Below are 56829 nucleotides of genomic sequence, written 5' to 3'. Positions count from 1 at the left end.
GTCAGCTACACGGGGGTCGTCACCGACAACGCCAGCGAGCTCTACGAGATCCTGGCCGACTACCCGAACGCCGTGACCGTCGGCGGCCACACCCACACGCTCGAGAATCACATCGCGGGCGATCAGCGCGCGGAGTGGGCGGACGCGGGGATCCCCGAGCTGACCCACGACCAGGTCGTGGCCGGCGCGGTGTCGGGTTCCTGGTACTCGGGTGAGCTCAACGACGACGGCGTGCCCTACTCCTACACCTCGGACGCCGCCGAGCCGGGCGTACTGACCTTCGAGTTCGACGGCACCGAGCGGTCCGAGTACTACACCGTCCGGGGCGAGCCGCAGGACAAGCAGTTCCTCACCGGGGTCAACAGCCCCACCTGGCGCGCGTGGGCCGAGGAGGCGCAGCAGTGGCAGGACGACGACAAGGCGGGCGAGGGCCCCGGCCCGATCGCGACCGACACCGTGTCGCTGGAGGACGTCCGCTCGGGCGAGGCCTGGATCTCGACCAGCTTCTTCGCCGGCTCCACCGCTGCCGACGTGAGCTTCTCACTGGACGGCGGCGAGGCGACCGAGGGCACGCACACGCAGCCGGCGACTGGTGAGGCGCTCAACAAGGGGTGGGAGTTCACCGACCCGGTCTCGGCCACGCACAACCTGTCGAGCAGCGGAGCGATGGCGCAGGCGAGCCCGCACGTGTGGCGGTTCGACCTGCCGTCCGATCTCGAGGCGGGCGAACACACCGTCGAGATCAGCGGGACCGACCGGTACGGCGTGACCTACACGGACACGCTCACCTTCACCGTCGATGCGGCTGCCGCCGAGTAGCCGGCGCTGAACCACCGGCGCCGAATCGCCGGCGCGTGGTAGGCCCGGCCGGCCGAAGGGTACGCGGGTGGCGCTCAGCGGGAGTAGAGCGCCATCCGCGGAACCTGCGCCACCATCCACGGGCTGAACGCGAAGGGCGTGGCGTCGACGGCGGCGCGCACATCCTCGGGGCGAGCCCAGTGGTGGGCGCACACCTCGCCGGGGTGCGGGTTCAGGTCAGCGCGGATGCGGGCGGTGAACACCGGGCAGATCTCGTTCTCGACCACACCGGAGTCGTCGACGGCGCGGTAGCGGAAATCGGGGATCGCGGGCTCGATCGAGTCGACCCGCGTGCCCAGTTCCTGCTCCGCCCGGCGCACGATCGCCTCGGCCGGGTCCTCGCCGGGCCCGGGGTGGCCGCAGAACGAGTTGGTCCAGATCCCCGGCCAGGTCAACTTCCCCAGTGCGCGTCGGGTCAGCAGGACCCGCCCGTCGTCGTCGACCAGATGGCACGAGAAGGCCAGGTGCAGGGGGGTGGCGTCGGTGTGGATGACCGCCTTGTCGGCGGAGCCGACGGGGGTGCCGTCCTCGTCGAGCAGAACGACGTACTCGGCGGGGGCGGGGGAGTCAGAGTGCGGGGGCATGCGGCCCACCATAGGCGCAGGGCGGGGCGCGCAGCCGACCGCGCGTCCCGCCCCGGGGTGCCGGGCTCAGTTCGTCATGCCCGGTCCGTCATGCCCGATCCGTCATGCCCGGTCCGTCATTCCACGCGCGATCACCAGGCGCTGGATCTGGTTGGTGCCCTCGAAGATCTGGGTGATCTTGGCCTCGCGCATGTAGCGCTCCGCCGGGAACTCGCGGGTGTAGCCGACGCCGCCGAGCACCTGGACGGCATCGGTGGTGACCTTCATGGCCGCGTCGGTGGCGGTGAGCTTGGCGATCGACGCCTCGCGCGAGTACGGGCGACCGGCGTCCTTGCGGCGCGCGGCATCCAGGTAGGTGGAGCGGGCGGAGCCGACTGCGGCGGCCATGTCGGCGAGCAGGAAGCCCAGGCCCTGGTGGCCGATGATGGTCTTGCCGAACGCCTCGCGCTCGTTGGCGTAGGCCACGGCGTCGTCGAGGGCCCGCTGGGCGATGCCGGTCGCGACCGCGGCGATCCCGAGGCGACCCGAGTCCAGGGCCGAGAACGCGATCCGCAGGCCGTCGCCCTCGGCGCCGATCAGCCGGCCGGCGTCGACCCGGGCGCCCTCGTAGGACGCGGTGGTGGTGGGCACGCCGTTGAGGCCCATCTTGTCCTCGGGCTTGCCGAAGTGCAGGTTCTCGGTGTCACGCGGCACGAGCAGGCAGGAGATGCCGCGCGAGCCCTCGCCGGTGCGCAGGAAGGTGTTGTAGACGTCGGCGATCCCGCCGTGGGTGATCCACGACTTGGTGCCGGTGACCACGTAGTCGGCGCCCGGGCCATCGCCCTCCCGGACAGCCCGGCAGCGCAGCGCCGCCGCGTCGGACCCGGCCTGCGGCTCGGACAGCGAGTACGCGCCGATCTGCTCACCGGCGAGCAACCCGGGCAGCCACTCGGCCTTCTGCTCGTCGGAACCGGCGGTGGCCAGCGGGAAGCAGGACAGCCCGTGCACGCTGGTGGCCACGGCGACGGCGGCCCAGCGCGCGCCGAGCTCCTCGAGCACCTGCAGGTAGACCTCGTACGGCTGGTCGCCGCCGCCGAATTCCTCGGGGTAGGGCAGGCCGAGCAGCCCGACCTCGCCGAGCTGCGCGAACAGCCCCTCCGGGTAGGTGTGGTTCCGCTCGTGCTCTGCGGCGATCGGCTCGAGCAGCTTGTCCGCTACGTCGCGGGTCATCTCGAGCAGCTCGTAGGCCTCGTCGGTGGGGAGCAGTCGGTCGACGGCCATGGGGTCCTCCGGGGGCGTTCGGTAGTCGTGCGGGCACAAACAGCGTGCATGCGAAAACAGATAGATGTTCCATTAGAGTGCACCGCCAGACTGCACCGGCGTCGCCGCGGCGGGCCAGCCCCGAAACCGGGGGTGCCCGTCGGTGGGTGGTGGTGGCGCAGTATCCGGCCACTCGACCAGAATCGGTGGGTATGATCCAGAACACCGCGTCCACGCCCCTGTCGCCGGAGCAACTGCTGGCGATCTACGACGTCCCCGGCGCCAGTGCCGCGGAGTTCCTCTGCGACCGGCATGACCCGGAGGCCGTGGCCTTCACGGTCATCGACGCCGATCTCTCCGGTCGCGACATCACGTACGGCGAACTGCGCACCGAGAGTGAGAAGGTCGCCGCCGCGCTGGCCGACCTCGGGGTGTCCGAGGGCGACCGGGTGGCCACGCTGATGTCCAAGTCGGCGGACCTGGTGTTCACGCTCGTGGGCATCTGGCGCCTGGGCGCCGTCCACATGCCGCTGTTCACCGCGTTCGCGTGGCCCGCGATCGAGATGCGTATCAACGGCGGCGACGCAAAGGTGATCATCTCCGACGCCGACCAGCGCGGGAAGATCGAGAAGGCGGGCGTCCCGGTGGTCGTGGCCGGGCTCGCGGACTGCCCCGAGGCCCGCGAGGGCGACCTGGACCTGGCGACCATCATCGCCGCCCAGGAGCCCGGCCGCCCCGCCGCGGTCACCGGCCCGGACGCCGGCATGGTCATGCTCTTCACCTCCGGCACTACAGGCACCCCGAAGGGCGTCGTGGTGCCTGTCCGCGCGCTGGCCGCATTCCACCAGTACATCGAGACCGGTCTGGACGTGCGTGCCGACGACGTCTTCTGGAACGGCGCCGACCCGGGCTGGGCGTACGGCCTGTACTACGGGATCCTCGGCCCGATGGCCGTCGGCCGGCGCAGCCTCCTGCTGCACGCGCGCTACTCGCCGGAGTTGGCGTTCGCGGTGCTGCAGTTCTTCCACGTCACCAACTTCGCCGCCGCGCCGACCGTCTACCGGACGATGCGCGCCAAGGCCGACATCGCCCCCGCGGACGTGAAGCTGCGCCGCGCCTCGGCCGCGGGCGAGCCGCTCACCCCCGAGGTGATCGACTGGTCGATCGAGCAGTTCGGCGTGGAGGTCCGCGACCAGTACGGGCAGACCGAGCACGGCATGTTCATCATCAACCCGTGGCACGACTCGCTGCGGGAGGACGTCCGCCCCGGCTCGATGGGTGTGCCGTTGCCGGGGTGGACCTGCGCAGTCCTCGCCGCCGACGCCGACGTGCCCGCCCCGGCGGGCGAGCTCGGCCGCGTGGCGATCGACGTGCCCGCGAGCCCGCTCATGTGGTTCACGGGCTACCACGAGGCGCCCGAGAAGACCGCCGAGCGGTTCAGCAAGGACGGGCGCTGGTACTACACCGGTGACGCAGCCAAGCTCGACGACGACGGGCACTTCTACTTTTCCAGCCGCGACGACGACGTGATCATCATGTCCGGCTACCGCATCGGCCCCTTCGATGTGGAGTCGGTCCTGGCCAAGCACCCGGACGTCCTCGAGTCGGCGATCATCGGCGTGCCCGACGACCTCGCGGGCGAGGTCCTGGAGGCGTACGTCGTGCTACGTGACGGGGTGGAGGGCGACGACGACAAGGCCGCCGAGCTCCAGAAGTGGGTCAAGACCGAGTTCGCGGCGCACGCGTTCCCCCGCAGGATCCACTTCGCACGCGAGCTGCCCAAGACCCCCTCGGGCAAGATCCAGCGCTTCCTGCTCCGCAAGGAGCGTTCGGGCCAGAACTGAGCAGCGCGCTACTCGCCGGGCGTCATTTTTCGCAGTGACGGCGACAGAACGTCGGTGGCGGCCAGCATGCCCCGGCGGTCGTCCTGTAGGTGTGGTCCGAATGTGGGCCCGGCCTGCAGACCGCTACCGTAGAGCCGCCCTGCACCGGGTATGACGGTGAGGCGGACAAGGGAGACGAGATGGCCGAACACGACGACGGGAACGACGATCGCAAGATCGTGTTGGCCCCGCACCTACAGGGACTGGAGCCGGACCCCGACCGGGGTGCCGAGATCGACCAGCGGTCGCCGGGCGAGCTCGACGAGGCGGTGCCCCGCAGCGAGTTCATCCGCTCGGTCGTCGGGGTGGTCGCGGGCGTGGCGGCAGCTCTGTTGGTCTACTTCGTCCTGCCGGGCGACCTCGAGCACAACGCGCGGCTCACCGCCGCCGTCGCCGTCCTGTTGGGGATCTGGTGGATGACCGAGTGTCTGCCCATCCCGGCGACCGCGCTCGTGCCCCTCGTCGCGTTCCCTGTGTTCGGCACCGACATCACGGTGGACGACGTCGGCGCCGAGTACGGGAACAACATCATCTTCCTGTTCATGGGCGGGTTCCTCATCGCCATCGCGATGCAGCGGTGGAACCTGCACAGACGAATCGCGTTGCTCACCGTGCGCGCGATGGGGACCCGGTCCACGAGGGTGGTGGCCGGGTTCATGATCGCCACCGGCTTCCTCAGCATGTGGGTGTCCAACACGGCGACCGCGGTGATGATGCTGCCGATCGGTGTCTCCGTGCTCATGCTGGCCTCCGAACTCGGACGGGAGGCCACGGCGGATGACGGCTCCGGGGCGTCCATGGACGAGGCCGCCAAGACCGTCATCCGGTCCAACTTCGGCACCTCGCTCATGCTGGGCATCGCCTACGCGGCCTCCGTCGGGTCGCTGGCGACCATCATCGGTACCCCGCCCAACACCCTGCTGGCCGGTTACCTGGAGACCGAGTTCGACATCGTCCTGGGCTTCGGACGGTGGATGCTGGTGGGCCTGCCGCTCGCCGTGGTCATGCTGGTGTTCACGTGGTTCCTCCTCACCAAGGTGCTGTTCAAGCCCGAGCTCGAGGAGATCCCGGGCGGCCGCGAGCTGTTCGACGACGAGCTCCGCAAGCTCGGCACGACCTCGTCCGGGGAGAAGCGCGTCCTCGTGGTGTTCGTCGCGGCGGCCGTCGCCTGGGTGGCGGTCCCGCTGGTGTGGGAGACCCCGCCCGTCACGGACGCGGGAATCGCGCTGATCGCCGGCCTGCTGCTGTTCCTGCTGCCCGCCGGAACGGCGCGCGGGGTTCGGCTGCTCACCTGGAACGCGGCCCTGGAGCTGCCATGGGGCGTGCTGTTGTTGTTCGGCGGCGGCCTCGCGCTGTCCGCGCAGTTCTCCGCATCCGGCCTCACCGTATGGATCGGCGAGCAGGCCGCGGCGCTGGGAGCGCTGCCGATCGTCCTCCTGGTCCTCGTCGCGGCCGGCGGGGTCCTGATTCTCACCGAGCTCACCAGCAACACCGCTACTGCCGCGACGTTCCTGCCGGTGGCCGGTGGCGTCGCCATCGGCCTGGGTGTCGACCCGATGCTGCTGGCCGTGCCTGTCGCCCTCGCCGCGAGCTGTGCGTTCATGCTTCCCGTGGCCACTCCGCCCAACGCGATCGCCTACGGATCGGGGTACGTGACGATCGGGCAGATGATCCGGGGCGGGATCTGGCTCAACCTGTTCGGGCTGGTGGCCATCACCCTGGTCACCATGACGCTGTTGGTGTGGGTGTTCGGGTTGACTGTGTAGCCACCGCCTCGAACGCGGACGCTAACGTCTGTGTCATGTCCGCCTTCCGCGAGCCCTCCCGCCGCTCGGCCGTCGAGCCGTTCCACGTCATGAGCGTCCTGGCCGCCGCGGCCCGCCGGCAGGAGACCCACGGCGATGTGATCTCCCTCTGTGCCGGGCAGCCGTCGACACCGGCACCCGGCCCGGTGCTGGCGGCCGCGCATCACGCCCTCGACACGGAGATCCTCGGGTACACGGAGGCGCTCGGGATCCGCCCCCTCCGCGAGGCGATCGCGACGTATCACCGGCGACGGGACGGCGTGGACGTGACCGTCGACGACGTCGTCGTCACCACCGGGTCCTCCGGCGGCTTCACCGTGCTCTTCCTCGCCGCGTTCGATGCTGGCGACACCGTGGTGATGGCGCGTCCCGGCTATCCCGCCTACCGCAACACCCTCCAGGCGTTGGGGTGCCACGTGCGCGAGATCGCGTGCGGGCCCGAGACCCGCTACCAACCGACGGTCGCGCAGCTCGAGGCAGTCACGGCCGACCTCGGCCACGCACCGGCGGGACTGATCGTGGCCAGCCCCGCCAACCCCACCGGCACGATCATCGACTCGGGCGCGCTCGCCGACCTCACCCGCTGGTGTTCGGCGAACGGGACCCTGCTCGTCAGCGACGAGATCTATCACGGGGTCACGTACGGCCGGGAGTGCGCGAGCGCGTGGCAGACCAGCCGCGACGCTGTGGTGATGGGGTCGGTGTCCAAGTACTTCTCGATGACCGGGTGGCGGATCGGTTGGATGCTGCTACCCGAGTACCTGCGCGATCCCGTGGACCGGCTGACCGGCAACCTCACCATCTGTCCGCCCGCCGACGCACAGTTCGCGGCCGTCGCGGCGTTCACGGAGGCCTCGGCCGCCGAACTCGACGGGCATGTCGAGCGCTACGCCCGCAACCGTGAGCTGGTGCTGCGGCGGCTGGGGGAGTTGGGAGTCGAGGAGGTGGCCCCACCGGACGGCGCGTTCTACGCCTACTTCGACGTGTCGCGCTGGACGGACGACTCCGTCGCCTGGTGCGCCGACGTCCTCGACCGGACCGGGGTCGCGCTCACACCCGGCGTCGACTTCGACACCGTCGATGGCCGGCACACCGTCCGGTTGAGCTTCGCGGGCAGCACCGACGAGATCGCCGAGGCCATGGTCCGCCTCGAGGCTGTGTTGGTGGATTAGTTCTCAAGGCGTAGCTCACCCCACAGGTTGCCGCGGCGGGCTACCTTCACCCCATGGGTTCCGCAGAGATCATCACCATCGGCGTCTACATCCTTCGGCCGTGGCTACTGCTGCAGGCACCGCTGCCGGTCGAGGAGGTCTACCTCAACGCCTCGCAGATCTTCAACGGGTCCACCGGTGGGTCCATGGTCTCCTGATCGATCGGCTGGCCCCGCCGAACCTCGGTCTGCCTGGTTGCCGCCCACCCTGCGTCGGTTAGAAGGGTGGTGGGTCGGTGAGGTTGTCGATGATGGTTTTGAGTTGGTTTTCCAGGGCGCTGTTGCCGGGTGGGTGGTAGCGGTGGTGGTTTCGGTTCCACCAGCGGCTGTGGCGGTGTGCTGGTAGGTCGATGATGGTCCGGGGTGTGATTGCCACGGTGATGGGCTGGAATGTGGCTCCGGCTTTGGCGAGTGCTGTGGCGCGGGCGGTGTTGCGGGCCTGGTGTCTGGCTTGGGTGGCGGCGTCCTGGCTCGCTGCTTGGCGGTTGGTGGCGTTGTGGCTGCGTTGTGTGTCGCGGTGGGTGTGTTTGCGGGCGTCGCGTCGGGCCCAGGAGGTTTTGGTGGCACGCCCGGTCGGGCTGGCGCCGCCGGTGGCGGCCGCGCGTCCGGGGTCGGGGTTGCGGCGTTGTTGCTTCTCCCACGCGGCGGTTTCGACCCGTGCCTGCTCGCGCCGATAGTCGGCCAGGGGCCCGTCGGGGTGGGTGACCATGGTGTGGCCTTGGTCGGTGGTGATGAGCAGGGTGCCGTCGGGGTCGAGTTGGTAGTGCCAGTCGTTGAAGGTTTTGAACCGGTGATGCCGGCGGCACAGGCAGGCCATGTTCGATTCGACTGTCTGTCCACCTTGGGTGGGGTCGGCGTGGTTGAACGGCACGACATGGTCCAGATCACAGGCGTCGGCCGGGACGGTGCATCCGGGGTGGCGGCAGGTGCCATCCCGCAGCCGGATCCGGTGCGCCAGGGCTGCGGAGGGCCGGTACCGCAGCGCAGCGTCTCGGTCGTCCGCGGCGCCGGGGGTGGGGTCGATGTGGTGCAGGCTGGCGCCGTCGCTGCAGGCGAGCAGGTCCAGCAGGGACTGCAGGGCGGCTTCGCCGGTGCGGGCGAACTCCACCCGGGTGTGGTCTGCCCAGCGGTTGGCGTTCGCGCCGGTGGGGGCGGTGACGGTGATTTTGGGCCGCAGCATCACCCCACCGGCAGCCGGTCCGTCCGGTGTGCCCGAGCCCGACGTGTCCGGCGTGCCGGAGCTGGTGCGGGTGTCGGTGCCGGCCGGGGTGGTGGTGTCGGCGGGTGTGGTGGTGTCGCCGCAGATCAGGGACATCAGGGCATCGGCGCGGCGTTGGGCCAGGCTGTAGGGCGCATCCGCAGCCCCGGGGCTGGTGTCGGTGTCGGTGTCGGCGCCGGTGTCGGGTCCGCTAGCGGTGGAGGGGCCGGTGGCGGGCTCGCTGGCAGTGGCTGCGGTGTCTTCTTCGGTGGCGCGGTCGGCGGCGATTTTCTGTTCGAGTGCTTCGGCCAGGACGGCGGCCTCGTCGGCGTGCAGGAGGGCGTGGAGGGTGGACATGCCGTCGCGGCCGGGGCTGATGCTGGCGCCGCGGTCGCGGCCGGCGTCTTTTTTGCGGGCCCGGACCGCGTTCGGATCGCGTGTGGAGATGATCTCGTCGGCCCGGTTGCGGATGGCTTTCATGCCGGGGCGTCTGCCGGCTTCGATGGCGGCCAGGTAGTCATCGACCACGTCCTGTTGGATCTGGTGCAGCAGTGCGGGGTCGACGAATTCCATCTGCCCGGCCAGGGCTTTGGCTGTGGCCTCCTCTAGTCGTCCCTGGGTCATCGCGGTGAGGATCGCCGGGTAGCGAAGGTGCAGGTCGGCGGCGAAGGAGATCATCGTCCCGGCTTTGTAGGTGGAGATCGCCAGCACCCGCACCAGGTGGGTGATCGCGACATCGGCGGCATCGAGGATCGAGTATCCGGGCCGGGGATCGTCGGGGTCGGTACCGCAGCCCGGGTAGTCCAGGCATGCGGTCATCAACTGGTGCGCTGCCGACAGTCGGTGCGCCGCCGCACGGTTCTCGGCCTCCCACCCCGCACGCGCAGCATCGGCGGCAACCGAGATCGCCGCCGCAGCGGCAGATGCGGCCGGACCGGTGGGCGAAGTCGGCGGGCCCGCCTTGTCGTCGTCATCCCTCTCCATCAGCCCCCACCTCCATCCCATCCCGCTTCGCACCTACGTCGAATGTGTGTTCTACAGTATCGGGTACGGCGGTATGTCGCAAGGGTGTTCGAGCAATTACATTGGACAAGTCCGCCCGGTCGGCGGAGTGGCGGAGGTGTCGGTGGATCGTGAGAGAATCGGCCCCGTGACCGCCAAGCCCCGCATCTCCAACGTCCTCGCCTCGCGCTACGCGAGTACCGACCTGGCCACCCTGTGGTCCGCCGAGTACAAGATCGTGCTCGAGCGCCAGCTGTGGATCGCGGTGCTCCGCGCCCAGCGTGACCTGGGGATCGACGTCCCCGACGGGGTGATCCGGTCGTACGAGGCGGTGATCGACCAGGTGGATCTGGCATCGATCGCCGAGCGCGAGCGAGTCACCCGTCACGACGTCAAGGCGCGGATCGAGGAGTTCAACGCCCTCGCCGGCCACGAGCACATCCACAAGGGCATGACGAGCCGCGACCTCACGGAGAACGTCGAACAGCTCCAGGTTGTGCGTTCGCTCGAGCTGATGCGCGATCGCACGGTGGCCATCGTGCGCCGCCTGGCCGAGCACGCCGCCGCCCACCGCGACACGGTCATGGCCGGTCGTAGCCACAACGTCGCCGCCCAGGCCACCACACTCGGCAAGCGTTTCGCCTCCGCCGCGGACGAGATGCTCGTCGCGCTCGAGCGGGTCGAGTCGCTCCTCGAGCGCTATCCGCTGCGGGGCATCAAGGGCCCCATGGGCACCGCGCAGGACATGCTCGATCTGCTCGACGGTGACGCCTCCCGGATGGCCGAGCTCGAGCAGCGCGTCGCCGCCCACCTCGGCTTCTCGCGGACTTTCGATTCGGTCGGCCAGGTATACCCGCGCTCGCTGGACCATGAGGTCGTCTCGGCGCTGGTGCAGCTGGGCGCCGGCCCGTCGTCGCTGTCGCAGACCATTCGCCTGATGGCCGGCCACGAGCTGGTCACCGAGGGCTTCCAGCCGGGTCAGGTCGGCTCGTCGGCGATGCCGCACAAGATGAACACCCGGTCCTGTGAGCGGGTTGGCGGCCTGCAGGTGGTCCTGCGCGGGTACGGCTCGATGGTCGCGGAGCTCGCCGGTGCGCAGTGGAACGAGGGCGACGTCTTCTGCTCGGTGGTCCGCCGCGTGGCGCTGCCGGACGCCTTCTTCGCGCTGGACGGCATGTTCGAGACCTTCCTGACGGTGCTGGACGAGTTCGGCGCGTATCCCGCCGTGATCGACAAGGAGCTCCAGCGCTACCTGCCGTTCCTCGCCACAACCAAGGTCCTCATGGCCGCGGTCCGCGCGGGAGTCGGCCGGGAGGTCGCGCATGAGGCGATCAAGGAGAACGCGGTCGCCGTGGCGCTGGCGATGCGCGAGGAGGGGCGTGAGCCCGACCTGCTCGACCGTCTCGCCGCCGATGACCGACTGCCGCTCGACCGCGCGGCGCTCGACGAGGCGCTGGCCGACCGCGCGGCGTTCGTGGGCGTCGCCGGCGACCAGGTCGACGCCGTGGTGGCCCGGATCGACGCGCTCGTCGCCCGCTATCCGGAGGCCGCGGGGTACGCGCCCGGCGCGATCCTGTAGCGCGGGCCCCCGGCGGCGCCGTTGGTGACGACGACGACGACGAGTTCGCCCGCGGGCCCGGGTCCCGGGTCGCCACGGTCGCGGTGATCTCGTGTCATCGGTTCGTCAGCGGCGATAGTGTGGCGCACATGCGCCAGAGTCTTCTCCCTGTTCCCGGTACCGGTGGCCTGCAGGTCACCCTGCATCACGCAGAGGCCCCCCGGGCCGTGCTCGTGCTGGTCCACGGTTTCGGAGAGCATTCCGGCCGATACGGACGAACGGTCGACTTCCTCCTGGCCCGGGGCGTCACCGTGGCGACCTACGATCTGCGGGGTCACGGCGCCGCTCCGGGGCCGCGGTTCAGGGTCGCGATGGAAACCCATATCGAGGACAACCTGGCGGTCCGTGACGCGGTGGCGCAGTGGAGCCGCTCAGATGAGGGTGCCGGCACCGACACGCTCCCGCGTCTGCTCATGGGCCATTCGCTGGGCGGTCAGGTCGCCGGGGAATCCGCGCTGCGGCGGCCGTGGGATCTCAAGGGACTGATCCTGTCCTCGCCCGGGCTCCTCGTGGGCGAGACCACCCCCGCCGTGCTGAAGGCCATCGCGCCCGTCATCGCGCGGCTGCTGCCGTTCCTGCCGGTGGAGAAGCTCGATGCGAACGACATCTCGCGTGTGCCCGAGTACGTGGTGGACTACAACTCCGACCCGCTGGTCCTCCACGGGGGTGTCCCGGCGCTGTCCGCGGGGACGTTGCTGGCCGGGGGTGCCCGACTGATCGAGCGGTCGCGCGCGCTGCGGGTGCCCACGCTGATCCTCAACGGCTCCGCGGACCCGATCACGGCCCCGGCCGGTGCGCGTCGTTTCACCCAGCTCGCCGGCTCAGACCACGACCCCCGTCCCGAGATCACCTACCGCGAGTTCGAGGGCGGCAAGCACGAGTTGTTCAACGACCTGTGCGCCGCCGAGGCGTACGAGGCGTTGGGGGAGTGGCTCGACGCGCGCCTGGGCTGATGCCCCTCGCCGGACGGAGCGCGGAGAGGCGCGACGGCTACGCTGGCCGTCATGCGACCTGAGCTCTCCTCCTATCGCCATCTCGCCGCCGGCAAGGTCCGCGAACTCTATGAGATCGACGCCGAGACCCTGCTCATGGTGGCCACGGACCGGATCTCCGCGTACGACCACGTGCTGGCCACGCCGATCCCGGACAAGGGCCGCGTGCTCACGGCGATGAGCGCCTACTTTTTCGACGCGCTCGACGTGCCCAATCATCTGGCCGGGCCGTTGGACGACGAGCGGATTCCCGCCGAGTTGCTCGGGCGGTCGATGGTCGTGCGTCGACTCGACATGGTGCAAGCCGAGTGCGTCCCCCGTGGGTACCTGACCGGCTCCGGCATGGTCGAGTACCGCGAGTCGGGCACGGTGTGCGGAATCGAGCTGCCGGACGGGTTGGTCGAGGCCAGCCGCCTGCCGGAGCCGATCTTCACGCCCGCCACCAAGGCCGCGGTGGGCGACCACGACGAGAACATCTCGTTCTCCCAGCTCACCGACATCGTCGGCGCCGAGCTGGCCGATCGACTACGTACCGCCACCCTGGACGTCTACTCCCGGGCAGCCGAGATGGCGGCCGCGCGCGGCGTCCTGCTGGCCGACACCAAGTTCGAGTTCGGGCTCTCGGGCGGTGAGCTGATCCTGGCCGACGAGGTGCTGACACCGGATTCCTCGCGCTACTGGCCCGCCGACACCTATGAGGCGGGCCGCGTCCAGCCGAGCTTCGACAAGCAGTACGTGCGTAACTGGCTCACCGGCCCCGACTCGGGCTGGGACAAGGCCTCGGACACGCCCCCGCCGCCACTTCCCGCGGAGGTGGTGGAGGCGACGCGCGCACGCTACATCGAGGCCTACGAGCGCATCTCGGGCCTGTCGTTCGCCGACTGGATCGGGGGCGACGCATGAGCACCTCGGACATCTCGCCGAACGCTGCCGCGCCCACCCCTCCGGTCGCCGAGCGCCGCCCGCACCACCGCGAGCACCACGGGCGCGTCTTCGTCGACGACTACGAGTGGATGCGCGACAAGGACGCCCCCGACACGCGCGCCTACCTCGAGGCCGAGAACGCCTACACCGACGCCATGACAGCGGACCTCAAGCCTCTCGAGGACGAGGTCTACGAGGAGATCCGGTCCCGCGTCAAGGAGACCGATATGTCGGTCCCGGTACGCTCCGGCAGCTGGTGGTACTTCTCGCGCACCATCGAGGGCAGGTCCTATGCGCAGCACTGCCGGGTGCCTGTGGCCGGCGAGTTCGCCGCGGACATGTCAGACCCCGCGGGCTGGGTCCCGCCAGAGGTCTCTCCAGGTGTAGAGCTGCCCGGAGAACAGCTGTTGATGGACGGAAACGTCGAGGCGGAGGGGCACGAGTACTTCGCGCTCGGCGCCTTCTCGGTCAGCCACGACGGCCGCATGCTCGCCTGGGCGACCGACACCGAGGGCGGCGAGCGCTACACCCTCCGCTTCCGGGCGCTGGATCCTGAGGTCACCGCGCCGGAGGAGGAGATCTCCGGCATCGCCGCGGGGGTGACCTGGTCGCGGGACGGGAACTATGTCTTCTACGTGACCGTGGACGAGGCGTGGCGTCCCGATACGGTGTGGCGTCACCGCCTGGGGACGACCCGTGACGACGACGACAAGGTGTTCCACGAGCCCGACGAGTCCTATTGGATCGGTGTGGGCGAGACCCGTAGCGAGAAGTACCTGCAGATAGCGGTGGGTTCCAAGATCACCACCGAGGTATGGTGCCTGGACTCCGCCGACCCCGCCGGCGAGTTCTGGTGCGTCCGGCCGCGCGAAGTGGGCGTGGAGTACGACGTCGAGCACGCCGTGGTCGGTGGGCAGAACCGCTTCCTGATCACGCACAACGCCGGGGCGCCCAACTCGACGATCGTCGAGGCGCCGGCCGGGCCGGTGGAGGGGAGTTTCACCGAGCTGCGAACGCTGGTGCCGCACCGCGACGACGTCCGCGTCGAGGGCGTGGACGCCTTCGAGCGGTTCCTGGTGCTCGGCTACCGCGAGGCGGCGCTGCCCCGGTTCGCGATGATGCTGCTCGATCCTGGATCGACCGACGGCGCGCAGTCCTACGGCGATTTCGAGCCGGTCGAGTTCGACGAGGAGTTGTTCACCTCCGGGCCGGGCGCGAACGCCGAGTGGCGGACCCCGGTACTGCGGTTCGGATTCGGCTCCTTCGTCACGCCGGGCCGGGTGTACTCGCTGGACCCGGTCTCGGGGGAGCGGACGCTGCTGCGCGAGCAGGAGGTGCTGGGCGGCTACGATCCGGCCGGGTACGTGCAGCGTCGCGACTGGGCGACCGCCGAAGACGGTACCCGGGTGCCGATCTCGTTGGTCATGTCAGTCGACACGGCCGCCCGAATCGATGCCGGCGAGCAGGTGCCGACATTGTTGTACGGGTACGGCTCGTACGAGTCGAGCATGGACCCCTCGTTCTCCGTCGCGCGGTTGTCGCTGCTGGACCGCGGCATGGCGTACGCCGTGGCCCATGTCCGGGGCGGCGGCGAGATGGGCCGTCTCTGGTACGAGGACGGAAAGACGCTGGTCAAGCGCAACACGTTCACCGACTTCATCGCGTGCGCCCGGCACCTGATCGACTCGGGGCTCACGGCCCCGGACCGTCTGGTCGCGGAGGGCGGGAGCGCCGGCGGACTACTCGTGGGTGCTGTGGCCAACCTCGCGCCGGAGCTGTTCGCGGGTATCCAGGCCGTCGTGCCGTTCGTGGATCCGCTCACCTCGATCCTCATGCCCGAGCTGCCGCTCACGGTGATCGAGTGGGATGAGTGGGGCGACCCGCTGCACTCCGAGGAGGTCTACGACTACATGGCCTCCTACTCCCCGTACGAGAACATCGAGGCCAAGGACTACCCGGCGATCCTCGCGGTGACCTCGCTGAACGACACCCGCGTGCTCTACGTCGAGCCGGCCAAGTGGGTGGCCAAGCTGCGTGAGGTGTCGACCTCGGCCAACTCGACCGACAGGCCCGTGTTGCTGCGTTGCGAGATGAGCGCCGGTCACGGTGGCGTCTCCGGTCGCTACGAGCGCTGGCGCCAGATCGCGTTCGAGTACGCCTGGACGGTCCGCACCGCGACCGCCGGCTAGCCCCGCCCGGTCACCTCGTCGTCGTTCATGGTGCGGGCCATCGCGGCGGCGGGGATGACAGCCCCGGCGAGGAACAGGATGATGCCGAGCCCGCCCATCATGTAGGCCAGACGGTGGCCGTCCCCGAGCTCCAGGCTCGAGCCGAAGATCAGGATGAGCGAGATCGCGAATAGACCGCCCGTCACCAGGTTGAGCGCCCGGGACCGGGCCTCGAGCAGGGTGGCCGTCTCGAACTCGTCCAGGTAGCGGGCGGGCGCGGTGTCCTTGGAGTCGATCGTCACCCTGAGCATCGTCCAGACGGTGCAGATCACCACGGTCATGGGCAGCCAGGCCAGGATGATCGGGAACCAGAAGTAGCCGGCCACCGCGATCGCGGCCATGATGCCCAGGCTCGCCCAGTTGAGACGGACGAGGAGCCGCCGGCGGGCCGCATTCCGCCAGCCGGGCAGGCTCACCTCGGTGCGCTCCACGTTCTTCTCGTACCGCCGCTCCGCGGCGGTCAGGGTGTCGGGGGACGGGCTGTCGGAGGTCGGGTTGTCTGGAGTGTGCGTGGTCATCACGAGTCCTCTCGGTCGCGGCGGTACATCTCTGCGGACATCGGGCGGAACTCCTCGCGGGAGAACACGGCCTCGACCGGGAGGTCGAACACCTCGCAGATGCGAAAGGCGAGGTCGAGGCTCGGGTAGTGGTCGCCGCGCTCCAGTGCGCCCACGGTCTGTGGGTTCACCGAGATCTGCTCGGCGAGTGCTGCGCGGCTCAGTCTGTGTTCCGCACGCAGCACGGCGATCCTGTTGAAGATGGGGAGCTTCTCTCCCCGTCGCACTGGACTCATGGAACCAAGTGTTGGGAAAACACAACGATTTGTCAATAGGTCGTTCCGAGTAGGCTGGGTCACATGAGTACCGCGAACGTCCAGGACATCGAATTCACCACCATCGACGGGGGGAAGGCCTCCATGGCCGACTACGCGGGCCACGCGGTCCTCGTGGTCAACGTGGCCAGCGAGTGCGGCCTCACCCCGCAATACGAGGGGCTGCAGGAACTCGCCGACGATTTTCAGGACCGGGGCTTCTTCGTCCTCGGCTTCCCGTGCAACCAGTTCATGGGGCAGGAGCCGGGCGACGAGGCCGCCATCAAGGACTTCACCTCCGGTAAGTACGGGATCACCTTCCCGCTCTCGGCCAAGGTCGACGTCAACGGCGACGCCCGGCACCCGCTGTACGCCGAGCTGACCAAGGTCGCGGACGCCGATGGCGAGGCGGGCGACGTGCAGTGGAACTTCGAGAAGTTCCTCGTCTCGCCCGAGGGGGAGGTCGTGGGCCGCTTCCGGCCCAAGGTCGAGCCCGGCGCGCCGGAACTGGTCGACGCCATCGAGGAGCAGCTCCCGATCTGAGCTGACCTGCCGCTGGCCCGCCACTCCCGCAGATGGGCGCGGATGCGAGGCCGGGCGTCGGCCCGCGTGATCGGCCCGGTCATCGGACGTACACCTCGTCGTCGTCGTCCCGTCATCCCGGACTGTCACCATGCGGCCATGACACCGCGCCTTGTCGTCTCCCTCTCCGGCCTCCGTGACTCCACGCTCGACGGTGCCGTCGACCTGGTCGGCGAGCTGGAGCGCCGGTCCGTGCCGGTCTCGCTCCTCGTCGCGCCGCGGCGCGGCCACGAGTACCGGCTCGCCGACGACCGGGGCACCCAGGACTGGCTGCGGCACCGCCGACAGCAGGGGGATGCGATCGTGCTCGGCGGTTACGACGACGCCGCCACCAGGATCCGCCGCCCCGAATTCGCCTCCATCGGGCCCTCGGAGGCCACCGTGCGGCTCACCGCCGCAGACCGGCTCATGGCCGACCTGGGTCTGCGGACACGGGCCTTCGCGCCGCCGCGTTGGAACGCCTCCCCGGGCTGTCTCCAGGCGCTGCCCGCCGTCGGCTTCCGCGTCTGCGCCGACCTGGGCGGCATCCACGACCTCGTCCGCGGTTCCACGGACCGGGGCCGCGCGCTGTCGATCGGGGAGGGGTTCGTCGCCGACGGCTGGTGGTGCCGGGCGCTCGTCGCCGCCGCGGGGCGCACCGCCGCATCCGGGGGCCTCGTCCGGCTCAACGTCTCGGCCAAGCAGTTGCACCGCAGCGCACCCCGCCAGGCGCTGCTCGACGCCGTCGACCTGGTGGTCGACAAGTACGACGCCCGCCTCGCCCGCTACGAGTGGTCGCCCGTCGCGCTGGCGGGCGCCGCCTGACGCGTTCGGAGGAGAGGGCGCCGACGGGTAGGATCATCGGCGAGCCCCGGTTCGTCCGGGACCATGCCGAGTACCAGCCCGAACGAGGAGTTCCCACCGTGGCCCGAGTTGTCGTCGAAGTCATGCCCAAGGCCGAGATCCTCGATCCGCAGGGTCAGGCCATCCACCGCGCGCTGGGTCGCCTCGGCCACGGTGGTGTCACCGACGTGCGACAGGGCAAGCGGTTCGAGCTCGAGGTGTCCCAGGATGTGACCGATGCGGAGCTCGAGGAGATCGCCTCGTCGCTGCTCGCCAACACCGTGATCGAGGACTGGAAGGTCGTCCGCGCCGAGGTTCTGGCGTGACCGCCCGGATCGGGGTCATCACCTTCCCCGGCACCCTCGACGATGTCGACGCCACACGCGCCGTGACCCGCTCCGGCGCCGAGGCCGTCTCCCTCTGGCACGCCGACGCCGACCTGAAGGGCGTCGACGCCGTGGTGGTCCCCGGCGGGTTCTCCTACGGCGACTACCTGCGCTGCGGCGCGATCGCCTCGATGGCCCCCGTCATGGGCGAGGTCATCTCCGCGGCGCAGGGCGGTATGCCCGTGCTCGGCATCTGCAACGGCTTCCAGATCCTCTGCGAGGCCGGCCTGCTGCCCGGCGCGCTGGGCCGTAACCGCGACATGCACTTCATCTGCCGCGACGAGTGGCTGCGCGTCGAGAACTCCGACACCGCCTGGACCTCACGCTACGACTCCGGCGCCGAGATCCTCATCCCGCTCAAGTCCGGTGAGGGTCGCTACATGGCCTCCGCGGAGACCATCGAGCAGCTCGAGGGTGACGGGCGCGTCGTGTTCCGCTTCGCGGGCGAGGCGCCCAACGGCTCCACCAACAACATCGCCGGAATCGCCTCCGGGAACGGGCGCGTGGTGGGGCTCATGCCGCACCCCGAGCACGCGATCGACGCGCTGACCGGGCCGTCCGACGACGGGCTGGGCCTGTTTCTGTCGGTGCTGGATTCGGTCGTCAGGGCGTAGTTCGCCTCGTGCCGTACGCATCCCTAAGGGCCCGCCGGGATCTCTCCCGGCGGGCCCTTAGGCTCGACTGGTAACCCAGGCGCTCCGCCTGGCCCCCGGTCCCCGGCGACACCGCTCAAACCGCCGGATGCGGTAGAACCGTAGGATGAGCGATTCCACCAGCCAGCCCACGTCTCAGCCGGCGTCCCAGCCCGCCTCACCAGCTAAGGCCGACCGCCCTTTCGACATCGTGTTGTACGGCGCGACCGGGTTCACCGGCGGCCTGGTGGCCGAGTACCTGCTGCGGAACATGCCCGAGGGTGGCTCGTGGGCCGTCGCCGGGCGCAACCGCACCAAGCTCGATGCGGTGGTCGCGCAGTTGGCCGCACAGTCGCCGGAGGTGCCCGCTCCCGGCGTCGTGGTGGCCGACACCGACGACCCGGCCTCGCTCGCCGAGATGGCGCGGTCGACACGCGTGATCATCACGACGGTGGGGCCGTACCTCGCGCACGGCGAGCCCCTGGTGGCCGCGTGCGCTGAAGCGGGCACCGACTACGTGGACCTGACCGGCGAGCCCGAGTTCGTCGACCGCATGTACCTCACCTACAACGACGCGGCAAAGGCCTCCGGCGCCCGCATCGTCCACGCCTGCGGATTCGACTCCGTCCCGCACGACCTCGGCGTCTTTTACACGATGAAGCAGGTTCCGGAGGACGTGCCCGCGGTGGTCTACGGGGCGGTCCACGCCGACGCGCAGTTCTCGGGCGGCACCTTCCACTCGGCGATCGGACAGTTCGCCCGCCTGCGGGAGGCGGCCAAGGCTGCAAAGCAGCGACGCCAGAAGGAGGGCAAGGTGCCCGGCCGTCGGATCAAGTCGATCCAGGGCAAGCCCCACCGCGACGAGGTGCTGGACCGTTTCCTGGTGCCGCTGCCCACGATCGACCCGCAGATAGTCCTGCGTTCCGCCGCCGCGCTGGACAGCTACGGCCCGGACTTCACCTACTCGCACTACGCCTCCGTCGGCTCGCCGGTCACGGCCGTCGCCGGAATGGTCGGGGTCGGCGCGGTGGCGCTCGGCTCGCAGGTCGGGCCCATCCGCTCGCAGATCCTCCGCCGGATCGAGCGGGGCGCCGGGCCGAGCGAGTCGCGCCGTGCCCGGTCCTCGTTCGACGTCACGTTCGTCGCGCTGGCGGGCGGCCGTCGGGTCGTCACGCGGGTCTCCGGCGGCGACCCCGGATACACCGAGACGTCGATGATGCTCGCCGAGTCCGGTCTGTGCCTGGCATTCGACGATCTGCCGGCGCTGTCGGGGCAGCTCACCACCGCGCAGGCGATGGGAGACGCCCTGCTGGGGCGGGTCGAGCGCGGTGGCCTGACGTTCGAGGTCCTCTCGTCGTAGCGGCACCGGCAGCCCCGAGGCGGGCGTGGATTCGCCGGCCCGGGAAAGCCGACTAGACTCTGCCGCGTGACCACTCCTGTCGATTCCACCGCGAACGCCGCAGCCACCCCCGACCTGGAGCAGCCCTGGGCCGAGCTCGGTCTCAAGGAGGACGAGTACGCCCGCATCAGGGAGATCCTCGGCCGGCGCCCCACGGACGCAGAGCTTGCCGTGTACTCCGTCATGTGGTCGGAGCACTGCTCCTACAAGTCGTCGAAGGTGCATTTGCGCTACTTCGGTGAGACCACCACGGACGAGATGCGCTCCTCGATGCTCGCGGGTATCGGCGAGAACGCCGGTGTGGTGGATATCGGCGACGGCTGGGCCGTGACATTCAAGGTCGAGTCGCACAACAGCCCCTCGTACATCGAGCCGTACCAGGGCGCCGCGACCGGCGTCGGCGGCATCGTCCGCGACATCATGGCGATGGGCGCGCGCCCGGTCGCCGTGATGGACCAGTTGCGCTTCGGACCGGCGGACGCGGACGACACGCACCGCGTTCTCCCCGGTGTGGTCGCGGGCATCGGTGGCTACGGCAACTGCCTGGGCCTGCCCAACATCGGCGGCGAGACGGTCTTCGACAAGTCCTACGCCGGCAATCCGCTCGTCAACGCGCTGTGCGCCGGCGTCATGCGGGTCGAGGACCTGCACCTGGCGTTCGCGTCCGGCACCGGCAACCGCATCATCCTGTTCGGTGCCCGCACCGGCCTCGACGGCATCGGTGGCGTCTCGGTCCTCGCGTCGGAGAGCTTCGACGTGGACGACAACGGCGACCCGGTCAAGCCCCGCAAGCTGCCCAGCGTGCAGGTGGGCGACCCGTTCGCGGAGAAGGTGCTCATCGAGTGCTGCCTCGAGCTGTACCGCGAGAAGCTCGTGGTGGGCATCCAGGACCTCGGCGGCGCCGGCCTGGCCTGCGCCACGTCCGAGTTGGCTGCGGCCGGTGACGGCGGCATGCACATCGTGCTGGACAACGTCCCGCTGCGCGCCGAGGGCATGACCGCGGCCGAGATCCTGTCGAGTGAGTCGCAGGAGCGCATGTGCGCCGTGGTGGCGCCGGAGAACGTCGAGGCGTTCATGGAGGTGTGCCGCCGCTGGGACGTGCTGGCCAGCGACATCGGCGAGGTCACGGACGGCGACCGCCTGACCATCGAGTTCAAGGGTGAGACCGTTCTGGACGCCCCGCCGGAGACCATCGCCGACGAGGGCCCGGTCTACGAGCGGCCCGTCGAGCGCCCGTCGGCCCAGGACGCGCTGCAGGCCGACACGACGGCGAAACTCACACGGCCGGCCACCGGCGAGGAGCTCCGCCAGACCCTGCTCGACATGGTCGCCAGCCCGGCACTGTGCTCGCGTGACTTCATCACCGATCAGTACGACCGCTACGTGCGCGGCAACACGATCCTCGCGGAGAACGCCGACGGCGGCGTCCTGCGGATCGACGAGGAGTCCGGTCGCGGCATCGCGCTGTCAACCGACGCTTCCGGCCGCTACACCCAGCTCGACCCGTACACCGGCGCGCAGTTGGCGCTGGCGGAGGCCTACCGCAACGTGGCCGTCACCGGCGCGAGTCCGGTGGCCGTCACCAACTGCCTCAACTTCGGTTCCCCCGAGGACCCGGGCGTGATGTGGCAGTTCCGGGAGGCCGTCCACGGGCTGGCCGACGGCTGTGCCGAGCTCGGCATCCCGGTCACCGGCGGCAACGTCTCGTTCTACAACCAGACCGGCACCACACCGATCCTGCCGACCCCCGTCGTGGGTGTCCTCGGCGTGATCGACGACGTGGCCCGCCGCACGCCGACCGCGTTCGGCGAGACCCCCGGCGAGAGCGTCTACCTGCTGGGTGAGACCCGCGACGAGCTGGACGGGTCGATCTGGTCGCAGGTCGCGCACGGCCACCTCGGCGGCATGCCCCCGAAGGTCGACCTCACCTGGGAGGCCACGCTCGCGCGCATCCTGGCCACCGCCTCCAAGGACGGGCTCATTTCCAGTGCCCACGACCTGTCCGAGGGCGGGCTCGCCCAGGCGCTCGTCGAGTCGGCGCTGGCGGGGGAGTGCGGACTGCGGGTCGTGCTGCCCGCGGACGCTGACCCGTTCGTGTGGCTGTTCTCCGAGTCGTCCGGTCGTGTGATCGTCTCGGTGCCCCGCGGCGAGGAAATCCGCTTCCAGCAGATGCTCACCGCGCAGAACATCCCGCACACCCGTATCGGCGTCACCGACACCGACTCGGGCACCTTCGAGGTGCAGGACCAGTTCTCCCTGAGCACCGACGAGTTGCGCGCCGCGCACGAGGGGACCCTGCCGGCGCTGTTCGGCGTCGACCAGGTCTGACCCGGCCTCGCCGGGCCGGAGTCTGAGCCGGACCCGGGCCGGGGCCGGGTCGGAACCTGTGAAGGGGGCGGCGCTGTGCTGAATCTGCGCAGGCGGGAGAAGACGCTCGCCGTGGTGCTCGCCGGCACCGCGGGGTTCGTCGACGCCGTCGGCTTCCTCGAGGTCGGCGGCTTCTTCGTGTCGTTCATGAGCGGCAACTCCACCCGCATGGTGGTGGGCCTCGCCGAGGGCGATCTCGGGGGCGCGGGCATCGCCGCGGTGGTGCTCGTGTCGTTCTTCCTCGGCGCGGTTGGCGGGGCGCTGGTCACCCGCCGCCGCAACCTCGACGATCGCCCGGCCGTGCTGACCCTCGTCTCGGCGCTCCTGCTCATCGCCCTGGCTCTGCAACTGACCACCTCGGCCGCGCTCCTCGCCGTGCCCGTGGGGATCGCGGTGGTCGCCGCGGCGATGGGGTCCATGAACTCGGTGTTCCATACCCGCGGCGAGGTCTCACTCGGGGTCACCTATATGACGGGAGCGGTGGTCAAGTCCGCCCACCGGCTGGTCGACGCACTGTTCGGTGGATCCTGGGCGCCGTACCGGCAGCAGGTCGCGTTGTGGTCGGCGCTCGTCATCGGTGGCGTCCTGGGCGCGCTGCTACAGGTGTATATCGGGGTCGGCGCGCTGGGCGTGGCCGCGCTGGTCGTGCTCGGCACGCTGGCCACGACCGTGTTGGTGCGCAGGCGCGAGTGGCGCGCCCCGTGAGGGCGCCCGGCCGCCCGGTGGGGGTCAACCGCGTGGACGGCGTTGTCGTCGTCGCTCGTCTCCCCGCCTCGGCGCCGCACCGCCGCGCGCCGCGGACCTGAGCCGGGCCGCACGGTAGGCCTCGCGCGCGTCGAGGCCCCGCACCACCTCGTCGATCATCGGCCGCACGAACCGCGTGTGGTGCGCCGGGTCGGACGCCGCCGCGGCGGCCAGGTTGAGCGCGGAGAACGCCGCCAGCGTCAACGCCACGCGCACCAGCGTGACGGAGAACGGCAGACCGAGCAGCAGGCCGTCGGGGTTGTCGCCGGCCCCGGCCGTCCAGCGCGCCTCGGTGGCCTCCGGGACCGCGATCCACCCCAGGAAGACGAAGAACGCGAACACGAGCGCCGCGAACAGCGCCGCCTGGATGAGGGTCGCCAGCACCGGCACGATCAGCACGTTGACGCGCTCGGCCGGACGCAGCGGGGTGTCGGTGGACCACTGCTGCAGCTCGTGCCGGATGTCGTCGCGCGTGGTGATCCCCACCAGGAGGACGGTCAACGCGACCATCACACCGATGACCGCGAACGTGCGCGGCCACGACAGCGCCACCATCACCTGCCAGATCTCCGCGCTGAAGAACAGGAACAGCACCGCCAGCATGAGGATCGGCAGCACGCGCGCCACCATCGGCCCCATCGTGCCGAGCTCGCGCCGGACGCGCCGCGCGGACCAGCGCACCAGCGACCCCACGCCCGCGTAGGTGCCGACCAGGACCAGCGCGGCGGCGAGGAGGGTGTCGCCGAGGGTGGGGCCGTCCTGGGAGGAGAAGACGACGACGGGGACGACGACGAGGGCCAGCAGCGACCCGAGCCCGACCGCGAAGGCGGTCGCCCGGGGAACGCGCCGGGCGACCTTCCCCGTGAGCCATCCCAGGACGGGGGCGGCCACCGCGAGCGCGATCGCCAGAGCGAGGAGTTCGATGATCGGCTCCGAGGCGGCGAACAGGTCGGGCCGGGTGGGGTCGTCGTCGATGCCGAACTCGTCGAGGAACGCGACGGCCAGATCGTTGGAGCGGTCGAGCGCGGCGACGGCCGTACCGAATACCGCGAGCCCGGCGGCGAACCCGGCGCAGCGGGGCAGGAGGTCGCGAAGCCGCGCGGACGGGGCGATCATCATCGGCAGGCCCAGCGCGCGGAGGTGGTCCTCGTGGGCGCGCGGCCTGCTCGCGGCGGTCGGCACGGGGGTCGGCACAGGGGCCGGCTCGGGGGAGGGGGCGGACGCGGGCACGAGGTCAGTCTCGCAGCGATCGCGATGTCCCGGGCGTGGACCGCGGACTATCGTCGAGCCATGTCCACCAGTGAGCGCGCGGGGTCGGCCGCGCCACCGGCCCAGCCACCGGCCGCGCCGCAGGCCGCCCCGCCTGCAGCCCCGCCGAGCGGCGTGGCGACCCCGGCCGGTCGCCGCGACCTCACGTCCCGCCCCACTTCGCCGCCGGTGTACGTGAGCCTGCCGTCCAAGATCCGCGACGACGCGGTACGGCGGCCGCTGCCCGGCCAGCTGGTCGACACGGTGTACTTCGTCTTCGCCACGGTGGCGGCGGTGTGGCTGGCGTGGCGGCTGATGGACGATGCCTGGCACCGGACCTGGTGGAGCGTGACTCTGCTGGTGCCGTTCTGGCTGCTGGTGGCGTACCTGGTGCTGCCGCGGTTGCAGACGCTGCTGACGTCGGTCTACGTGCCGGGCTACTTCATCGCCCGGACCCGCACTTCGGACGGACTGCTGGGCGACCCGGTCAACCTCGCGGTCGACGGCACCGCCCGCCAGATCCACGAGGCGATGACCGACTGCGGCTGGGTGCTGGCCGACGACGTCACGCTCCGCTCCTCATGGGGGATCATCGCCTCCTCGGTGTTCCGGCGGTCCTACCCGGCCGCGCCGGTGAGCCCGCTGCGGCTCTTCGGGCGCCGACAGTGCCTGGCCTACCAGCAGGAGGTCGAGGGCAACGCCGCGCAGCGTCACCACGTGCGGTTCTGGCGCTGCCCCGACGGATGGCTGCTGCCGGGCGGGCACCGCGTCCAGTGGCTCGGCGCCGGCACGTATGACCGCGCGGTGGGGTTGTCGCTGTTCACGCTGCAGGTCACGCACAAGATCGACGCCGACATCGACGTGGAACGCGACTACATCGTCGACTCGATCCTCTACAACGTGCCCGAGTCGACGGTGCGCGTACTGGAGAACTTCTCCACCGGCTACCACCACCGCAACGGGGGCGGCGACCAGATCCACACCGACGGCGACCTGCCGGTGATCGACCTGGGCGCGGTCGAGGTGGCGGAGGCCTCGGCGGCCGAGCTGCCAGCCGAGGTGGTGCGCGCCGCGCGCGGTTACGACGATCCGCAGGCCGAGGGCGGCGTGGCCTCGGGGGACGCCGACCGGCCCGCCGACGACACCCCGCCCGACCCCGGCCACCTGCCCCGGCCGGCCGCGTTGACCGCCGCAGTCGCGCTGGTCGCGGCGTCCGTGGTGATCCTGTTGATCCTCGCGATCCGCGACCTGGTCGACGGCGTGGACCTCGACGAGTTCGCGGGCCTGGAGCAGTCCGAGGTGGTGCCGGCGATGATCGCGCTGGCGGTGTTCATCGGGGCGGTCTACGGCGCGATGGGCGTGCTGGCGGTGCTGACCTATCTGGGGTACGCCCGGCCGCGCGTGTGGCTGCTGGCGATGGCCGCGGTCAGCACGGTCTCCACCGAGTACGGGCGCCTGACCACGGAGGCCGAGACCGACACCTTCCTGGGCGGCTACCCCGCGCTGGCGGTTAACGTGCTCATCATGCTGTTGTTGACCAGCGCGGCCACCCGGACGTGGAGTCGCCGCACCGCGCGGGACCGGCGGGAGCACCGACTCGGCGAGCGGAGCGGGGCCCCGGAGTGAGCCGCGCCCCCGATGCCGCGCAGGTGCGCGCGGCCGTCGAGGCGGTCCGCGAGTGGCTCGACGACGACGCCTCCGCCTCCGGTGACACCGCGGCCGTGCCCACGCCCGGTCGTTCGGCTCTCGCGGCCGCCGTCCGGGGGACGGTCGGCATTCTCGCGGCCGAGCTTCCCGGGCATGCGGTGGAGGTCCGTGTGCCGCCGTTCGCCGCCGCGCAGTGCGTGGAGGGGCCGCGGCACACGCGTGGCAGTCCGCCCAACGTGGTGGAGACCGACGCGCGCACGTGGCTTCTGCTCGCGACCGGCCGTCTCGACTGGGACGCGGCCGTGGACTCGGGTCGGGTCCGGGCGTCGGGGACGCGCGCGTCCGCGGTAGCTGCGGGGTTGCCCGTCGTGCGGACGGCGTGAAGTAACTGACCCTCGGAAACGGAGGACTCACCGGCGGGCTCCGGGGGCGTCGGGGGAGCGAAGTGCGCCGGGGACTTGGGGGGAGCGGGGTCGGTGTACGTAGACTTGGGCGGAACCGTCGGGGGTCGCCCGGGCGGGAATGCCCTGAAGCCGTGAGGGAGCGCCAGCAGGTGGAGAGTTCGTCAACACGTCCGGCACCGACCGGGTCACTCCGCCGCACCGGTGGCCGTAGCGCCGCCGTGGGGCTGGGCCTGCCGGATCCGTCCGCGCCCGGCCCGACCGGCCTACCGATCGACACCGAGCGCATCGGCCCCGTCGAGGAGTGCGGTGTCTTCGGTGTGTGGGCCCCGGGCGAGGACGTCGCCAAGCTCACCTATTACGGCCTGTACGCGCTGCAGCACCGGGGTCAGGAGGCCGCCGGTATCGCCGTGGCCGACGGCGAGCAGGTGCTGGTCTACAAAGATCTCGGCCTGGTCAGCCAGGTGTTCGACGAGAAGACCCTCGAGTCGATGCACGGCCACATCGCGGTGGGCCACTGTCGTTACTCGACGACCGGTGCGGCCACCTGGGACAACGCCCAGCCGATGTTCCGGCCCACGGTCGACGGCGGCTCGGTGGTGCTCGGCCACAACGGCAACCTGGTCAACACCGTCGAACTCAAGCGGCACGCCGAGTCGCTCGGCATCCGTGGTTACTCCGCGGACAGTGCACATTCCGACTCGGACATCGTCACCACACTGCTGGCGCACGAGGCGTACGACGGTGGGCTGGAGGAGGCGGCCGCGCGGCTGCTGCCCCGTCTGCGTGGCGCCTACTGCCTGACGTTCGCCGACGAGCACACCCTGTACGCGGCCCGCGACCCGCACGGTGTGCGGCCGCTGGTGCTCGGCCGGCTGGAGCGCGGCTGGGTGGTGGCATCGGAGACCTCCGCACTGGACATCGTGGGCGCCTCCTTCGTCCGCGACATCGAGCCGGGTGAGCTCATCGCGATCGACGGCGACGGGGTGCGCTCCCGCCGGATCGCCGAGGCCACGCCCAAAACGTGTGTGTTCGAGTACGTGTACCTGGCCCGGCCCGACTCGTGGATCAACGAGCGATCGGTCAACTCGGCGCGGGTGGAGATCGGACGTCGCCTGGCCGCCGAGCACCCGGTCGAGGCCGACCTGGTGATCCCGGTGCCCGAGTCCGGGACGCCGGCCGCGGTCGGATACGCCCAGGGCTCCGGCATCCCGTTCGGGCAGGGTCTGACCAAGAACGCCTACGTCGGGCGCACGTTCATCCAGCCCAGCCAGACCATCCGCCAGCTGGGTATCCGGCTCAAGCTCAACCCTCTGCGCGAGGTGATCCGCGGGCGCAAGCTCGTGGTGGTGGACGACTCGATCGTCCGCGGGAACACGCAGCGCGCGCTGATCCGGATGCTCCGCGAGGCGGGCGCGGCCGAGGTGCACGTGCGGATCGCGTCGCCGCCGGTGCGGTGGCCGTGCTTCTACGGCATCGACTTCGCCAGCCCGGCCGAGCTCATCGCCAACGGGGTGGACGTCACCGACGGCATGCTCGAGGGCGTCCGTCGGGCCATCGGCGCCGACAGCCTCGGCTACGTCTCCGTGGACGGGATGATCGAGGCCAGCGGGCAGCCGCGCGACGAGCTGTGCGCCGCCTGCTTCGACGGCCACTACCCGATCGCGCTGCCGGACGACTCACCCATGAGCGCCGCCGTGCGTGCGCTCGCCGCGGAGGTCGAGGACGAGCCCGAGAGCACGTCCCTGGCCACCGGATCCCCGGCCACCGGGCCCCACGACTTCCGGCTCCCGGCCCCGAACGACAGCCTGGACGTCGTCCGCCGACCCTGACCGGGCACCCGAGAAGGGGCCCACGAGGAGAAACACATGACCGAGAACTCTCACCTCCCCACGGGCGCGTCGTATGCCGCCGCCGGTGTCGACATCGACGCCGGTGAGCGCGCAGTCGAGATGTTCGCTCCCCACGCCAAGCGGGCGACCCGGCCGGAGGTGATGGGTGGTCTCGGAGGTTTCGCGGGGCTGTTCTCGCTGAAGAACACCTACCGTCAGCCGCTGCTGGCCTCCTCCACGGACGGTGTCGGCACCAAGATCGCCGTCGCCCAGGCGATGGACGTCCACAACACCGTCGGTATCGACCTGGTGGCCATGGTCGTGGACGACCTGGTGGTCTGCGGTGCCGAGCCGCTGTTCCTGCAGGACTACATCGCGATCGGCAAGGTCGTGCCCGAGCACGTCGCCGGTATCGTCGAGGGGATCGCCGAGGGCTGTGTCCGCGCCGGCTGCGCCCTGCTGGGTGGCGAGACCGCCGAGCACCCTGGCCTCATGGCCCCGGGCGAGTACGACATCTCGGCCACCGGCGTGGGCATCGTCGAGGCCGACGAGATCCTCCAGGCGGACAACGTCAAGCCCGGCGACGTGATCGTCGGCATGGCCTCGTCGGGGCTGCACTCGAACGGTTACTCGCTGGCCCGCCACGTGCTGCTCGACCTGGCCCGTCTGCCGCTGGAGGGCCACGTCGAGGAGTTCGGCCGCACCCTGGGCGAGGAGCTCCTCGAGCCGACCCGCATCTACGCGCTCGACTGCCTCAGCCTCATCGCGGAGACCGACGTGCGCGTGTTCAGCCACGTCACCGGCGGAGGCCTGGCCGAAAACCTGGCCCGCGTCATGCCGCGCGGGCTCGTCGCCAGCCTCGACCGCGGGCGCTGGCCCGTGCCTCCCGTGTTCGGCACGATCGCCCACCACGGCCGCGTCGAGCAGGCCGAGATGGAGCGCACCTTCAACATGGGCGTCGGCATGGTGGCGGTCCTGCCCGCCGAGGACGTGGACCGCGCACAGGCCGTGCTGACGGCCCGCCACGTGGAGAACTGGGTGATCGGCCACGTCGAGAAGTCCGGTGACGACGCCGACGCCCCGCGCGTCATCCTCGAGGGCTCACACGCCCGCTTCTGACACCACCCGCGCCCGGCCCGGCGGCTCGCTGCCGACGGGGCGCGCACGTGCCCATCAGATTCCGACCCACCCACGCGGGGAGTCGGGGCCTGGTGGGCACGAGTCATTTGGCCGCACCCCGCCCCAGGGGGAGGTGTCTGCCGGGCGCAGACCGGCGGACGCCGGCCACCGCGCCACCGCGCCGGCGCGCGGCACAGCCTGAAGCCCCGCTCCGGGACGGATGAGCGCACGCAGAGGGGCCGGGCATCATTTGCGTGATGCCCGGCCCCTCTGCGTAGTCGAGTGTGCGATCAGTACCTGGAGTCGCTGCCGGACCACGACCCGTATGGGTCGTCGTCCTCCTCCACTCGGGTGGACGACGGTCCTCCCGACAACTCCTGCTGAAGACGTTCAAGATCCGTCTGCGGAGTGTTGTACTTCAGTTCGCGAGCGACCTTGGTCTGCTTCGCCTTCGCGCGGCCTCGGCCCATTGACCTGACCCCCTCGGAAACGGTGCTGGGCCACCTCGGGGGTGCCCATCGCAAGTGTGAGTATCTGCCTGAGCACAGGATAGCGTGCCCGGCGCGGAATGTCCGCCCGGGTGTCGTGGGGTGAGCGAAATCGCGGTCGTCGGGGCCTGCGGCGGGGTCGACCAGGACGAGAAACGGGCGCGACGCGAACGAGAAACCGGCGCCACCCCGAAGAGAAACCGGTGCGGGCCGAACGAGGAGCCGGCGCGGGCCGGACGAGAGACCGATGGGCCCGCCGTCGCGGCCGCACAGGAACGCGGTGGGCGAGCCCGCTAGGTGTACTGACCGCACACGTTAGTTGTCGGCACTCTGCTGACGTCCAAAGTCGGTGACGAGCCACTCTTCGATGGACCCATTGGGAAAGTCACGCGGTTCGTAGCCGACGGGTGCCACTCGGGGCGTTGCGTCCTGGATGCGATCGAGGCGGAACAATCGCCAGTCTTCCCGCTGAGTGTCGTAGGCGATGAGGTACCAGTTGCCGTTCCGGAGGACGTGTCGGTGCGGCTGGACCTGGCGTTCGCTGACACGGCCGTGCTGGTCGGTGTAAGCGAAGCGCAGCTGATGCCCGTCCGCGACCGCTTCCGCCAATACGCCGAGCAAGGGCCAGTCGGCTGGCAGAGCGGCGGGGGTGAGCACCTGAGTCGCCATGGCTGTTGCCGATGCTCGGCGGCGCAAGGTTGGTGGGAGCAGCTGTTCCAGCTTGGCGCGGACGGCTGTCGTGGTGGCGTCCGGGGCTCCCGCTTCTAGGAGGAGCAGCCCGGTGACGAGGGAGCAGACCTCGTCGGGGTCCAATAGCAGGGGTGGGATCTTGATGCTGGGTACCAATCGGTAGCCACCCCCTGGGCCCGGAGCAGACCGGATGTCGTAGCCCAGAGCTCGCAGTCGGGCGATGTCGCGCCGAAGGGTCCGGAGCGCGAGGTCCAAGTGGTCCGCCAGCTCCTCGGCCGACCACGCTCGACGGGTTTGGAGCAGCGACAGTAGCCGAAGTGAACGTGACGAGGGACCCTCCATGCACTCATTGTCGCCCTAGATGCGGACAAAATCGGGCCGCATCTGCGGATAGCGTCGGTGGTCCAGACCTCGTGAAAGGAGACTCGCATGCGAATCGCGGTCACCACCCCGATGGGGAACGTCGGACAACACCTCACAACCATGCTCATTCGAGCGGGCGTGCGCCCATTGCTGCTGGCTCGAAGCCCTGAGAAGATCCCCCAGGCCGTACTCGACTACGCCGATGTAGTGAAGGCGGACTCAACCGACGCCCAACAAGTCACAGCGGCAACCCGTGGAGTGGATGCCATCTATTGGGTCGATCCCAGTGCCGTTTCGATCGATCCGCTCGCGGCCTACGCCGAGGCCACGCGGGCAATCGTGGATGCGGTCACCACCAATGGGATCGGACGTGTGGTCTTCCAGAGCAGCGTCGGTGCCGAGAAACGTCACGGTGTGGGCGAGATCGACGGTCTTGCCGCCACAGAGGTAGCGCTCGATGCCCTCGAGGTGGATGTCACCCACCTGCGGTGTGGCTACTTCTTCACCAACCTTCTCCTGGACGTGGAAGCCGTCCGGCAGGGGTGCCTTCGGACGGTTTTGCCACGAAACCTGCCGCTGAGCTGGGTGGCCCCACGCGACATCGCAGAGGTTGCAGCACTCACGCTTCTCAACCCCCTGTGGCGCGGACACCGAGTACAGGCCCTCCATGGCCCACAGCACCTGTCGTGGAACGAGGTGGCCGACATTCTGAGCAATCAGATCGGCCACCGAGTGCAAGTGGAACGGATCAGCGACAACGAGATGCGTGAGCAGTACCTGGCCGCCGGCATGCCCGCAGAGATGGCCGACGCCATTCTGGGCATGAGCACCGGGCTGCGCGACGACTTCCACCCCGAGCAGCAGCGAACCCCGGTCACCACGACGCCTACAACCCTGGCCAGTTGGATTAACGACGAACTCGTCCCCGCGCTCTGAACGAGCAACAACCAGTCACAGACCCAGGTGGGCGGCCTCGAAGAGGTCGCCCGCCTTCGTATGGAGTACCCATGTCCCACACCAACGCTGCCCTGACTCCCCGACATCGCCTCAAGGTCGCCCAGCTCGTCGTCGAAGAGGGTTGGCCGATCAGCGAGGTCGCCGCCCGATTTCAGGTCTCGTGGCCTACCGTCAAGCGCTGGACCGAGCGCTACCGGACCGGCGAATCCATGGACGACCGCTCGTCACGGCCCCACCACTCGCCGAACAAGACCGACGCGAAAACCACGCGGCGCTGCATCAGCCTGCGCCTACGCCTGCGCGAGGGGCCGGTGCAGTTGGCTTGCCGTCTGGGTATCGCCCCGTCGACGGTTCACCGCATCCTCACCACCGTCCGCTTGCACCGGCTGTCGCACGTCGACCGCGCTACCGGTGAACCGATCCGGCGCTACGAGCACGACCATCCGGGCGCCATGCTCCACGTCGACGTGAAGAAGCTCGGCAACATCCCCGACGGCGGCGGCTGGCGCTATGTCGGCCGCCAACAAGGCGGCAAGAACCGCGCCGCCACACCGGACAAGCCCAGGAACAGGCATCACGACCCACTCATGGGCAAGGCCTTCGTCCACACCGTCATCGACGACTACTCCCGCGTCGCCTACGCCGAGATCCACGACGACGAAACCGCCCTCACCGCCAGCGCCGTCCTCATCCGAGCAGTCGAGTGGTTCAACGACCGCGGCGTCACCGTCGAACGCGTTCTGTCGGACAACGGCGGTGCCTACCGATCACACCTGTGGCGAGACGCCTGCCTCCAGCTCGGGGTGAAGCACAAGCGCACGCGGCCGTATCGACCCCAGACCAACGGGAAGATAGAACGATTCCACCGGACAATGGCTGACGGCTGGGCCTACGCCCGCTGCTACAGCTCCGAGGTAGAGCGACGCGGCGAGCTCGACGGCTGGCTGCACTACTACAACCACCACCGTCCGCACACGGCCTGCGGCACTCAGCCGCCGTACTCACGATTGATCAACGTCCCCGGTCAGTACAGCTAGGCCTGCCCTCGCAGGCGCTTGACGGCTTCGCGGCCGGCCTGGGGCCCGGTGTCCTGGGGGAAGGTGTCCGGGTCGATGGACGCGGCCACGCCGTCGATGTCCAGCTCGGCGTCGGCCGGCACGGCCCGCTTGAGCAGAGCCAGCGCGACCGGGCCGTCCTCGTGGTGCTGGACGACGGTGCCCACACGGCCGACCGGCCGCCCGCCGGCGCGGACCTCGGCGCCGGTCACCACCGAGTCGTCCCCGACGGACCCGTCCAACTGGAGCCGCACGAGCACGCGGGGCGAGCGTCCCAGGTTGTGGACGCGGGAGACGGTCTCCTGGCCGCGGTAGCAGCCCTTGTCCAGGTGGACGGCGCCCTGCTGGGTGACGGCGCCGATCCAGCTGCTGACCTCGTGCGGGATGGTCTTCTCGTCGGTGTCCACGCCGAGCCGCCCCCGTAGCGGGGTGGTGCCCGCAACACGGAGAGCCTCGAAGGCCCACGAGCCCGCGGGCCGGGCCCCGGCGGCCACCGCGGCGTCGAACCATGCGGTCAGCCCCGAGCGGGGGACCACCAGATCGATCGCGCCGTTCAGCGGCCACGGCATCCGGCGGGCGATGCCCCCGCCGGGCAGGGCGACGCTGGCGTAGTCACCGACGGGCAGTGTCACGTCGGTGCCGTCCGCGGCGGTGAGGGCTTCCGGTAGGGATGTGCCGGCCAGGGTCAGCACGGCCATGTCGGCCTCGACGGGCGCGGCGTCGGCCCAGAACACCATCTTGGTGAGGAACTGCAGCAGTGGGCCGCCCCGGCCGCGCTCGGTGTCCACCACCACCGTGCCGTCCACGTCGGACAGCAGGGCGTGGTGCTCGACGCGTCCATTGGCGTCGAGCACCAGCGTCTCGGCCCCCTCGCCGTCGGAGAGTTCGGACACATGCTGCGAGACGAACCCCTCGAGCCAGGTCAGCCGCTCGCCGCCGCTGATCGTCAGCGTGTCGCGATGGGACCTGTCAATGATCACCGCCCCCGCGTCCGCGGCCCGCTGCTCGCCGAGCGGGTCTCCGTAGTGGAAGGGAACTCCGACGTCGGGGGAGGCGCTGTCCGCATCCACCGCCCCGGGTCGGTCCAGAATCGGGCTCCGGTAGTCGCTTTCGATCCGGTCGGGCACAGCAGGGACGTTCACGATCGCGAGTCTACGTACCTCGTCGTATCGTTGCCGCCATGGGCACTGCAGCGGAGAGCACAGCGGATCAGCCGGACACGCGGCGGGTGGTCGTCCTCGTCGCGGGCGGACCGGACGGCAGACGCCCTCGCGTCCACCCATCGGACCAGCCGCTCCTGCTCGCCGACGACCTGGCGGCGGTCCGCGGGGACGGGTGTTTCGAGACGCTGCTGGTGGTGGGTGGTCGCCCGGCCAAACCGGAGCGCCACCTGGCGCGCCTGGGTCGTTCGTCGGCCGCGTTGGGCCTGACCGGGCCCTCCGACAAGGAGTGGCTCGCCGCCATCGACCTGGCCGCGCGCGAGTGGGGCGCGGGGTCGGAGGGGATGCTGCGGTTGGTGCTGTCGCGGGGCCCCGAGCGTGGCGGCGCGGAGACGGCCTACATCACGGTCGCGGCGGTGGGGCCGCAGGCGCGTCGGGCCCGCGCCGAGGGGATCGGCGTGACGGTGCTCAGCCGCGGCTATGCCTCCGACATCGGCGCGAGCGCCCCGTGGATGCTCCTGGGCTCCAAGACGCTGTCCTACGCCGCCAACATGGCGGCCCTGCGGCACGCGGCCGCCAACGGCTTCGAGGACGTGGTCTACGTGTCCTCCGACGGAGAGGTCCTCGAGGGGCCGCGCTCGACGGTGGTGATCGCCCGCGACGGCGAACTGCTCAGCCCGCCGCAGGAGATCGGCATCCTCGAGGGCACGACGCTGGGCGCGATGGCCGAGGTCGCCGGGCGGGAGGGGGTCACCGTCAGGCGCGAGCGGCTCCTGGTCGCCGATCTGCTCGCCGCAGACGCGGTGTGGTTGGTCTCGTCGGTGACGCTGGTGGCACGCGTGCGCCGGATCGACGACGTGGCCCTGCCCACCGCCGACCCCGGGATCGACGTGGCGGGGATGGTGGACCGGGCGGTCGGCCGCGCCTGAACCGACCGGCCCGCACATGGCTCCGGCTCTGCCAGGCCCGCGGTCAGTGACCGCGCAGGCCGGGCAGAGCCGGTATTGCTTGGTGCTCGTGTCAGCCGGCGACGCGGCTCAGGCGAGCCGACAACCGCGGGACGAGGCCTTTCTCGGGGTGGACGCGCTCTTCGACCCACCCGAGGTCCCCGCCCTCGACGATCCCGTAGATGCGCTTGGCGGCGCCCATGCGCGGGCCGGTGGGCGAGGACATGACGACGTCCGTCGACATCTCCCAAGCCGACTGCGTCAGCGGCTTGCCGTAGTACATCTCGATGACGCCGGAGGCGTGGGTCACGAGGAACTCGAGCTGGTCGTCCTCGGAGATCCGCCAGAAACCGGACTCGCGGTAGGCGGCCGCGTCGACGGCGCCGCCCGAGTCGAAGGTCCAGGCGCGCGAGCTCCAGCTCAGGTAGTTCTCGCCGTCGTGCGAGACGATGACCTGCTGGCCGAAGCGGTGCTGGCCGCGGTCGGAGGTGTCCGCCTCGCCCTCGCCCTCCCACACGCCGACGAGCGGGAGCAGGGCGAGAAGACCCGGGTGTAGATCGGGGCCGAAACGCAGGTTCGCCGTGTCCTCGGCGACCGGCAGCTCGGAGAACGGCGCGATGTTGCGGCCGGCGGTCTGCTCGGACCGCTCGACAGCGGCGTCGACGGCGGCGTTTCCGGAACCGGGTACGACCTGCTGGCCCTCACCCTCGTCGGGGGCGGGCGACGTGGGGTCCTCGGCGTTGGTCATGCCGCTGTCCGTCACGACTCGTCGGTGACCGTGCGGTAGACGATGTAGCAGGTGGCCCACAGGATCATCAGCGAGCACAGGACGAGGAGGATTTCGAAGAAGAGCACCATGGCCCAATCCTAACCCCGGGCCCCGCCGGTCGGTGCCGGGGAGTCCCATAGTCCCGCGCGAGGGGGTGAGGGCCCGGCGCCGCCGGGGCGGCTCAGCTCAGCGAGATGCGGGCCTCGATCGCGTGGATGAGGCAGTCCTCGGCGGGCACGGTGAAGTCCTCCCGCACCCGGGCGGTGAGGCCGACCACGGTGACGATGGTGAATTCCGCGTGCACGATCCCCTCACGCCCCGGCGGGTCGACGGTGATCTCGATGTCCCGCAGCTCGCGGATGGTCGAGTACTGCAGATGCAGGTGCAGGTCCCACCGCAGGTGGGTGGCCCCGAAGCCGGTGCGGAGGCCGTTCTCGCGCCGCACGCAGTCCTCGGCGAAAGGGACCCGGAACGCGGCCGCCGGCAGCGTCAGCGCGGTGAGGTACGTCCGGACCGCGGCCTCCCGCTCCTCAGGGGAGTACGGGCCCGGGTGGTCGGGGATCGCGGGGGCGGTACCGCGACGCTGGTCGATGCCCACGAGCACAGCGGAGGCGACTGAGGCACCGACGGCGACAACGGCTGCGCGCCCGGCCATGCCGAGCGACCTGGAGATCAAGGACATGCCCTCGAGCCTAGTCACCCGGACCCACTCGCGGGAGGTCTCGCCGCTGACCGGCGGCGCGGGGGCGTCAGCGCTCGACGGGGACGCCGATGAGCGAGCCGTACTCGACCCAGCTGCCGTCGTAGTTGACGACGTTCTTCTGCCCCAGCAGTTCGTGCAGCACGAACCAGGTGTGGCTCGACCGCTCGCCGATGCGGCAGTATGCCACCACGCGCCGGTCCGGGTCCTCGATCAGGTCGGCGTAGATCTGCCGCAGCTCGGCGTCGGGCCGGAAGGTGCCGTCGCGGGTGACGGCCCGGTTCCACGGGATGCTCACCGCGCCGGGGATGTGCCCGCGCTGACGACCGCCCTCCTGCGGCAGCCCGGCCGGTGCGGAGAGGCGGCCGGTGAACTCGTCGACCGAGCGCACGTCCACCAGCGCGTCGCTGCCGAGCCCGGCCAGGACGTCGTCCCGGAACGCGCGGATCGACAGGTCCTGGGGATCGGCCACGTAGTCGGTGGCGGGCCGCTCCGGGAGCTCGTTCTCCAGCGGGAGGCCCTCGCGCTCCCATTTCATGCGGCCACCGTCGAGCAGTCGCACATCGGCGTGGCCGTAGAGCCGCAGGTACCAGTAGGCGTATGCGGCGAACCAGTTGTGGTTGCCGCCGTAGACCACGATCGTGTGGTCGCGGGAGATGCCGCGCTCGGACATCAGCTCGCCGAAGCGCTCGCGGTCCACCAGGTCGCGTGTGAACTCCTGCTGCAACTCGGTCCGCCAGTTCAGCGCGACGGCGCCGGGGATGTGGCCGTCGGAGTGATAAGCCGCCACGTCCTCGTCGACCTCGAGGAAGACCACCGAGTCGTCGGCCAGGCGCGAGGAGGCCCAGCGGGTGCTGACCAGTACGTCGTCGCGACTCATACGGGCGAGTCTAGAGGTCCCCGCGCACGAGGCCGTCGAGCGGCGGGGTGCCGGGGCCACCGGTGCCGGACGCCGTCAGGGTCCCGGCCTTGACCGTGAGGGTGTCCACCGGGACGCCCAGGGGCAGCAGGTCGGGGGCGAAGGTCAGCGCGACGCTGCGCATCGCGAGCCCGGGGTCCTGGTCGGGGACGCCGCCGGGCCCGGTCGCCGCGGACACGGGGACGAGGTGGGCGCCGGAGGCGTCGACGACGAGGTCGACGAACGCCGAGACCCGTTCGCCCGACTCGATGAGCGTTCCCGTGACGCGGGCCCGGTGTTCGGTCCCGCCGGCGAGGCTGTGGTCGTCGGCGGCCCCGATGAGCACGTCGCGCATCCGCAGGGTCGGCGCGAGGGAGTCTCCGGTGATCTGCACGGAGACCTCCACCGACTCGGCGCTCAGGCCGGTGTCCGCCGATCGGGCGTCGGCGTCGTCGTCATCCCGGTCGTCTCCTCCAGGGCGGTCGGGGTCGGCCGCACCGTTGGTGTCGCCATCCACGTCGGGCACGTGGACATCGGTCGCGACCGCCTCGACGGCCACCGGCCCCAGCCCCGGGCGCTCGACGCCCTCCGCGCGGATCGACACCGAGGACAGCGTGTCCGGGCCTGACCAGCGCGAGAAGGGGCCACCCGTCATCACCGACGGCGGCCCCGCGCCCGGTAGATCGGGGGCGATACGGGCCGAGATCTCCGCCTCGAGACGGGACGCCGAGATCGAGTCGACCGTGAAGGCGCCCCCGGCGAGCACGGCCATGACCGCCAGCGCCGCGACGGCCATGCGAGGGATGCTCATGGGATTCAGGTCTACTCCATTCACGGAAACGCGGGTGTCGCTCGCTAGTATCATCCCGTTCCCCACGCGGAGAGGAAACGACATGGAAGTGGTGCTCCTCAGCGTGGAAGCAGACCCGGACGCCGTCGTGCCGTCGCTGCCCCTGCTGCCGCACACCGTGAGTGTGCTGCCGCCACAGGCCTCGTCGGTGGGCGAGTTGGCCGATGCGGCGCTCGTGTTGGTCGACGCGCGGACCGATCTGGCCGCGTCCCGGGCCCTGTGCAGGCTCCTGGCGGGCACGGGGGAGGTCGCGGTGGTCGCCGTGGTCACCGAGGGCGGTCTGATCGCGGTGAGCGGCGACTGGGGCCTCGACGACATCCTCCTGCCGACCACCGGCCCCGCGGAGGTCGACGCCCGGTTCCGTCTGGCGGCCGCGAGGCACACATCTCCCGACGATGACGGCTCCGGCCTCATCACCGTCGGCGAGCTGGTGATCGACGAGGAGACCTACGTCGCCCGTGTCAAGGGGCGGCCGCTCGACCTCACGTACAAGGAGTTCGAGCTTCTCAAGTTCCTGTGCCAGCGCCCCGGGCGCGTGTTCACCCGGGCGCAGCTTCTCCAGGAGGTCTGGGGCTACGACTTCTTCGGCGGCACCCGCACCGTCGACGTGCACGTGCGGCGGCTACGGGCCAAGCTCGGGCCGGATCACGAGTCCCTCATCGGCACTGTCCGTAACGTCGGGTACAAGGCGGTCCGGCCCACGGACCCCAGGGAAGACGGAGGGGACGCATGATCGTCGAGACGGCACCGGACGCGCTGGACGCCGAGCGGATCGAGGCGGTGGCACGCGCGGCCGAGGTGGCCGACGGCGTGGCGCCGCTCGGGGAACAACCCCTGCGCGCGTTGCACGGTGGTGCCGAGGCCCGCGCGGTGCGGCATCTCGTGGCGCGGGCCGGTGGTGCCGAGGGCGAGCCGGTCGGCTACGCGCAGATCGACGGGACCGGCGACGACGCGACCGTCGAGCTCGTGGTCCATCCCGACCATCGGCGGCAGGGGATCGGCGCGCAGCTCCTGCGCGCCGTCCTCGAACGCGAACCCGCCGCCGCCGTCTGGGCGCACGGCGACCTGCCCTCCGCGGTGGCTCTCGCGGGCTCGGTGGGACTGACACGCACGCGCGAGCTGCTCAAGATGCGGCGACGCGGCTCCGAGGGGCCGGCGCTGCCGGAGCGGCGGGCGGTGGAGGGTATCGAACTCGGCACGCTCGCCGAGGCGGTGTCGGAGGGCGGCGAGCGCTGGCCGGGCATGGACGCCCGTTCCGAGTTCCTGCGCGTCAACAACGCGGCCTTCCACTGGCACCCCGAGCAGGGCGGCTGGACGGCCGCGCAGCTCGACGAGCGGTTGGCCGTGGACTGGGTCGACACGGGGGCGGTGTTCCTCGCGGTCGACACCTCCGGCGGGCCGCGACTGGCCGGGTTCCACTGGACCAAGACCGTCGCCGAGCCCGGTGAACCGGTGGAGGGCGAGGTCTACGTCGTGGCCGTCGACCCCGCGGACCAGGGGCGCGGCCTGGGTGGCGTGCTCACCTCGGTGGGCGTCGAGTACCTGGAGGGGCCCGCCGGTGCGGAGTCCGTCGTCCTCTATGTGGAGGGGGACAACCGTCCGGCGATCCGCACCTACGAGAGGCTCGGGTTCGGGGTCGAACACGTTGATGTGACCTATACCTCCCGTTGATTTCGGCTGGCACTCCGTGAGGGATTCTCAGGAACGCCCCAGGTGGGGGTGCCAGTGGCGGTCGCCTCTGACCCAGGTGAACAGCCCCCACGCTGGCAGTTCATTCACCGTTCACCTGCATTCGCGGGGTTGTTCACGTCAGAGCCTTAGGTTCTCTCCCCGTCGGGGCGTTCGCCCGGCCCGACTACGCGACGAGAGTCGCCACGAACGAGCCCGGTGGGGAGCCCGCCGGACGAACCAAGGAGAATCTGTGGACTTCAAGCGCACCGGTGCCCTGCTCGGGCTCGCCGCCCTGACGACGGTCGGCCTCGCCGCCTGCTCCGACGACAACACCGGCGGCGGTGACGAGACGGCCGCCAAGGCTCTGCCCGGTGTCGAGTGCGGCGGCAAGGCGACCCTCAACGCGTCCGGCGCCTCGTCGCAGAACAACGCGATGACGATCTTCGCCAACTCCTATGCCCGAAGCTGCGACGGCCACACGCTCGACTACAACTCGAACGGCTCCGGCTCGGGCGTCAAGGAGTTCATCGGCGGCCAGACCGACTTCGGTGGCTCCGATTCCCCGCTCAAGGACGACGAGTACCTCGCCGCCGAGGAGCGTTGTGAGGGCCCGGCCTGGAACCTGCCGGCCGTCTTCGGCCCGATCGCGATCGCCTACAACCTCGACGGTGTCGACGTGGCGCTGTCCGCCGAGAACCTGGCCCGCATCTTCCAGGGCGAGATCACCAACTGGAACGACCCGGCCATCGCCGCGGAGAACGAGGGCGTCGAGCTCCCCGACCAGGAGATCACCGTGATCTTCCGCTCGGACGAGTCGGGCACCACCGACAACTTCCAGAAGTACCTCGAGGCCGCCGCCGGCGACGCCTGGAGCCATGAGGCCGGCAAGACCTTCAACGGTGGCGTGGGCGAGGGCGCCCGCGGCAACGAGGGCGTCTCCGCGGCCGTCGCGCAGACCCCGGGCACCATCACCTACACCGAGTGGTCCTACGCCAAGAGCCAGGACCTCGGCATGGTCAAGGTCATCACCCCGGCCGACGCCGAGGGAGTCGAGCTCAACGCCGAGACCGCCGGCACCACCATCGACTCGGCCAAGCTCCTGCACGAGGACTCGCACGACCTGGTCATCGACACCTCGTCGTTCTACGTCCCCGAGGTCGGGGGTGCGTACCCGATCATCATGCCGACCTATGAGATCGTGTGCTCGCACTACTCCGATCCCGAGACGGCCCTGGCCGTGAAGTCCTTCCTGAACGTGGCCGTGAACGAAGAGGTCCAGGGCCAGCTCGAGGCCGAGGGCTACATCCCGATCCCGGACGCGTTCCGCGGCAAGCTCACCGACGCGATCAACAGCATCACCTGATCCGCCCGCGTCCTCGGTCATCGGGCCCGCAACGTACGCGGGGCGGGCCCGGTGGCTGAGGCGGTTAGCCGCTGAACCGCACAATCTGCCCGGCACGACCGCTTTTCCCCGAGCGACTGAAGGTCTCATGACAGTTCACGAATCCGTCGACCGCGACGCCGACAAGAACAGCGCCGGCTCCGGCGCGCTCAACCCCGGCTCCGGTCTCGCGCCGAACTCGGACACGGGCGGCGACACCAGTCTTCTGGACGCCAAGTCCTCGAAGAAGTGGGACACCGTCTTCCGCAGCCTCACCGTCGCCGCGGGTGCTGTCATCGTCGCGCTCATCGCGCTCATCGGCATCGTTCTGGTCACCCAGGCGACCCCGTCGGTGATGCAGGACCAGGTCAACTTCTTCACCTCGTCCGAGTGGAACACCACCGATCCGGAGAACATGCGCTTCGGCATCCTCGACCTGCTCAAGGTCACGGTGCTGAGCTCGATCTTCGCCCTGCTGCTGGCCGTGCCGGTCGCGATCGGCATCGCCACGTTCCTCGTGCAGTATGCGCCCGTGAAGCTGTCCCGGTCGCTGTCCGCGCTCATCGACCTGCTCGCCGCCGTGCCGTCGATCATCTACGGCATGTGGGGCCTCCTCGTGCTGGGCCCGTGGATGGTGCCCTTCGCCGAGTGGCTCAACCGGAACCTCGGCTGGTTCTTCCTCTTCAGCAACGGCAACGTCTCCATCGCCGGTGGCGGCACCATCTTCACCGCCGGCATCGTGCTCGCGATCATGATCCTGCCGATCATCACCTCGATGTCGCGCGAGACCATCCGCCAGACCCCCTCCCTCCACCAGGAGGCCGCCCTCGCCCTGGGCGCCACCAAGTGGGAGAAGATCCGGATGACCTGCTTCCCGTACGCCAAGTCCGGCATGATCGCGGGCTCGATGCTCGCGCTCGGTCGTGCCCTCGGCGAGACGGTCGCGGTGCTCATCATCCTGCGTGCCGCGAGCTCGCCGAGCACGCTGTCGCTGTTCGACGGCGGCTTCACCTTCGCCTCGAAGATCGCCTCCGGTAGCGCCGAGTTCAACCACCCGCTGCCCACCGGCGCGTACATCGCCGCCGGCCTGGTGCTCTTCATCCTCACGTTCATCGTCAACCTCATCGCGCGCTCGGTGTCCGGTGGAAAGGTCAACGGCTGATGTCCCCCACGACAGACCTCGCCAAGCCGGCCAAGCCGGCCGAGACCTTCCTGCCGATCTCCGGCAGCCGCAAGGTCAAGGACAAGGCCGCCGCGGCCCTGTTCACCGTGTGCTTCGTGCTCGCCGTGATCCCGCTGGTCGCACTGCTCTACAAGGTGATCGCCTCGGGCCTGCCCGCGGTGCTCAACCCGACCTGGTGGACCAACTCGTTCTTCCTCGTCGCCCCGTCCTCCATGGCCGGCGGCGTCGGCCACGCGATCTACGGCAGCCTCGTCCAGGCGCTCATCGCGGCCGTCATCTCGATCCCGCTCGGTGTCGCCGCGGGCATCATGCTCGTGGAGTACCCCGAGTCCAGGCTGGCCAAGCCCACGACCTTCATGGTCGACGTCCTCGCCGGCGTCCCCTCCGTCGTCGCCGCCATCTTCATCTTCGGCGTGTGGGTCACGTTCTTCCAGCTGAGCCTCAGCGCCTTCGCGGTGGCCCTCGCGCTCGTGCTGCTCATGCTGCCGCTGATCGTGCGCTCGACCGAGGAGATGCTCAAACTGGTCCCGGACGAGCTGCGCGAGGCCTCCTACGCGCTCGGCGTGCCCAAGTGGAAGACCATCGTCAGCGTCGTGGTCCCCACCGCACTGTCCGGCATGATCTCCGGCATGTTCCTCGCGATCGCCCGCGTCATGGGCGAGACCGCCCCCGTGCTGATCCTCGTGGGTTACACGGCGAGCTACAACTACGACCTGTTCGAGGGCAACATGGCCTCGTTGCCGCTGCTCATCTACAACCAGCTCTCGAACCCCAACGAAGCCGGCCAGTACCGGATCTGGGGCGCCGCCCTCACCCTCATCATCATCATCGCGCTGGCGAACGTCCTCGCCACGTTCGCCGCCAAGGCGCTCGCGCCCAAGACGAAGTAAGGACCCCCAATGGCCAAGCGACTCGACCTCGAGAACGTCGACATCTTCTACGGCGACTTCCACGCCGTGAAGGACGTCAATCTCCACGTCCCGCCGCGCTCGGTGACCGCCTTCATCGGGCCGTCCGGCTGTGGCAAGTCCACCGTGCTGCGTTCGCTGAACCGCATGCACGAGGAGATCCCGGGCGCCTCCGTCAAGGGCTCCATCAAGCTCGACGGCGTGGACATCTACGACAAGCGCGTCGATCCCGTCGCCGTACGCCGCACCATCGGCATGGTGTTCCAGCGTCCCAACCCGTTCCCGACGATGTCCATCAAGGAGAACGTGGTCGCGGGCCTGCGCCTGCAGGGTGTCAAGAACAAGAAGAAGCTCGATGAGGTGGCCGAGAAGTCGCTGCGCGGCGCCAACCTCTGGAACGAGGTCAAGGACCGCCTCGACAAGCCCGGCGGCGGCCTCTCCGGCGGTCAGCAGCAGCGTCTGTGCATCGCCCGCGCCATCGCGATCGAGCCCCAGGTGCTCCTCATGGACGAGCCCTGCTCCGCGCTCGACCCGATCTCGACGCTCGCGGTGGAGGATCTCATCTCCGAGCTCAAGAGCGAGTTCACCATCGTGATCGTCACGCACAACATGCAGCAGGCCGCGCGCGTGTCCGACCAGACCGCCTTCTTCTCGCTCGAGGCCACCGGCATGCCCGGCCAGCTGGTTGAGGTCAACGCGACCGAGAAGATCTTCTCCAACCCGGAGAACAAGCAGACCGAGGACTACGTCTCCGGCCGCTTCGGCTGAGCCGAGACAGCCCTCCACATCAGAACCGCCCCGGTTCCGGTCTACTGGCCGGAACCGGGGCGGTTCTGATGTCATGCGTCGGGGGAGGGGCGTCCTCCCGAGTGGGTGGGGCCGGGGCCGCGGCGTCTCGTCGTCGTCGACCCCGTCCCGGCGGCCGTCACTCCCCGGACGGCTCGTCGCCCGAGGCCGGGCCGTTCGCGCGCCGCTCCTGGAAGCTGCGGTCCGTCTCGGTGAACCGGCGGACCAGCTCCTCGTTGGGGGTCGAGGAATGGTCCGGGTCGTCCTCGCCCAGATTGGCGTACTCGCCGGTCGCCAGGAAGATCACGCGCTGCGCGACCTCGACGGCGTGGTCCGCGAAGCGCTCGTAGTACCGGGCCAGCAGCGTGACATCCACCGCCGACGCGACCCCGTACTTCCACTCCCGCACGGTGAGGAGGGTGAACAGGTGGCGGCGCAGATCATCCACCGCGTCGTCCTGTTGGGCGAGAGTCGCTGCCTGCTCCGCATCCCGGTTGAGCAGCACCTCCGTGGCCGAGCGGCCCAGCGAGACGGCGACGCGGCCCATCTCGGCGAAGTAACCGTTGACCGGCTCCGGCAGTACAGGCTCCGGGTGGCGACGCCGGACGATCTTCGCGACGTGACACGCGAGCGTGCCCATCCGGACGAGGTCCTGCACGAGCTGGATGGACGTGACCACCTGGCGCAGATCGCGCGCGACCGGGGCCTGCAGGGCCAGCAGCGCGAAACCACGCTCCTCGTTCTCCGTGGCCAGACGTGACATCTCCGAGGCAGACTCGAGGACCTTCTCGGCGGTGACCAGATCCACCTGGAGCAGCGCGTGCGTGGCCAGCTCCATGTTGTCGGTACCCAACGAGCACATTCTGGCCATGGACGTGGCCAGGTCCGCGAGTTCTTCGGAGTAAACAAGACGCATGTCAACAGGATACCCGCATGTCAACCGTGCGATCGGGGAGCAGCCATGAACGCCCGGTGAACATCTCGGAAGGGACGAGGATCAGCCGCCGGAGTTCTGGGCGTCGGCGCCCTCGAGCGCCACCGCGTCATCCTCCGGATCGTCGAGCCAGCCCTCGGGGAGCAGCACCTTCGACGGCGAGCCCTGGCGGCCGCGCGGGCCGTAACCGTCGGCGGGGAACGGCTCGTCCGGTGGCAGATCGGAGAGCATCTCCGCCAGGTCGTCGAGGGTGCGGACGGCGGACAGGGCCACACGCTTCTCCGAGCCGGCCGGGAAACCGCGCAGGTACCAGGCGACGTGCTTGCGGATGTCGCGCATCCCCTTGTCCTCCCCGTGATGCTGCGCGAGGAGTTCGCCGTGTCGGTACATGATCCGGGAGACCTCGCCGAGCGTGGGAGGGGTCGGGGCCTCGCGGCCGGACAGGCGCGCGGCGAGCTCGGAGAACAGCCACGGCCGGCCCAGGCAGCCGCGGCCGATCACGACGCCCGCGCAGCCGGTCTCATCGACCATGCGCACCGCGTCCTCGGCGGAGAAGATGTCGCCGTTGCCCAGCACGGGCACGTCCGAGACGGCGCCGACGTGCTCGACCAGACGCGAGATCTGCGACCAGTCGGCCTCACCCGAATAGCGTTGCGCGGCCGTGCGGGCGTGGAGCGCGACCGCCTGGGCGCCCTCCTCGACAGCGATCCGGCCGGCGTCGAGATGGGTGTGGTGCTCGTCGTCGATCCCGACGCGCATCTTCACCGTGACAGGGATATCCGTGCCCTCGGTGGCGCGGACCGCGGCCGCGACGATCGAACGGAACAGTCTGCGCTTGTAGGGGATCGCGGACCCGCCACCGCGGCGCGTGACCTTGGGGACCGGGCATCCGAAGTTGATGTCGATATGGTCGGCCAGGTTCTCGTCGACGATCATCTTGGCCGCCTGGTACGTGTACTCGGCATCCACCGTGTACAGCTGCAGACTGCGGGGAGACTCCTCGGGCGCGAACGTGGCCATGTGTAGCGTCGCCGGCTGGCGCTCGACCAGCGCCCGCGCGGTGACCATCTCGCACACGTACAGACCCGACACCGAACCCTGCTGCTCCTGCTCCAACTCACGGCACAGCGTGCGGAACGCGACGTTGGTGACACCGGCCATCGGCGCGAGGACGACCGGTGAGTCGAGCGCGTAGGGGCCGATGCGCAGTGCGGGTGCCGACGGGGCGGTGGGAGCGGACATACCGTAAGTGTCCCAGCGCTCGGCGGGCAGGTCCAAAATGCGCACCCGGCGGGGCAGGGCGGCAGCGGCGTCAGAGCGGCGGATTCGGTATCGGCCGAGGTCGATGCCCCGGTCTGCACCTGCGCCTGGGCCGAGAGGTAGTGGTGCCCCCAGCCGGGCTCGAACCGGCGACCTGCGGATTAAAAGTCCGTAGCTCTACCAACTGAGCTATAGGGGCATCGGACACGATACCGGTCGCTTCCGCGGGCGGTTTAGTCGCCCGGCGGATGGTGCCCTAGACTGAATCCCGCTGCGGACCGGTGACCCCGGACGTGGCGGCGCCCCCTTCGTTTAGCGGCCTAGGACACCGGCCTTTCACGCCGGCAGCGCGGGTTCGAATCCCGTAGGGGGTACGCGATCGGGAAGTCCCGGTCACCACGGTGGTGGTGGCCGGGACTTCCTGCATTTCGGAGTTCGGGCGGAGGGGCGGCCGGCCGGGTCGAGCGGCACCTGTACCTGTGCCTGCGATGGACTTGCGCGTCCGGAATGGACCAAACCGGGCGCGTAAGTAGCACCGATCTGAGCAGACCAGGTGCGTAAGTCGACCGAGGGGCAGCGCAACGGGCCGGTGTAAGGAGCCGGAGGGCAGGTGGAGGGTGTGTGGCCCCAACGGACGGGGGCGAGGGTGGAGAGTGCGTCCTCCTGGGAGGGGGTCCGGATGGGATCGGCCGGGCTGCAGGCGGTGCGCGATGCGCGGTCGCGGGCAGCGGGCATCGAGCACCCGAAGAAAAGCGTCCTGACCTGCGCAAAGCACGGTCTGGGTTGCCCGATTTGCGTTATCCGCATCGCGTCTACTAATGTTCTTTCTCGTGCGAAGAGCACAGCGAAGAGCGAGGCCCTGTGGCGCAGTTGGTTAGCGCGCCGCCCTGTCACGGCGGAGGTCGCGGGTTCGAGTCCCGTCAGGGTCGCCAGAGATGACCGGCGCATTCGGTTTCACCGGATGCGCCGGTTGTCTTAGGGCCAGGTAGCTCAGTTGGTACGAGCGTCCGCCTGAAAAGCGGAAGGTCGCCGGTTCGATCCCGGCCCTGGCCACCACGACATGATGCGTCGGAGGGAATCCCTTCGGCGCGTTCGTCATTTCTGCGGCATAAATGCTGCGCCATCTCTGTTGCGATGCCCTGTCCACGTCGCATTTTCCGGGTCGTCATCTCCGGAGCGCGCGGCCCGGAAGGCCGTGACCGGCGGGCGGGCAGCGACGCGCGGTGCCGGGGGTCACCGAACGGTCACACGGTTTCAGGGATTGTCAGGTGCTCGTTATAGCGTGGACGCCATGCCATCGACTGCCAGCGAGGTCCGCGCCGCTCCCGAGAAGCCCCGGAAGGGGCCGCGATGGGGAGTCGTCGCCGCGGTCAGCGGCCTCATCGGAATTCTGCTGGCGATCGTGGTGCCACTGCTGCCCGTCACGCAGACCACCTCGACCATCAGCTGGCCCGAGAACGGGACGGTCGACCCGGTCACTGCACCTCTGGTCGCCTACTACCCGCTCGACATCACCGTCGACGTCCCCTGTACCGCGGTGCAGGAGCTGCGTGACCAGGGGCGTGAAGACGGGGTGCTGGTCTCCACCGCGCCACGTCAGGCAGGCGAAGAGGCCGGCGCGCGCGCCCTCATGGTGTCGGTCGCGGGCCCGAACGTCGAGGTGCGCAGCCGCAACGCACTCATCGCCTCGGCGCCCACTGATGCCGTGGCCGCGCCCGGCGCATGCTCCACGATCCGGGTCGTCGCCGACTCGGGATCCATCGGCGCGGAGTTCCTGGGCCTCGAGGTCGACGGGCAGGGAATCGGCGGTCGGGTCGAGGAGGACCTACGCCCCCAGGTCGTGGGCGTGTTCTCCGATCTCCAGGGGGCCGCGCCGGAAGGCATGTCCGTCGACATCACCGTGGACTCCCGCTATACGACGCAGGCGACCGTGATCAAGCAGATCGCGATCGTGGTGGGCATCCTCGCGATCCTCGTGTCGCTCGTGGCGCTGCACCGACTCGATCTCCGCGACGGCCGGGCCGGGCGACGCGTGCTGCCGCCGGGCTGGTGGAAGCCGCGACCGCTGGACCTGCTCGTGGTGGCGATCCTCCTCGTGTGGCACATCATCGGCGCCAACACCGCGGACGACGGCTACATCCTCACCGAGGCGCGTGCGGCGGTCTCCAGTGGATACATGCCGGAGGTGTTCCGATATTACGGAGCTCCGTATGCGCCGTTCGGGATGCCGTACTACCTGTACACGGCGATCAGTACGTTCACGCTCGGCAGCGTGTGGCTGAGACTCCCGGCGCTGCTGTTGGGTATCGGCTCGTGGATCCTGCTCTCGCGAGAGGTCATCCCGCGCCTGGGCATCGCAGCCCGACGCGCGGCCGCGGTCCGCTGGAGCACGGCGGCGGTCTTCCTCGCTTTCTGGCTGACCTACAACAACGGGCTACGCCCCGAGCCGATCATCGCGTTCGGTGTCCTGGCCACCTGGGTCTCGCTCGAGCGCGCACTCGCGACCGGCCGGCTCCTGCCGGCCGCGATCGGTTTCATCATCGGCGGGCTCACGCTGTCCGCGGCGCCCACCGGCACGTTCTGCATCGCCGTGATCATCGCCGCCTCGCGGCCGCTGCTTCTGCTCATCATCCGTAGAGCCAGGCGGGACGGATGGATCCCCACCATCGCCCCGCTGGTCGCGGCAGGGCTCGGCATCCTGCACCTGATCTTCCTCGACCAGCCGCTCGTCACCACGTTGCAGTCGTCCTCACTGCTCGGCGAGGTCGGCCCCAGCGGCAGCTGGTACGAGGAGGTCTGGCGCTACGAGTGGCTCCTGAACCCCACGCCGGACGGCTCGCTCGCACGCCGCTTCGGGGTGCTGGCCATGTTCCTGTCGCTCATCACCTGCGCGGCCATCCTGTTCCGCAAGGGCCGGATCCCCGGCGTCGCGGTCGGGCCTGCTCGCCGCATCGTCGGCATGGCCGCCATGTCGATCGTGTTCATGGCGCTCAACCCCACCAAGTGGACCCACCACTTCGGGGCATTCGCGACCATCGGCGCCGCGCTCGCCGCGCTCGTCACCATGGCGGTACTGCCGGCGGCGACCCGCTCGCTGCGCAACCGGATGCTGTTCCTGGCAGCCGTGTTCTTCATCCTGGCGCTGAGCTTCACCTCCACCAACGGTTGGTGGTACATCTCCATCTACGGCATCCCGTGGGGCGGTGCCCAGCCCTCCATCGGAGGGATCGCCCTGTCGTCGGTGTTCCTGGGGCTGATGCTCCTGTCGCTGCTCGCCGCCCTGGTCCTGCACTATCGCGAGCCGTTCATGACGCGGGCCGGGCAGGAGACCCCGCCCCGCGATCGGGGCCCCGTCGTCCGCCTGGCGCGGGATCTGTCGGAGGCGCCCCTCGGGTTGGCGGCTGCGCTCGTCGTCGTCGTCATCGTCGCCTCGATGGCGGCCGCGGTACGTAACCAGTACCCCGCCTACTCCGTGGGTCTGCAGAACCTCAATGCGCTGGCCGGCAAACCGTGTGGCATCGCCGACGCGGTCCTCGCCGAGCCCGACGCGAACGCCGGGCTCCTGGAGCCCCTCGGTGAGCCGCGCGATCAGCTCGAGGCCGGCGGCGAGGCCGTCCGGTTCCACCCGGACGGTATCGGCACCGACCTCACGGCGACCCAGGCCGCCGACACCGACACGCCCGGCACCGGCGAGGGGTCCGACACCACGTCGACGACCGCCGGGACCGAGGGTGGCGTTCGCATGGCCGAGGGCATCAACGGCAGCCACGCGGTGCTGCCGTTCGGCCTCGACCCGGGACGGGTGCCCGTACTCGGCAGCCACCAGACCGGCGCGCAGTTCAACGCCGAGACCACCACCGACTGGTACCCGCTGCCGGAGCGCTCGGACGAGCACCCGCTCATCACGGTCGCCGTGGCCGGCGAGTTCGCCCGCGACGCGCTGATCGTGGAGTACGCGACCAGTGGCCAGCCGTTCCAGCCCGCCGGCGTGGTGGTGCCCGAGGACATCGGCCCCGCGCCGGCATGGCGCAACCTGCGCGTGCCCATGGACTCGATGCCCGCCGACGTCACCGCGATCCGGCTGGTGGTGCGCGACCTCGATCCGGACCCGGAGCGGTGGATCGCGTTCACCCCGCCGCGCATGCCGGAGCTCGTCACGATGCAGGAGCTGGTCGGCCACACCCGTCCGGTGCTGCCCGACTGGGCCGTGGCGTTCCACGTGCCGTGCCTACGTCCGTTTGACGAGTTCGCCGGCATCCACGAGCTGCCCGAATACCGTGTTCTGCCCGACCGCGGCCTGGCCGTGAGCTCCACCAACACCTGGCAGGACTGGGACGGTGGCGGGCCACTCGGGTTCATCGAGCTGCTCCAGGAGGGCGAGACCGTGCCCACCTACCTCGAGCACGACTGGGACCGCGACTGGGGTTCCCTCGTGCGGTACACGCCGATCCTCCCCGAGGCGACGCCAGCGACCGTCGAGCACGGCGAGGTCGTACGGTCGGGGCTGTGGAACGGGGGACCGCTGGCCCGGTGACGGGCTAGCATCGGGCCCGGAGCTTTTTTACAAGGAATTCCAAGTAACCGCTGACGCAGACTGGAGACACCGCATGTCCGTGACGGAAAAGCAGTTCGAGAACATCCTCGTCGAGCAGAAGGATCGCGTCGCGATCATCACGCTCAACCGGCCCAAGGCGCTCAACGCGCTCAGCAGCGCCATGGAGAAGGAGGTCGTCGAGGCGGTCGAGGGGCTGGACTCCGACCCCGGCGTCGGCTGCATCGTCATCACCGGTTCGGAGAAGGCCTTCGCGGCCGGCGCCGACATCAAGGAGATGAAGGACAAGACCTACCCGGGCATCTACCTCGAGCGCTTCTTCCACGACTGGAAGCGCCTCACCACCGCCCGCACGCCGATCATCGCGGCCGTCTCCGGCTTCGCTCTCGGCGGTGGCTGCGAGCTCGCCATGATGTGCGACATGATCATCGCCGGCGACAATGCCAAGTTCGGCCAGCCGGAGATCACCCTCGGGGTCATCCCGGGAATGGGCGGCTCGCAGCGTCTCACCCGCGCCGTGGGCAAGGCCAAGGCCATGGACCTGTGCCTGACCGGCCGCCAGATGGACGCCGATGAGGCCGAGCGCTCGGGACTGGTCACCCGTGTCGTGCCGGCCGCCGAGCTGCTGGAGGAGACCATGAAGGTCGCCGACAAGATCGCCTCCATGAGCAAGACCACCGCCGCGGTGGCCAAGCAGGCCGTCAACCGGTCCTTCGAGACCACGCTCGAGGAGGGCCTGCTCGCCGAGCAGAACGCCTTCTACGCGCTGTTCGCCACCGAGGACCAGACCGAGGGGATGTCTGCGTTCGCCGAGAAGCGCAAGCCCGAGTGGCAGCGCTGATCGAACCGCCGCTGAGTCAGCAGCCGCAGGGTGAGGCGCGGGGCCGGGACGTCGAGTCCGGCCCCGCACCCGCACCCGGGATCCACCGCGCCCCCGGCGAGCCCCTGCCGGTCCTGGTCCTGACCGGCTACCTCGGCGCCGGGAAGACGACCCTGCTCAACCACCTGCTCTCCGGCGCGCCCGGGTTGCGGATCGCGGCCATCGTCAACGACTTCGGCGACATCAACGTCGACGCCGGCGCGATCGCCGGTCAGGTCGACTCGATGGTCTCGATGGCCAACGGCTGTGTCTGCTGCGAGGTCGACGCCAGTGAACTCGGCGAGGCGCTCATCAGCCTGGCCGACCCCGAGCTCGGCATGGATCTCGCGGTGATCGAGGCCAGCGGACTGGCGGAGCCGGCCATCCTGTCGCGGATGGTGCATGACGTACCCCGCGACATCGTGCGTCACGCCGGGATGATCCAGGTGGTCGACGCCGAAGGCCTTGACGACGCCATGGCGCGCCACCCGCGACTGGCCACGCACCTCGCGGAGGCCGACCTCGTCGTCGTCAACAAATGCGACCTCGTCACCCGCGAGCGGTTCACTGCGCTGCGCACGACGATCCGCGCCCACGCGCCGCGCGTCCCGGTGCTGCCCGCGGTGCGCGGTGCCGTTCCCGCCGGCCTGCTGTTGGGCGTCGCCCCCACCGCGGTGCCCACCGCAGCGACCACCGCGGCGGCCGAGTCGGACGGCCCGGTTGGCGGCGACCACGGCGACCCCGGGCACCACGACCACCCGCACCTCCACGACGCCTACACCGCCGTCACCGTCAGGCCCGCCGGGCACCTGCACCCGCGCCGTTTCCTCACGACCGTCGCGACACCGCCCACCGGCGCGTATCGCGCGAAGGGGACACTGACCCTGGCCACCGTCGACGGTCCGCGCCGCTACGAGGTGGCGCTCGTGGGGCGCCGGCTCGAACTGCGCGCCGTGGGTGAGGACGCGGCCGTCGACGACGGGGGAGCGGTACCTGACGGTCTCGTGGTGATCGGCGTGGAGATGGACGACGACGACGTCGCCGGCTTCCTCGATGACGCGGTGCTGTCACCCGGCGAGACGGTCGACGCCGATGCCGCGCTGGGCCTGCACCCGTACCTGATCGGTGACCCGGACTCCAGCGATGTGGAGGAATGGATCTACGACGAGCAGCGGTCCACGCCGGTCACCGGCAGTGCCGCGATGATGGTGGACCCCGAAGATCCCGAGGCATTCGATCCAGCCTTCACCCCCTGAGGCGGGCTCGGGCGGGAAGTGAGCACCGGTACCCCCGGCCGCTCGGCCACCGAGTCCGAGATCCGGTCGGCGGCGCCCCGACCACGTGCGTATAGTGGCGCTGACGATAGTGGTGTGTCGCACGTGCGGGGGGAGCAGACGACCCTGCTGTGGGGGTGGTGCACGGACGAGTGAGGAGACCGCGTGGACGAGGAGAAGAGCGGCCGAAGCGGTGGCGTGACCGGCGACGCTCAGCAGCGCAAGCGGGATCTTGCTTCGGTCCGTCGTGCGATCGCCGCGCTGCGGGATTCCACCGGTATCCCCGTCACCATCGGTGGCGTGGTCGGGGAGGGGCACACCCTCGTGCTCTCCGAGTCGCTCGGAATGCGCACCTCGGCCATGAAGGACCTCATGGTCCACTACGGTGCCGGCGTCGGCGGACGTGTCATGGCCACCGGCAAGCCCGTCGGCGTGGCCGACTACCCGCGCGCCGGCGTGATCACCCACGAGTACGACCTGCCGGTGCTGTCCGAGGGGCTGCGGTCGATGGCCGCCATCCCGGTCGTGGTGGGCAAGGACGTCCGCGCCGTGCTGTACGCGGGCGTGCACTCGTCAGTCCGGTTCGGCGAGAAGGTCCTCAACCAGATGGCCGCGACCGCGCGCGCCCTGGAACAAGAGATCGCGGTCAACGACGCGCTCGCCGCCCGCGGTGCCGCGCCCGTCGGGCCCGGCGCCGGCGAGGGCCGCTGGGACGAGGTGCTGTCCAACGAGCGGATGCGGGAGACCCACGCCCGGCTGCGGATGCTGGCCTCTCGCACCGAGGACCCGGACGTCCGGGCCGAACTCGAGCGCATCTGCGCCGAGATGGTCTCCCCGCCGCCGGAGATGCCCACCGCGCGGCTCTCGCGCCGCGAGCTCGACGTGCTGGCCTGCGTGGCCCAGGGCAAGACCAACATCGAGACGGCCGCCGACATGGGTATCGGCGCGGAGACCGTCAAGAGCTACCTGCGCTCCGTGATGCGCAAGCTGGACGCGCACACCCGGTTCGAGGCGGTCAACGCCGCCCGCCGGATGGGCGCCCTGCCCTGATCGTCAGCGCTCGCCGCCCGGCACCCACAGGACATCGCCCTCGGGGTTGGCCACACGGCCCAGCACGAACAGCAGGTCCGATAGCCGGTTGAGGTACTTCGCCGGCAGCACCGAGGTGGTCTCGGGGTGGGCCTCGACCGCAGCCCACGCCGCCCGCTCCGCGCGGCGGGCCACCGTGCGCGCCACGTGCAGGTACGCGCCGGCCGGCGTGCCGCCCGGCAGGATGAACGAGGTCAGGTCCGCCAGTTCCTCGTTGAACTCGTCGATCCAGCCCTCGAGGCGATCGATGTATGCCTGCTCTATACGCAGCGGCGGGTACTTGGGGTTCTCCTCGATCGGCGTCGCGAGGTCGGCCCCGGCGTCGAACAGGTCGTTCTGCACCGTTCGCAGCGCGGATGCAACCCGGTCGTCGAGACCACCGAGGGTGATCGCCACGCCGATCGCCGCATTGGCCTCGTCGCAGTCCGCGTACGCCACCAACCGGGGGTCGTTTTTGCTCACGCGTGAGAAATCGGACAGCCCGGTCGAGCCGTCGTCGCCGGTGCGGGTATAGATCTTCGTCAGATGAACAGCCATGACAGTCAACCTACGCGGCCGACCACCACGTCGTTCCGCGGTTCCGGGCGAGATCTCGCATACTGTGGACCCGTGAGCGGTAACCCCACGTCCCGCGAGGAGAGCTTCCTCGTCAGAGGCGGAACGAGTCTGAACGGCGAGATCGCCGTCGCCGGCGCCAAGAACAGCGTGCTGAAGCTGATGGCCGTCGCCTTGATGGCGGAGGGCCGCACCACGCTGACCAACTGCCCGAGCATCTCCGATGTTCCGGCGATGGCCGATGTCCTGCGGCATCTCGGATGCGCGGTGGAGATCAGCGACGGCACGGTCGTCATCGACACCCCGTCCGAGCTCGGGCATGTCGCCGACGACAAGGCGGCCCAGCGGCTGCGGGCATCCGTGTGCATCCTCGGCCCGCTCGTCGGACGGCATCACCGAGCGGTTATTGCGATGCCCGGCGGCGACGCCATCGGCAGTCGTCCCCTGAACTGGCACCAGAACGGGCTCAACGCCCTGGGCGCGCAGACCCACATGGACCACGGTCGTCTGGTTGCCGAGGCGACCGAGCTACGAGGCGCCTCCTACAACCTGAGTTTTCCGTCCGTCGGCGCCACCGAGACGTTCGTGACCGCGGCCGTGCTCGCCCCGGGGACCTCCGTGCTGAAGAACGCCGCCCGTGAGCCCGAGATCGTGGACATCTGCGACCTGCTCAACGAGATGGGCGCGCGCATCAGCGGCGCCGGTACGAGCACCATCACCATCGAGGGGGTCGACGGGCTCACGCCCGTGACCCACCGGGTGATCGGCGACCGCATCGTTTCTGCGACCTGGGCGATGGGCGCGGTGATGACCCGCGGCGACGTCAAGGTCAGCGGAATCGACCCGATGTTCATCCACGTGGTGCTCGAGAACCTTCGAGCGGTCGGTGCCGAGGTGGAGACCGGGACCGACTGGGTTCGAGTGAGCCAGGAGGGGCGGCCCCGCGCCCGGGACATCCGGACGCTTCCGTTCCCCGGGTTCCCCACGGACCTCCAGCCGATGGCGATCGCACTCGCCTCCGTGTCCGAGGGAGTCTCGGTCGTCACCGAGAACCTTTTCGAAGCGCGGTTCCGCTTCGTGGAGGAGATGGTCCGTATGGGCGTCGATGCCGAGACGGACGGTCACCACGCCAAGATCGTCGGACGCGAACGGCTCGATTCGGCCACCGTGTGGGCGAGCGACATCCGCGCGGGCGCCGGACTGGTACTGGCCGGCATGTGCGCCGACGATGTCACCGAGGTGTGCGAGGTCTTCCATATCGACCGCGGATACTCCGACTTCGTGGGAGATGTCCGTGCCCTGGGCGGCGACATCGAACGGGTCCCGACCCAGCGATAGGCCGGATCCCTACCCGTTGTTGGAGGTTTAGGGCGGTTTCGGACCCGCTTGGTGCCGCGTCCGAAGTGCAGTTGCTCGGACAGATGCTCGAGATACCCTGTTTGAACTGGGGATTTGGTGTTGTGTTGGGGTGCGTGTAACTTTATCGGAGCCGCCAGGGAGCGGGGTTCGGGCCGAGAGGTTCCGGGCCTTGGACCAGGGCGGTTGCTTCTTGCGAGGCGGGTTCGAGAAAGTCCCGGTTTTGACCGGGGACGGAGAGCCTGCTAGGCTGGAGAAGTTGCCCCGAAGGGGTGCGGCTTCGAGAGTGTGGCGGTGAGAATGCCCGGTTTTGGAACTGGGAGTTGTTGCTGCTAGGCTGGAGAAGTTGCCCGGGAGGGCGGCGGTTGCAGGATCTTCCCTGTGAAGCTGTGGTGAGTGTATCGCGGTGGATCGGTGTGTGGGTGTTGTTTGAGAACTCAACAGTGTGTTTTGTTTGTGATAGTGCCAAATTTTTTGTTTGGTTGCGACCCTTTCACATCCCTGTCGTGGGGGTCGCGTTTTTTTGAACAGCCAGTTTTTGGTTTGTTTGTTTGCTTGGATTGTGCTTTTCGTAGTGCTGAGAAGCTTTTATGGAGAGTTTGATCCTGGCTCA

At 69.9% G+C, this 56829-nt stretch carries 50 protein-coding genes, 4 tRNA genes and 1 pseudogene (1 of these 55 only partly in view); 37 read left to right on the top strand and 18 right to left on the bottom strand.

Translation table 11 applies throughout. The features are described 5' to 3' along the window. On the top strand, window positions 1-819 hold the 3' portion of the coding sequence (locus ACWIFB_RS11185; protein ID WP_454058280.1) for a calcineurin-like phosphoesterase C-terminal domain-containing protein. The gene continues 1110 nt to the left of window position 1, outside the view; the window shows 819 of its 1929 coding nt (coding positions 1111-1929); the start codon falls outside the window, past its left edge; it ends in the stop codon at window positions 817-819. Window positions 820-893: 74 nt separating this feature from the next. Here the strand turns inward: ACWIFB_RS11185 and idi are convergent, their stop codons facing one another. Both idi and ACWIFB_RS11175 read right to left on the bottom strand, forming a co-directional pair. Beyond that, window positions 894-1442, bottom strand: coding sequence for an isopentenyl-diphosphate Delta-isomerase (idi, locus tag ACWIFB_RS11180; protein ID WP_454058279.1), 549 nt, complete (start codon window positions 1440-1442; stop codon window positions 894-896). A gap of 102 nt (window positions 1443-1544) precedes the next feature. Beyond that, window positions 1545-2702: an acyl-CoA dehydrogenase family protein gene (locus ACWIFB_RS11175; protein WP_454058278.1), complete on the bottom strand. Its 1158-nt coding sequence runs from the start codon at window positions 2700-2702 to the stop codon at window positions 1545-1547. 191 nt (window positions 2703-2893) lie between these two features. Between ACWIFB_RS11175 and ACWIFB_RS11170 the strand changes: the two genes are divergently transcribed. The 4 genes from ACWIFB_RS11170 to ACWIFB_RS11155 all read left to right on the top strand — a co-directional run bounded on the left by ACWIFB_RS11170 (window position 2894) and on the right by ACWIFB_RS11155 (window position 7738). Further along, window positions 2894-4525, top strand: coding sequence for an AMP-binding protein (locus tag ACWIFB_RS11170; RefSeq protein WP_454058277.1), 1632 nt, complete (start codon window positions 2894-2896; stop codon window positions 4523-4525). Between the two features lie 179 nt (window positions 4526-4704). Beyond that, window positions 4705-6330, top strand: coding sequence for an SLC13 family permease (locus ACWIFB_RS11165; protein WP_454058276.1), 1626 nt, complete (start codon window positions 4705-4707; stop codon window positions 6328-6330). Between the two features lie 35 nt (window positions 6331-6365). Beyond that, window positions 6366-7541 carry an aminotransferase class I/II-fold pyridoxal phosphate-dependent enzyme gene (locus ACWIFB_RS11160; RefSeq protein WP_454058275.1) on the top strand — a complete coding sequence of 392 codons (1176 nt, stop codon included), beginning with the start codon at window positions 6366-6368 and terminating at the stop codon, window positions 7539-7541. 53 nt (window positions 7542-7594) lie between these two features. After that, window positions 7595-7738: a hypothetical protein gene (locus ACWIFB_RS11155; protein WP_230930956.1), complete on the top strand. Its 144-nt coding sequence runs from the start codon at window positions 7595-7597 to the stop codon at window positions 7736-7738. Window positions 7739-7796: 58 nt separating this feature from the next. Here the strand turns inward: ACWIFB_RS11155 and ACWIFB_RS11150 are convergent, their stop codons facing one another. Continuing rightward, the gene (locus tag ACWIFB_RS11150; RefSeq protein ID WP_454058274.1) at window positions 7797-9761 is read right to left on the bottom strand and encodes a DUF222 domain-containing protein; all 1965 of its coding nucleotides are present in this window, start codon (window positions 9759-9761) and stop codon (window positions 7797-7799) included. A gap of 166 nt (window positions 9762-9927) precedes the next feature. Between ACWIFB_RS11150 and purB the strand changes: the two genes are divergently transcribed. The 4 genes from purB to ACWIFB_RS11130 all read left to right on the top strand — a co-directional run bounded on the left by purB (window position 9928) and on the right by ACWIFB_RS11130 (window position 15502). Then, the gene (gene purB, locus ACWIFB_RS11145) at window positions 9928-11358 is read left to right on the top strand and encodes an adenylosuccinate lyase (protein ID WP_452101083.1); all 1431 of its coding nucleotides are present in this window, start codon (window positions 9928-9930) and stop codon (window positions 11356-11358) included. A gap of 128 nt (window positions 11359-11486) precedes the next feature. Next, window positions 11487-12350 (top strand): alpha/beta hydrolase, encoded by an 864-nt coding sequence (locus ACWIFB_RS11140; RefSeq protein WP_454058273.1) that lies wholly within the window; start codon window positions 11487-11489, stop codon window positions 12348-12350. Between the two features lie 51 nt (window positions 12351-12401). Next, window positions 12402-13292 (top strand): phosphoribosylaminoimidazolesuccinocarboxamide synthase, encoded by an 891-nt coding sequence (locus ACWIFB_RS11135; protein ID WP_454058272.1) that lies wholly within the window; start codon window positions 12402-12404, stop codon window positions 13290-13292. Continuing rightward, window positions 13289-15502, top strand: coding sequence for a S9 family peptidase (locus ACWIFB_RS11130; protein WP_454058271.1), 2214 nt, complete (start codon window positions 13289-13291; stop codon window positions 15500-15502). Before ACWIFB_RS11135 ends, ACWIFB_RS11130 begins: the two co-directional genes overlap by 4 nt. Here the strand turns inward: ACWIFB_RS11130 and ACWIFB_RS11125 are convergent. Continuing rightward, window positions 15499-16059 carry a hypothetical protein gene (locus tag ACWIFB_RS11125; RefSeq protein ID WP_454058270.1) on the bottom strand — a complete coding sequence of 187 codons (561 nt, stop codon included), beginning with the start codon at window positions 16057-16059 and terminating at the stop codon, window positions 15499-15501. The two genes, ACWIFB_RS11130 and ACWIFB_RS11125, sit on opposite strands and share 4 nt — an antisense overlap. Next, window positions 16059-16334, bottom strand: coding sequence for a helix-turn-helix transcriptional regulator (locus ACWIFB_RS11120; protein ID WP_452100878.1), 276 nt, complete (start codon window positions 16332-16334; stop codon window positions 16059-16061). Before ACWIFB_RS11120 ends, ACWIFB_RS11125 begins: the two co-directional genes overlap by 1 nt. A 63-nt stretch (window positions 16335-16397) precedes the next feature. Between ACWIFB_RS11120 and ACWIFB_RS11115 the strand changes: the two genes are divergently transcribed. From ACWIFB_RS11115 to ACWIFB_RS11085, 7 genes are all read left to right on the top strand, one after another. Next, complete coding sequence (locus ACWIFB_RS11115) at window positions 16398-16895, top strand: glutathione peroxidase (RefSeq protein ID WP_454058269.1); 498 nt, start codon at window positions 16398-16400, stop codon at window positions 16893-16895. Between the two features lie 138 nt (window positions 16896-17033). Next, window positions 17034-17738, top strand: a complete 705-nt coding sequence (locus tag ACWIFB_RS11110; RefSeq protein ID WP_452100879.1) for a DUF2334 domain-containing protein — start codon at window positions 17034-17036, stop codon at window positions 17736-17738. Between the two features lie 98 nt (window positions 17739-17836). Beyond that, on the top strand, window positions 17837-18082 hold the full coding sequence (purS, locus tag ACWIFB_RS11105) for a phosphoribosylformylglycinamidine synthase subunit PurS (RefSeq protein ID WP_452100880.1): 246 nt from the start codon (window positions 17837-17839) through the stop codon (window positions 18080-18082). Beyond that, the gene (purQ, locus tag ACWIFB_RS11100; RefSeq protein ID WP_452100881.1) at window positions 18079-18756 is read left to right on the top strand and encodes a phosphoribosylformylglycinamidine synthase subunit PurQ; all 678 of its coding nucleotides are present in this window, start codon (window positions 18079-18081) and stop codon (window positions 18754-18756) included. The genes purS and purQ overlap by 4 nt, the downstream gene beginning before the upstream one ends. 145 nt (window positions 18757-18901) lie before the next feature. Next, a complete protein-coding gene (locus ACWIFB_RS11095; protein WP_452100882.1) occupies window positions 18902-20134 on the top strand; it encodes a saccharopine dehydrogenase family protein in 1233 nt (410 codons plus the stop codon). Window positions 20135-20200: 66 nt separating this feature from the next. Beyond that, on the top strand, window positions 20201-22501 hold the full coding sequence (gene purL, locus ACWIFB_RS11090; protein WP_454058268.1) for a phosphoribosylformylglycinamidine synthase subunit PurL: 2301 nt from the start codon (window positions 20201-20203) through the stop codon (window positions 22499-22501). Between the two features lie 75 nt (window positions 22502-22576). Further along, a complete protein-coding gene (locus ACWIFB_RS11085) occupies window positions 22577-23245 on the top strand; it encodes a YoaK family protein (RefSeq protein WP_230931494.1) in 669 nt (222 codons plus the stop codon). 24 nt (window positions 23246-23269) lie between these two features. Here the strand turns inward: ACWIFB_RS11085 and ACWIFB_RS11080 are convergent, their stop codons facing one another. After that, a complete protein-coding gene (locus ACWIFB_RS11080; RefSeq protein WP_454058267.1) occupies window positions 23270-24514 on the bottom strand; it encodes a hypothetical protein in 1245 nt (414 codons plus the stop codon). A gap of 60 nt (window positions 24515-24574) precedes the next feature. On the opposite strand from ACWIFB_RS11080, the gene ACWIFB_RS11075 reads away from it, so the two are divergent. The 4 genes from ACWIFB_RS11075 to purM all read left to right on the top strand — a co-directional run bounded on the left by ACWIFB_RS11075 (window position 24575) and on the right by purM (window position 29531). Beyond that, window positions 24575-26158: an LssY C-terminal domain-containing protein gene (locus tag ACWIFB_RS11075; protein ID WP_454058266.1), complete on the top strand. Its 1584-nt coding sequence runs from the start codon at window positions 24575-24577 to the stop codon at window positions 26156-26158. Then, on the top strand, window positions 26155-26562 hold the full coding sequence (locus ACWIFB_RS11070) for a sterol carrier family protein (protein ID WP_454058265.1): 408 nt from the start codon (window positions 26155-26157) through the stop codon (window positions 26560-26562). The genes ACWIFB_RS11075 and ACWIFB_RS11070 overlap by 4 nt, the downstream gene beginning before the upstream one ends. A gap of 170 nt (window positions 26563-26732) precedes the next feature. Continuing rightward, entirely contained in the window at window positions 26733-28412 is a 1680-nt protein-coding gene (purF, locus tag ACWIFB_RS11065) for an amidophosphoribosyltransferase (protein WP_452100908.1), read from the top strand. Window positions 28413-28448: 36 nt separating this feature from the next. After that, window positions 28449-29531 (top strand): phosphoribosylformylglycinamidine cyclo-ligase, encoded by a 1083-nt coding sequence (gene purM, locus ACWIFB_RS11060; RefSeq protein ID WP_230931498.1) that lies wholly within the window; start codon window positions 28449-28451, stop codon window positions 29529-29531. Between the two features lie 290 nt (window positions 29532-29821). On the opposite strand, the gene ACWIFB_RS11055 is transcribed toward purM, so the two are convergent. From ACWIFB_RS11055 to ACWIFB_RS11045, 3 genes and pseudogenes are all read right to left on the bottom strand, one after another. Beyond that, window positions 29822-30001 carry a DUF3073 domain-containing protein gene (locus tag ACWIFB_RS11055; RefSeq protein ID WP_452100889.1) on the bottom strand — a complete coding sequence of 60 codons (180 nt, stop codon included), beginning with the start codon at window positions 29999-30001 and terminating at the stop codon, window positions 29822-29824. A gap of 333 nt (window positions 30002-30334) precedes the next feature. Then, window positions 30335-30688, bottom strand: a complete 354-nt coding sequence (locus tag ACWIFB_RS11050; protein ID WP_454058317.1) for a helix-turn-helix transcriptional regulator — start codon at window positions 30686-30688, stop codon at window positions 30335-30337. Window positions 30689-30877: 189 nt separating this feature from the next. Continuing rightward, a pseudogene (locus ACWIFB_RS11045) lies at window positions 30878-31051 on the bottom strand (helix-turn-helix domain-containing protein); the annotation flags it as partial. A gap of 87 nt (window positions 31052-31138) precedes the next feature. Between ACWIFB_RS11045 and ACWIFB_RS11040 the strand changes: the two are divergent. Together ACWIFB_RS11040 and ACWIFB_RS11035 are read left to right on the top strand one after the other, a co-directional pair. Then, window positions 31139-32008 (top strand): NAD(P)H-binding protein, encoded by an 870-nt coding sequence (locus ACWIFB_RS11040; protein ID WP_454058264.1) that lies wholly within the window; start codon window positions 31139-31141, stop codon window positions 32006-32008. A gap of 71 nt (window positions 32009-32079) precedes the next feature. After that, on the top strand, window positions 32080-33066 hold the full coding sequence (locus ACWIFB_RS11035) for an IS481 family transposase (RefSeq protein WP_454058263.1): 987 nt from the start codon (window positions 32080-32082) through the stop codon (window positions 33064-33066). Here ACWIFB_RS11035 and ygfZ read toward each other — a convergent pair. Continuing rightward, a complete protein-coding gene (gene ygfZ / locus ACWIFB_RS11030; RefSeq protein ID WP_452100890.1) occupies window positions 33063-34226 on the bottom strand; it encodes a CAF17-like 4Fe-4S cluster assembly/insertion protein YgfZ in 1164 nt (387 codons plus the stop codon). The two genes, ACWIFB_RS11035 and ygfZ, sit on opposite strands and share 4 nt — an antisense overlap. 38 nt (window positions 34227-34264) lie before the next feature. On the opposite strand from ygfZ, the gene ACWIFB_RS11025 reads away from it, so the two are divergent. Then, window positions 34265-35173, top strand: a complete 909-nt coding sequence (locus tag ACWIFB_RS11025; RefSeq protein WP_452100891.1) for an aminodeoxychorismate lyase — start codon at window positions 34265-34267, stop codon at window positions 35171-35173. Between the two features lie 91 nt (window positions 35174-35264). Here ACWIFB_RS11025 and ACWIFB_RS11020 read toward each other — a convergent pair whose 3' ends face one another. The 4 genes from ACWIFB_RS11020 to ACWIFB_RS11005 all read right to left on the bottom strand — a co-directional run bounded on the left by ACWIFB_RS11020 (window position 35265) and on the right by ACWIFB_RS11005 (window position 38369). Beyond that, window positions 35265-35939, bottom strand: coding sequence for an FABP family protein (locus tag ACWIFB_RS11020; protein ID WP_452100892.1), 675 nt, complete (start codon window positions 35937-35939; stop codon window positions 35265-35267). A 202-nt stretch (window positions 35940-36141) separates the two neighbouring features. Then, a complete protein-coding gene (locus tag ACWIFB_RS11015) occupies window positions 36142-36642 on the bottom strand; it encodes a hypothetical protein (protein WP_452100893.1) in 501 nt (166 codons plus the stop codon). A gap of 67 nt (window positions 36643-36709) precedes the next feature. Then, entirely contained in the window at window positions 36710-37540 is an 831-nt protein-coding gene (locus ACWIFB_RS11010; RefSeq protein WP_452100894.1) for a sulfurtransferase, read from the bottom strand. Window positions 37541-37550: 10 nt separating this feature from the next. After that, entirely contained in the window at window positions 37551-38369 is an 819-nt protein-coding gene (locus ACWIFB_RS11005; protein ID WP_454058262.1) for a DUF2993 domain-containing protein, read from the bottom strand. Between the two features lie 82 nt (window positions 38370-38451). Here ACWIFB_RS11005 and ACWIFB_RS11000 point away from each other — a divergent pair, with 82 nt between their 5' ends. The 6 genes from ACWIFB_RS11000 to pstB all read left to right on the top strand — a co-directional run bounded on the left by ACWIFB_RS11000 (window position 38452) and on the right by pstB (window position 44319). Then, on the top strand, window positions 38452-39141 hold the full coding sequence (locus tag ACWIFB_RS11000; RefSeq protein ID WP_452100896.1) for a winged helix-turn-helix domain-containing protein: 690 nt from the start codon (window positions 38452-38454) through the stop codon (window positions 39139-39141). After that, window positions 39138-40079: a mycothiol synthase gene (gene mshD / locus ACWIFB_RS10995; RefSeq protein ID WP_452100897.1), complete on the top strand. Its 942-nt coding sequence runs from the start codon at window positions 39138-39140 to the stop codon at window positions 40077-40079. Before ACWIFB_RS11000 ends, mshD begins: the two co-directional genes overlap by 4 nt. A 250-nt stretch (window positions 40080-40329) precedes the next feature. Then, complete coding sequence (gene pstS / locus ACWIFB_RS10990; protein WP_454058261.1) at window positions 40330-41442, top strand: phosphate ABC transporter substrate-binding protein PstS; 1113 nt, start codon at window positions 40330-40332, stop codon at window positions 41440-41442. 127 nt (window positions 41443-41569) lie between these two features. Continuing rightward, entirely contained in the window at window positions 41570-42622 is a 1053-nt protein-coding gene (pstC, locus tag ACWIFB_RS10985; protein WP_452100899.1) for a phosphate ABC transporter permease subunit PstC, read from the top strand. After that, window positions 42622-43533 carry a phosphate ABC transporter permease PstA gene (gene pstA / locus ACWIFB_RS10980; protein ID WP_454058260.1) on the top strand — a complete coding sequence of 304 codons (912 nt, stop codon included), beginning with the start codon at window positions 42622-42624 and terminating at the stop codon, window positions 43531-43533. Before pstC ends, pstA begins: the two co-directional genes overlap by 1 nt. A gap of 9 nt (window positions 43534-43542) precedes the next feature. Next, the gene (pstB, locus tag ACWIFB_RS10975) at window positions 43543-44319 is read left to right on the top strand and encodes a phosphate ABC transporter ATP-binding protein PstB (RefSeq protein WP_230931511.1); all 777 of its coding nucleotides are present in this window, start codon (window positions 43543-43545) and stop codon (window positions 44317-44319) included. 157 nt (window positions 44320-44476) lie between these two features. Here pstB and phoU read toward each other — a convergent pair whose 3' ends face one another. The 3 genes from phoU to ACWIFB_RS10960 form a co-directional block, all read right to left on the bottom strand. Then, window positions 44477-45253, bottom strand: coding sequence for a phosphate signaling complex protein PhoU (phoU, locus tag ACWIFB_RS10970; RefSeq protein ID WP_452100900.1), 777 nt, complete (start codon window positions 45251-45253; stop codon window positions 44477-44479). 81 nt (window positions 45254-45334) lie between these two features. Continuing rightward, window positions 45335-46513: a tRNA dihydrouridine synthase DusB gene (gene dusB, locus ACWIFB_RS10965; protein ID WP_454058259.1), complete on the bottom strand. Its 1179-nt coding sequence runs from the start codon at window positions 46511-46513 to the stop codon at window positions 45335-45337. A gap of 141 nt (window positions 46514-46654) precedes the next feature. Then, a tRNA-Lys gene (locus tag ACWIFB_RS10960) sits at window positions 46655-46730 on the bottom strand. Between the two features lie 102 nt (window positions 46731-46832). On the opposite strand from ACWIFB_RS10960, the gene ACWIFB_RS10955 reads away from it, so the two are divergent. The 7 genes from ACWIFB_RS10955 to ACWIFB_RS10925 all read left to right on the top strand — a co-directional run bounded on the left by ACWIFB_RS10955 (window position 46833) and on the right by ACWIFB_RS10925 (window position 54266). Beyond that, window positions 46833-46905 (top strand) — tRNA-Glu (locus tag ACWIFB_RS10955). Between the two features lie 481 nt (window positions 46906-47386). Beyond that, window positions 47387-47463 (top strand) — tRNA-Asp (locus ACWIFB_RS10950). A gap of 47 nt (window positions 47464-47510) precedes the next feature. Further along, window positions 47511-47587, top strand: a tRNA-Phe gene (locus ACWIFB_RS10945). Window positions 47588-47822: 235 nt separating this feature from the next. After that, window positions 47823-51065: an arabinosyltransferase domain-containing protein gene (locus ACWIFB_RS10940; protein ID WP_454058258.1), complete on the top strand. Its 3243-nt coding sequence runs from the start codon at window positions 47823-47825 to the stop codon at window positions 51063-51065. 73 nt (window positions 51066-51138) lie between these two features. Further along, on the top strand, window positions 51139-51924 hold the full coding sequence (locus ACWIFB_RS10935; RefSeq protein ID WP_452100904.1) for an enoyl-CoA hydratase: 786 nt from the start codon (window positions 51139-51141) through the stop codon (window positions 51922-51924). Continuing rightward, window positions 51912-53198, top strand: coding sequence for a CobW family GTP-binding protein (locus tag ACWIFB_RS10930; RefSeq protein WP_454058257.1), 1287 nt, complete (start codon window positions 51912-51914; stop codon window positions 53196-53198). The genes ACWIFB_RS10935 and ACWIFB_RS10930 overlap by 13 nt, the downstream gene beginning before the upstream one ends. A 183-nt stretch (window positions 53199-53381) precedes the next feature. Then, window positions 53382-54266, top strand: a complete 885-nt coding sequence (locus ACWIFB_RS10925; protein WP_230931517.1) for a LuxR C-terminal-related transcriptional regulator — start codon at window positions 53382-53384, stop codon at window positions 54264-54266. A 3-nt stretch (window positions 54267-54269) separates the two neighbouring features. On the opposite strand, the gene ACWIFB_RS10920 is transcribed toward ACWIFB_RS10925, so the two are convergent. Next, a complete protein-coding gene (locus ACWIFB_RS10920; RefSeq protein WP_452100906.1) occupies window positions 54270-54842 on the bottom strand; it encodes a cob(I)yrinic acid a,c-diamide adenosyltransferase in 573 nt (190 codons plus the stop codon). 72 nt (window positions 54843-54914) lie between these two features. On the opposite strand from ACWIFB_RS10920, the gene murA reads away from it, so the two are divergent. Beyond that, window positions 54915-56198, top strand: a complete 1284-nt coding sequence (gene murA / locus ACWIFB_RS10915; protein ID WP_454058256.1) for a UDP-N-acetylglucosamine 1-carboxyvinyltransferase — start codon at window positions 54915-54917, stop codon at window positions 56196-56198. The last annotated feature ends 631 nt before the right edge of the window (window positions 56199-56829 follow it).

The organism is Dietzia sp. NPDC055340, from assembly GCF_053645335.1.
Note: the sequence above shows the minus strand (reverse complement) of the source record. Positions and strands in the feature narration are given on the sequence as shown.

Bases quoted from the DNA above. Each gene is read 5' to 3' on its own strand.
- ACWIFB_RS11025 (WP_452100891.1), top strand. From the start codon at position 34,265: ATGGGCACTGCAGCGGAGAGCACAGCGGATCAGCCGGACACGCGGCGG.
- ACWIFB_RS11010 (WP_452100894.1), bottom strand. From the start codon at position 37,540: ATGAGTCGCGACGACGTACTGGTCAGCACCCGCTGGGCCTCCTCGCGC.
- ACWIFB_RS11000 (WP_452100896.1), top strand. From the start codon at position 38,452: ATGGAAGTGGTGCTCCTCAGCGTGGAAGCAGACCCGGACGCCGTCGTG.
- ACWIFB_RS10940 (WP_454058258.1), top strand. From the start codon at position 47,823: ATGCCATCGACTGCCAGCGAGGTCCGCGCCGCTCCCGAGAAGCCCCGG.
- ACWIFB_RS11035 (WP_454058263.1), top strand. From the start codon at position 32,080: ATGTCCCACACCAACGCTGCCCTGACTCCCCGACATCGCCTCAAGGTC.
- ACWIFB_RS10920 (WP_452100906.1), bottom strand. From the start codon at position 54,842: ATGGCTGTTCATCTGACGAAGATCTATACCCGCACCGGCGACGACGGC.
- ACWIFB_RS11015 (WP_452100893.1), bottom strand. From the start codon at position 36,642: ATGTCCTTGATCTCCAGGTCGCTCGGCATGGCCGGGCGCGCAGCCGTT.
- purM (WP_230931498.1), top strand. From the start codon at position 28,449: ATGACCGAGAACTCTCACCTCCCCACGGGCGCGTCGTATGCCGCCGCC.
- ACWIFB_RS11110 (WP_452100879.1), top strand. From the start codon at position 17,034: ATGACACCGCGCCTTGTCGTCTCCCTCTCCGGCCTCCGTGACTCCACG.
- ACWIFB_RS11125 (WP_454058270.1), bottom strand. From the start codon at position 16,059: ATGACCACGCACACTCCAGACAACCCGACCTCCGACAGCCCGTCCCCC.
- ACWIFB_RS11155 (WP_230930956.1), top strand. From the start codon at position 7,595: ATGGGTTCCGCAGAGATCATCACCATCGGCGTCTACATCCTTCGGCCG.
- ACWIFB_RS11075 (WP_454058266.1), top strand. From the start codon at position 24,575: ATGTCCACCAGTGAGCGCGCGGGGTCGGCCGCGCCACCGGCCCAGCCA.
- ACWIFB_RS11020 (WP_452100892.1), bottom strand. From the start codon at position 35,939: ATGACCAACGCCGAGGACCCCACGTCGCCCGCCCCCGACGAGGGTGAG.
- ACWIFB_RS11050 (WP_454058317.1), bottom strand. From the start codon at position 30,688: ATGGCGACTCAGGTGCTCACCCCCGCCGCTCTGCCAGCCGACTGGCCC.
- ACWIFB_RS11170 (WP_454058277.1), top strand. From the start codon at position 2,894: ATGATCCAGAACACCGCGTCCACGCCCCTGTCGCCGGAGCAACTGCTG.
- ACWIFB_RS11005 (WP_454058262.1), bottom strand. From the start codon at position 38,369: ATGAGCATCCCTCGCATGGCCGTCGCGGCGCTGGCGGTCATGGCCGTG.
- ACWIFB_RS11120 (WP_452100878.1), bottom strand. From the start codon at position 16,334: ATGAGTCCAGTGCGACGGGGAGAGAAGCTCCCCATCTTCAACAGGATC.
- ACWIFB_RS11115 (WP_454058269.1), top strand. From the start codon at position 16,398: ATGAGTACCGCGAACGTCCAGGACATCGAATTCACCACCATCGACGGG.
- ACWIFB_RS11160 (WP_454058275.1), top strand. From the start codon at position 6,366: ATGTCCGCCTTCCGCGAGCCCTCCCGCCGCTCGGCCGTCGAGCCGTTC.
- pstB (WP_230931511.1), top strand. From the start codon at position 43,543: ATGGCCAAGCGACTCGACCTCGAGAACGTCGACATCTTCTACGGCGAC.
- ACWIFB_RS10935 (WP_452100904.1), top strand. From the start codon at position 51,139: ATGTCCGTGACGGAAAAGCAGTTCGAGAACATCCTCGTCGAGCAGAAG.
- ACWIFB_RS11165 (WP_454058276.1), top strand. From the start codon at position 4,705: ATGGCCGAACACGACGACGGGAACGACGATCGCAAGATCGTGTTGGCC.
- mshD (WP_452100897.1), top strand. From the start codon at position 39,138: ATGATCGTCGAGACGGCACCGGACGCGCTGGACGCCGAGCGGATCGAG.
- ACWIFB_RS11140 (WP_454058273.1), top strand. From the start codon at position 11,487: ATGCGCCAGAGTCTTCTCCCTGTTCCCGGTACCGGTGGCCTGCAGGTC.
- dusB (WP_454058259.1), bottom strand. From the start codon at position 46,513: ATGTCCGCTCCCACCGCCCCGTCGGCACCCGCACTGCGCATCGGCCCC.
- idi (WP_454058279.1), bottom strand. From the start codon at position 1,442: ATGCCCCCGCACTCTGACTCCCCCGCCCCCGCCGAGTACGTCGTTCTG.
- ACWIFB_RS11150 (WP_454058274.1), bottom strand. From the start codon at position 9,761: ATGGAGAGGGATGACGACGACAAGGCGGGCCCGCCGACTTCGCCCACC.
- ACWIFB_RS11135 (WP_454058272.1), top strand. From the start codon at position 12,402: ATGCGACCTGAGCTCTCCTCCTATCGCCATCTCGCCGCCGGCAAGGTC.
- ACWIFB_RS11095 (WP_452100882.1), top strand. From the start codon at position 18,902: ATGAGCGATTCCACCAGCCAGCCCACGTCTCAGCCGGCGTCCCAGCCC.
- ACWIFB_RS11130 (WP_454058271.1), top strand. From the start codon at position 13,289: ATGAGCACCTCGGACATCTCGCCGAACGCTGCCGCGCCCACCCCTCCG.
- phoU (WP_452100900.1), bottom strand. From the start codon at position 45,253: ATGCGTCTTGTTTACTCCGAAGAACTCGCGGACCTGGCCACGTCCATG.
- pstA (WP_454058260.1), top strand. From the start codon at position 42,622: ATGTCCCCCACGACAGACCTCGCCAAGCCGGCCAAGCCGGCCGAGACC.
- ACWIFB_RS11175 (WP_454058278.1), bottom strand. From the start codon at position 2,702: ATGGCCGTCGACCGACTGCTCCCCACCGACGAGGCCTACGAGCTGCTC.
- ACWIFB_RS11055 (WP_452100889.1), bottom strand. From the start codon at position 30,001: ATGGGCCGAGGCCGCGCGAAGGCGAAGCAGACCAAGGTCGCTCGCGAA.
- pstC (WP_452100899.1), top strand. From the start codon at position 41,570: ATGACAGTTCACGAATCCGTCGACCGCGACGCCGACAAGAACAGCGCC.
- ACWIFB_RS11040 (WP_454058264.1), top strand. From the start codon at position 31,139: ATGCGAATCGCGGTCACCACCCCGATGGGGAACGTCGGACAACACCTC.